Raw genomic sequence first — 57,671 nt, 5'->3', positions numbered from 1 at the left:
AACCAGTCAAAAAGCAACGGTGCACGTTTTTTCTGTCAATTTATCCGATGAGCAACAGCTTAACGAGTTTATAAAAATATTATCTCAATTTACAATTGATATTTTTATTAATAATGCTGGTAAATCTATCTGTCGTCCAATTATGCAATCATTAGACAGATACCATGATTTTCAAAGAACAATGCAATTAAATTATTTTGCTCCAGTGAAACTTTGCTTAGCATTAATTCCTGAATTACAAAAAAATAAAGGGCAAATTATTAACGTATCAGCAATTAATGTATTATTAGCGCCAACCCCCTACTGGGCAGCTTATCAAGCTTCTAAAGCCGCTTTTGATCAATGGCTGAATTGTGCCAGTAGTGAGCTTGCTATCAACAAGATCACCGTTTCCAGCACCTATTTGCCGTTGGTTAAGACTAGAATGATAGCACCAACTAAAGCATATCAACAAGCGCCAGCAATGCGCGCTGAACAGGCTGCAATGCGTATTAATAACTTATTGATTAACCGTAAGACATATTATAAGCCTTGGTGGAGTATATGGGCGCAACTAACTTCCGTTTTATTATATCCATTATGGTTAAAAATAACACAGTATTATTTACGGAATAAAAAATGATTAAGACTTTAAAAATACTCTATCAATGTAACTTATTAACCTTTAGAGGAATTTGGTATTTAATTTGTGCAATAAAAGTTGTCGGCATCAATTTAATGACGTTGCTTTATATAAGCAAACGGTTTTACCCACAAAAAATTGCGTTTCAAGATGAAAAAGATAATATTAATTTTTGTACCCTATATAAACAATCACAACATTTAGCTGATCAACTAGCTACTTTTTATGGTGTTAAAGCTAAACAGAAGATTGCAGTGATGGCTTATAACCACATTTATTTAGCACACACTCTCTTTGCTTTATCTGTATTGGGCGCAGATATCTATTTATTAAATGCACAGATGTCTGCGACACAATTTAAAAAACTAGACGAAGCGTATTCATTTGACTTAATTATTCATGATCCAGAGATTAAATTTTTACAGAAAGAAAATAACCTATTAACTTATCACGACAATTTTCCTTCTATTCAACGATTAATAAATGGTCGTTTAATGAAAACAACACAAAAAAGAAAAGTGTGTCATTTTCCCAAAATCATTGTATTAACCAGTGGCACAACAGGCAATTTTAAAATAGCGGGGCGCAGCACAAAAGCTAAAGGATTTATCATTCCTTTTACTGCTTTATTTACAAAATTAAAACTTAATCAGTATTCAAGCATTTATATCGCAACACCAATTTACCATGGGTTTGGTATTGCTACATTTTGCATAGCTGTACTGCTCGGCTCTACTATTTTTTTACATAAAAAATTTACAACACAAGAAGCTAGTCAGTTATTAGATAAACATAAAATAGAGGTTATTACTTTAGTTCCGTTAATGCTAGGTCGTTTACTTAAGTATGATCACACCAAGTTACTAAGTTTGAAATGTATTATTAGTGGTGGTTCACCTTTAGCAGAAACGCTTGTTCAAGAAACACAAAATAAATTGGGGCCAATGCTATTTAATTTATATGGTACATCTGAGGCCGGTATATGTACAATTGCCACACCTGAAGATTTAGAAAAACAACCCAGTTGTATTGGCCGCCCAATTAACGGATTACATATAAAATTAATGCAAGATGGGCAGGAAATAGTTAAAGGAATAGGCGAATTATGGATTAAGTGCGCATGGTCGATACAAGCTAACAAATGGATCTCAACAGGTGATTTAGCGTATAAAGATCAACATGGATATTTTTATTTACAAGGTCGAAAAGATGACATGATTGTATCAGCAGGAGAAAATGCATATCCTTATGATCTTGAACAACAGTTACTAGAGCATCCAGCAATTGAAGAAGCCACAGTCATACCCATCAACGATGATGAATTTGGACAACGATTTGTTGCTTTTATTATATTAGGAAAAAACCAAGTTTTATCTAACGAAGCATTGTTTACTTGGCTGCGTAGTAAAGTGGCTCGTTATCAAATGCCGAAAAAAGTCATTGAGCTAAATGAAATGCCTATAACGGCTATCGGTAAGGTTGATAAGAGGCAATTACATACTCTATTATACAATGAAGATATTGGAACATTTTATTAGAAGTAATGATGGTTTAGTTTATTATACAAATAATCATTATTAAATTAGGATGATAACTAAACATTGATAATATCTCGTGGGTGAAAATAGTTCCAACTTCATTTAGTTTAAAATTACCTAAATTAAAATTATAAACAAGGAGATGATTTTTCTTATTAGGAGCTTTGGGATCTGTAATAGAGTATGCTTTGGTTAAATCAATGCTTTAACACTAACCGATTAAAATCCGCACTGCAATATTGGTTTCCCCAGTCACTAGGTAGCTAAACTAACCATTATTATCTGTCTAAAATTGATTTATTGTTCCAAGTTTACTTGATCATCATAGCATGAGGGAATTTCGCTATCTAAAGCAGGCAAGTATTTATCATTCACAATATTATATGCTTGTTTTCTATAAGGGTATTTAGCAATTATGTTTTTAATGTCGTTACATAAGTCTTCTTTTTTAAACCACACATTACCACATTGACCACAACCAAAAAATGGGGGGACATCTTCAATATAAGAAACAATACCTGCACATGTTTCTTTAGGGCACTTTAATCCATTTACAACAGCAGTTTGTTTATCCTCCTGCTTATTTAATAGCATCGAATTAATGTCATAACTCATTGAGCAATAATGGCATTTTATCATAATGAATTTCATATTCTTTTGGCGAGAAACCGAGATAAAATGGTCTTGCTCTTCTGATGTTATAAATTGTTTTTTACAATGATTACATAATAACTTCATACAACCCTTTTTATTTTTATCATGAAGAATTTGCTACTTGTTTCTGCACTATTTTAGCGATAGTTACAATTATACATAAAACTAATAATGACTAGGGCATATGCTAACAAAAGTCGTTATAAATATATTCTTTTGACATTATTTTCAACAAAGAATTGCCTTAGCTTATCTGAAATAACGACATGTTTTTGAGCTTCCTGACATCTTGCCATATAAAAGTTTTCTTTGATATTTTTTTAAAGACAATTCTATGAAACTTCTTTGATCTATTAGGCAAATAATTTAATATTGGTTCACTATCAGGCTTATGCATACCTATATATGATAATGAATGAAGAATATTTAAGACGTTATAGTCTGAATTGCTCTGACCATTGATAATGGCATTGGCATCAAGGCATTTAACATCTTTTAAAAAACCTTTATAACCTAACAGCAGATTTGCAAGCTTAACTGAAATAAAATCCGATCCACCACTAAAACAAAAATCATAATTTGCAATCTGATCTGATTCAGCTTCGAAACAATAGCTATTATGATAATCAAATATTTTTAATTCATATATCATATAAAAATACTTTGGATGGAATGATATTTTTGTTCAAAACAATTTTTCTGTTTTTAACGTTGCAAGAGGTCGCCTGCACTGTCTAGCTGATGTTTTTCGATAAGGTGGTCGTAGAAATAGCGGTAACGCTAGCTGTAGTTGGCACTTTGTTTGCTTTGGATGCAGTTAGGTTTGTTGCGACATTTCATTGTGAAATTCACCAGTAAACCTGATGCTATAAATCACGATCCTACACATATCTAATTATTGAGCCAGCTTCTATCGTTTTATTTTTTAATAATATTTAATTTCGTATCGACCCATTACATCAAAAATAGGATCATAAATACTCTACACTTTCAAGAATAGCCCTACGCTTTAGGCTAACTAAAACAGATCCAGTAGTAGATAACATGTGACACTTTTTTACAATTTCATTTGCCATTTTTTGCGAGGATCATGTCTGCTGTGTTTTTATGCTAACTAACCCGCCGAGGTTGTCGTACTGGTAGATGCGCTCTGTCAGGATGTGAGTAGGATGGGATGCTAACCTCGCAGGGGAGTGTTTGTGTTGCCAGCAGCGGTTACAGTAGTCTTTGAATTCGATGCTCAACCATCCTTAGGGGCATAATACTTCGTGGTGCAGACTGGCGCATTTATTTTAGAATTTATGCTATTTTCTTATATAGACATCCTGATATTGCAGTACTTTTTCTTTGTATAAAGAAGTGCTTATATAAGAGGTTAAATAACTTTGATTTAATTTACTATATCCATCTTCATTTAATTGGTCTGTTTGCCAATCACAAACTGGACATATTTCAAAAATCGAATCTTCATAATCCTTGAAAACAAGGTATCGACATGAGATACAAGCAACACCAGTAATTTCACTATCTGGATGATCAATTATTTTTATATCATTACCGGTAATGTCTTTTATTTTGTTTTCTAAGTATTTATTTCTAATTAACGATGATAATTGATAACTATCTAAAATATCATTGTTGTAAATCTGTTTCTTAGAAAGAGCCATAGATTGCTCATCAAGTATTCCATTTTCATATAAAAAATTTGTTCTATCGTCTAATTTTAAAGTAAATAAAGAGTGGTAATTTAAAAAGTTAATGACTTCACTATGAAAGAATTCTATACACATTATTTTTCTCGCGCTAAATCAATTGCCTCTTGGAATGGTTTTTTGCTTCTCCAACCGTCTTTATAATAAGTCCAATTCGGAGCGGTTACACTAAATCATACAACTTTTTTAAGGGTTTACGCAAAGCGCTTAAAAAAGCGCCGCATAGAAAACGATATTTTAAAGCAAGCCGCACTGATAATGGGGTGAAAATGACTATCCTAAACGCAAACCGACATCATTATAGCCCGACAAAACGATGTCAATATTTCGTATTATCAAGATATTATGCTTATTACCAATGTAAATTGAATAAACAAAAATCAGTAAGACTTTATGCAGATAAAGTAGTGACGCTATTTAACCGAAGCTATCATTGTTATGGTACAAGGCGAATTGGTTTTGATTTGCAAAAAGAGAACATTTGGGTATCACGCTGTTACATTGTTCGGCTGATGAAATTTTTATTGCTCGTATCAAAATACGTCGTTAAACGTTATTGTAATTATCGCCTTAATTTTTGTTTGAAATGTGTTGCCATTCCAATTTTCTACTTTTTTGCTGTACTATTTTAGGGGGATAGCTACCATTTGAGAGATAGTTACAACGTCAATTGAGTAAAAAATTCGGCATCATAGACAATATTTAGACAGATAAACGGGATAGCATTACAATATTTTTAGGTAATATAATCCTGCTATAGAAGATTTATCTTGCTAGAATGGATTGAGTTGCTGAGTGATCTGAATCTTAATTAGTATGCTAAACTGCAAAAAACGAGCTTAGTTTTAGCATCGACACGATGATTATGATTACAACAATTTATTTAGACGTAAGCAAAAATATAAGGAGTATTCACTTATGATAGTCTTATCGGCCAAAGAAGTTGAAGTTATGTCAAATAAAGGGAGCCAAGAAAGATACATTTATTCCATAAAAAAAATTGTTGATAACGAAGTAGCTTGGGTCTTAGACGATGACGGGTTTGCCTTAACCGGTAGAAATGATAACAATAATGAAGTTCTTATATTATGGCCTGCTCGTGAATATGCTGCAAATTGTGCTTTAGGTGGCTGGAAGAATTATAAACCCAAGGCATTATCGCTTGATTATATAATGAATAAATTATTGCCTGATTTATCAGCCAAAGGAACTCAAGTTGGTATTTTCTCCATTCCTACGCTATCAAGCACTCCTATTGTTAATGCTGAGAGCTTATTAATTGATTTAGAAAACGAATGTAGTAATTATATTTAAAACTAACCCCGAATGAAGTAATCCAAACTTGTAATCGGACAAAAGCAAAGACAATTTCTAACTGAGTAATTCATTGTATATAACTTGTGATATCAAATTAGAAGAGTGCTTATTATTGGTGAAATAACCTATGGAAAAATTTCTCGAATTACTAACTAAAAAAGGGGTAAAACACGTTGTTCAAGATAATAAAGTTATCATTAATGATAATTTGCGTTTAAGAAACAAAGAAATTAGTGTCTTGCCAGACAATTTACTTATCCATGGTGATTTAAATTTAAGTAAAACAAAAATACAAATGCTACCAAAAAATATGGCTATTCATGGTAGTTTGAATTTAACAGACTCCGAAATCCAAGCCTTACCGAATGATTTTACAATTAGTGGGGATTTAAATTTATCGATCACTAAAATTAAAGTCTTACCGGATAATTTATCTGTGGGTGGTAATTTGTATTTAGAATTTACAGACATCAAAGCGCTACCTGAAAATCTGGCTATTGGTGGTGATTTGAATTTAGCTCACACAGATATTCAATCATTACCTGAAAACTTATCAATTAGTGGTAATTTAGATCTTACCTATTCAATGATTAAAGCATTACCAGATAACTTATCAGTTGGCGGCAATTTAGATCTTACCTATTCAATGATTCAGACATTACCGGATAACTTATCGGTTGGTGGCAATTTAAATCTAGCAAATACAGATATCGAAACATTACCCAAAAACTTATCGGTTGGTGGTGACATATATTTAATAAATAGCCAAATTAATAGATTGTCTGAAAATTTATCGGTTGGCGGTGATTTAGACTTAGCAAATACCAATATTCAATTATTAGGCGAAAACTTAACTGTTGGGGGAGATCTTGATCTAAGAAATACCCATATCAAACAATTACCTCAAAAAATTTCTGTTAACGGTTATCTAAATTTAAGAAATACCAGAATAAAAACATTACCAGAAAATTTATCGGTAGGAGGATATTTAAGTGTTGCTAATACAGACATTCAAGTATTGCCTAAAAATTTATTTATTGGTGGTCGCTTGAATATAGAGTCAACCAAAATCAAATTATTACCTGAAAATTTATCCGTTGCTTGTGGTATATATTTAGATGTAGATAAAGTACAGAATATAGTTTATCGCAAAAGCAACCAAGGCAACTTAACAACCATTTTTGCTTGTTGGGCTAATGGGGGATTTGCTATTCAAGCAAATGGCTTTTTTGGCACAGTTGATGGCTTTTATAAAATGATTGATGAAAATTTTTCTACAGAAAATGCGATAAAATACAAAAAAATAGCTCAGGAATGTGTAGAGGAGCTAGCCCAAAAGCTTAACAAGCCGTCGCCGAGATAAGTAAGATGGATTAAAAGCACAAATCTATCTAGCTGAAGTAATATCGCATCTTAATATGATAAGTAGGCAATTAAGATGCCTAATTTTACGCCAAGGTGGTCTGTTAAGATAGATCCATTTTGATATTAAACAACACATTGGTAATATTAAAAAAACTTGCTAACATACAAACAATGGATCTTGTGATATGGCAAGAATGGAATATTTTTATAAGATCATAGTTGAAGTTGATACTGTGATATTAAATTGGCTAGTAAGGTTGATAGTTCTATGGATATAAATACAAGGTGGTTAACTTTTGTATTAGTTGATAATAATGAATCATTCCAAGAAATACAGGCTAAGATAGCATCAGCATTTCAATGTAAATTATCCTGTAAAGATGAAAAAGGTCGTTATATTGCCAGAGCTGAATTGGCCAATTTTAGCATAGCCGTTATAGACAAAATTGATATGCTTAGTGAATTATTGTGTGATGAGCATTATACGCTTGAAATAACAATAATATCTGATGAATATTTTAATTCTGAATTTGAAAGTTATATCAAACAAATTCTAACTAATCATTTTATACAGTGGAAATGTTCAGTTTGGTCTCCTGTCGAAGTTACTCCACAGATTTAAAGTGAACTTTATCTTTAGCACCTAACAAATTAGCATACCAATACATGATGTTGATCCTCGCCCTAAAATCGGCAAATGTCACCTTTATAATATAACGAATATGCTATAACGAACAATCATAAGCGAACACATTATGGCACAAAAAATTGAGTACAAAGTTCAAACCGCAGACGGTGAATTATGCTTTATCTAATGCCCATCTTTCATTAGCTAAAATCGTTAATCATTTAGGTATTGGTAAATCAACGCTGGATAAATGGGTTAAGCAACTTAATCCTAACCAGTAACCGTGAGCTAACTAATGAGCCACCAAAAATTATCGCGCTAAAAACAGAAAACAAAGCACTAAAAATAGCCAATGAAATGCTAAAAAAGCGCATGTGTACTTCATCAACCGCCCAAACCGGTGAAGTACCAATATATGAAGCAACCGTTGTCATCGTATCTGGCACTGCCGGTCTGTCGTCAGTTGAAAGTAAGTGTATCTGGTATGCACAAGAGCTTTATTTGTGTTCTTCGGGTTTAAATAAAGAAGTCAAAGAAATTGATGATAAAAAAGGATAAACCAATGAAAATTATTAAACGAGTTGTTAGATTATTTGCATTGAAAAATACATAACAAACCTATTCATATGATGAGGTCATCTTAAACGGTATTGAGATAACCGATACGGTATGCCCATTCAAATCAAGTTCTAGCACAATAAAAATCAGTCAGAAAACCCATTGATTTTATTAAAGTTTTTATTTAAAAAAATAATAACATTAATCCTTTTATTGCAAGCTGTATCTTATGGTTTACTGATTAATACATTAAGTATATTGATCAGTATTTAGTTTGTACCACGCTCCAAAATACCTTATTTTGTCGTCCATTTTTCAAAGGAAAGCGACGACCTAGTGGCAAAAAAACCAATATCGCAACGCTAATTTTAAGCGATTAGTGTTACAGATTAGTGTTACAGTATGGACTTAGCCAAAGTCTGAAGCAAACGGGCAATTGTTGAAATAATGCCATTGCTGAAAGTTTTTCCATCCGTTAACACCCATGATTCATGATGATAACAAAACAAGGAAGAAGCCAATAAAGCCTATTCGCCTATATTAAAACCGATTATAAGTAGGTTTGCCGACACGGAGTTAATAACTGGGTATCGCCTAAGCAATATGAAAAGTCGTATGACCTAAATAACACTTTTATAGCAGTGAGTTTTGTCTAATACTTTGGCAAGGATAACTTGATTCACAAAATACGTTTTATGTTGGCAATTTACAAGGTGTCGGTCGAATTTATCCATAAACTTTTTAATCTGACAGACACAAAATAAAAACTAGTAGCTGTCAGATTAGGTTTGAGCTAACACAGGCAGATTACGTCAGAACTAACAAATCTAATTAACAAAAAGCAATATTTCTGCTTGAAATATTACTTTTTTATTTATTATTAACCTAAAAGCAATGCATCGTCAGTCACTTTTTCACCGCGTGTTTTTTCAAACATATCTAATAAATCGGTTACGGTTAATTTTGCGCGTTGTTCACCTGATACATCAAGTACAACTTGACCTTGATGCAGCATGACTGTTCGATTTCCATATTCCAATGCTTGTTTCATTGAGTGGGTTACCATCATAGTCGTTAAATGGTTTTTCGAAACAATTTTATCAGTCAGATCTAAAACAAACTGTGCTGTTTTAGGATCAAGTGCTGCGGTATGTTCATCAAGCAATAATATTTTAGAGGGTTTTAGTGTTGACATTAACAAACTAATAGCTTGTCTTTGACCACCAGAAAGTAAACCCATCATATCCGATAATCGATTTTCAAGCCCTAAATTTAAAGTCGCCAGTTTTTCTTTAAATATTGATCTGATATTGTTATTAAGTGCTGAAGCGAGAGTAAAACGATGTCCCCGATTGTAAGCAATAGCAAGATTTTCTTCGATGGTTAAGTTTTCACAAGTTCCAACCATAGGATCTTGGAATACTCGTGCCACCATGCTAGCCCGCTTCCATGCTGGCCAGTGACTTACATTTTGTTCATTGATAACAACACTACCTGAGTCAGCAAATAGATCTCCGCTAATTACATTGAGTAACGAGCTTTTTCCTGCTCCATTACTACCAATTATGGTAACAAATTCGCCTTCACTAATTTTTAGGTTTAATCCTCGTAGCACATAATTTTCAATTGGTGTACCTTGATTAAAAGTTAATTGTAATTGTTCAACTTTAATCATGCTTATTTCCCTCTTCTTTTAGCGTGTTTTTTTAGTTGTTTTGGTAACACAAGAGCTAGCACAACCAATATTGCGGTAATCAGATTTAGATCCTCTGTTCCAACGCCGATTGTTTGTAGGAATTCATTGCTTAATGCAAAAGCAATAAATAAGCGATACAAAATAGAGCCTAAAATAACTGAAAGCATAACAAGCCAGATACGTTTTGTTGGAAAGATGCTTTCACCCAGGATAATTGAAGCAAGCCCGATGACAATTGTTCCAACACCAATGGTAATATCTGCGCCACCTTGAGTTTGTATAAATAACGATCCACCAAGTGCAATTAAGCCATTTGATATTGCCATACCGAGGATGGTTATTCCTCCAGTTGGTATGCCTTGGGATTTTGCCATTCGTTGATTGGTTCCCGTCGCTCTTAATGCTAATCCTATCTGGGTCTTCAAAAATAAATTGAGTAATGCCCAACACACAATGACAAATCCCAGCACCAAAAGCGGTTGTATAATATATTGATTACTGTAATCATCAGCAATAAATGGTGAAAATATGGTTTTGGCATCCAGTAAAGAAAGGTTAGGTGAACCCGCCATTCTTGGTGTTTCATCCATAATATAAGGTGCAAGACCTAATATTCTTAAATTAATAGAATAAAGCCCTATCATTACAATAATGCTCGAAAGTAATTGTAGAATATTGAGCTTAACATACAGTATGCCTGTCATTGCGCCAGCAAGGCAACCAGCAAGCATACCGAATAACGTCGCAATCCAAGGATCGATACCGATATAAATGCATAATCCACAAATTGCGCCACCAAGAGGGAAGCTGGCATCAGCCGTCAGATCAGGAAAGTCAAGTAAACGAAATGAGATAAATACACCTAAACTCACTAAGGCATAAATAAGCCCAATTCCAATTGAGCCTAATAAAAATTCAAAAGACATGAAAAAATCCATTCAAGTTAACCGCCAAAATGGCGGCATAGTTATAAAAGAGTAACATTATTTTTCGACAATTTTTGCCGCTGATTTCAATATATCATCAGATAACGTAACACCTTGGCGTTCAGCCGCCTTTTTATTTATCGTTAGTTGAGTAACATTGCCCACTTGTGATGGGATATCACCGGGTTTTTCACCATTCAGTATGCGGATAACAATTTTACCTGCCTGACGACCAAGATCATAATAACTCATTCCCAAAGCAGCAATCGCCCCACGTTCTGCTGATTCTGGGTTTGATGCTAAAAGAGGTATCTTGCTTTCGTTTGCTATTTTTACTAGCGCTTCATAGGCAGAAAACACATTGTTATCAGTCGTGGTATAAAACATATCAACTTTACCTTTTAAACTTCTTGCGGCTGTTGATATATCCGAAGTACGTTGAGCTGGGGCAGCTATTATTTTCATACCTCGTTTTTCTAACTTAACTTGTAATTGTTTTAGTATAATTGTTGAATTTATTTCACTTGGGCTATAAACATAACCAATATTTTTAGCATCAGGTTTAATTTTTAGCATCATGTCAATTTGAGCATCTAATGATAACGCATCAGACACCCCAGTTACGTTGGTTTTTGATGCATTCCAACTTGGAATTAATTTTGCTGCTACAGGATCGGTAACGGCAGTGAAAACAATTGGAATTTGTTTGGTTGTCGCAACTAAAGCTTGTGAACTTGGTGTCGCAATGCCAACAATAACATCAGGTTTGTTAGCTACAAATTGTTTAGCGATTTGCGCTGCATTAGCGCTACTACCTTGTGCACTTGCAAAGTGTAATTTTAAATTTTCGCCAGCAATATAACCGCTATCTTTTAGTTCATCCTCAACACCTCGACGAACATTATCTAATGCTGGATGTTCAACAATTGCGGTAATAGCCACAAATTTTTGCTCAGATTTAGGATCTGCTGAAGAGTTAAATACTGCCAATGATAAGCTAAGTAGCATAAAAAATTTTATAATAGAATTACGCATATGGCACTCCTGTAATATTTTATTTACAACTAAGATAAATTCCAAGCTACTATAAAGCAAATTTAGATAATTTTCTAGAGTTAAAAAATAGCTGTAAATGTAAACATTTTTTTACATTAAATGTTGATTGATGAAACTAAAGTACACTTTGTTGTGTGGATAAAATTTTGTTATTTTATTAGCCCGAGGCTGTCGGTAATATTATTGACCTTAAATTAATTATGTATAACCTAGCTCTTTGCCCACCGAAATGAGCAAAGTTTTGTTGGTTACAATAGATTGGAATTAATTATTAGTCTATGACTTTGTAAGCGGATTGGATAACTTCAGGAGACAATGTTACACCTTGTTTTTTAGCAGCTCCAATATTGATGGCAAGACGTAATGATTGTCCTATTTCTGGAGCAATGTTACCTGCTTTTTCACCCTGTAAGATTCGAACAACAAGTTTGCCTGATTGGCGTCCCACATCATAGTAACTCATGCCATATGCGGCAACAGCGCCTCGTTCAATTGCATCAGGGAAAGAGGCTAACAGCGGGATTTTATTTTCATTAGCAAATTTTACTAATGACTCATAAGCTGAAACAACATTGTTATCGGTTGTTGTGTAGATTAAATCAACTTTTCCTTTTAATGTATTGACGGCAGTTGAGATATCAGCGGTTCGCTGAGCAGGTACCGCAACTAATTTGATATTTTGTTGCGATAAAAGTGCTTGTAGGTTTTTTAATACCACAGTTGAGTTAATTTCACTTGGGCTATAAATGTATCCTACCGATTTAACATTGGGTACGATTTTTTTTATAAAGTCGATTTGTGGCCCTATTTCTTGATAATCTGAAACGCCAGTGATGTTTGTACCTGTAGGTTGCCAGTTTTTAATTAACTTGGCTGCAATTGGATCTGTAATACCGGCAAAAACCACCGGGATCTGTCTGGTGGCAGCCGCAGTTGCTTGAGCACTCGGTGTGGCAATTGCGACAATAACATCAGGTTTTGCTGCGACAAATTGTCTGGCAATTTGTGCAGCAGTTGCGCTACTGCCTTGTGCGCTTTTGTATTGAACCGTTAAATTTTCGTTTAACTTATAGCCATTGTCTGTTAATTCATCTTTAACACCATCACGGATTTGGTCTAAAGATGGATGTTCTACAATCGCGGTAATAGCGACATTTTTTATTGTATCTGCAAAACTAAAAAAAGGCGTAACTAAAAGAATTATCAGCGATAACAAAAAGCGTTTCATAATAAGAACTCATAAACTAGTACAGTGGTGCTAGTTTAACTTTATCAAGCTAAAAAGTGAAGTTGTATTTTATTAATAAATCAGTTTATCAACTGATAATATTGTAACAATAAACTATTTACCCAGCCGTTTTGCCTCTATTTTTATATTCATTAAGAATATCTTAATTTTGACCTTTGTGTATTAATCTTGCTTTTGAGCAAATATAAACGGATTAACGCCACTTTTAGCAAAACCTTCTTCTTCTGTTTTTATATCTAAAATCAATGATGCAATATCATCAGCGATGACTTCAATATGGGGATCTTTATCTTGATCAAATATTTTTAAATAACTATGGCAAATGTCACAACACTCCGTTTTAGTTACTGCAAGTTCCTGTTCTAGTGACAGATATTGTATATCCTTCATATTATCGCAACAGGTGCACTTAATTCTAGGTACGTACCATTCACTTTCACATAAACTACAATGTAAATAGCGTAAACCACTGTGGCTACCTAATTGAATAACACTGGCTGAGGGCATACTTTTGCAAACTGGGCACAACCAAAGTTTGTCTGTATTTTCTGCGATGACTTTGCCTTTGATTTGACTGGCCAGTTGGCAGTAGTAAACCGATAAAGCTGACCAAATAAAAATTGTTTCATTGCCATCAACTTGATCAAATTCACCTGTAAGTAAATGTATTGCTTTATTTTGCAACGCTTGAGAGCTATTTTTTTTTAGTTGATCTATGACTAAAGTAATTTGCTCTGTTGTACTGGCACATGAGTCCAATAATGATGCTAAGTAATCTTGCCACGTATTTGTAAGTGGTAAATTATCTAGGCTTAGCGGGGGATGTTCACTATTTAATAAACATGATACATCGATATCTATTGGTTTTTGTTTGATTAAATCTGCTTGTTGTTCAACAATTTTTGCACAAAAGTTTAAATAATCGCTAATTGGGCTATTGCTTGCAAGGCTTTTCAAACGCTCGGATCGATGCGTATAAAGTGTTTTAGGTGATGGATACAAAAGTAATGGAATTTGCCGAATAACGGAGCTACTTGCTTGTTGTTCAAGTTGATCTTGAGGAATAATTTTTATATTCATTATAAATGCTCATTGATTGTGATTTTCGATTGTCACTGGTTTTTTGCTTTTAAAATAATACCGCTGATAGTAACTATCAGCGGTAAATACAATTAGAGATAGAGAGTGTTATCATGCTGGTTTATGTTTAACATCCGCTGATTCTACTTCAGACTTTGCTTTTGTATTGAGTTCATTTTGATAAATTTTATCCATTTCTTCTTCATACCAAGCCGAATGATTTTTGCGAGCCCAAGCTCGTGATACATAGCCTGTTATCATTCCTTTAATAGATCCCTTAACCCAAATTGCCATATAAGCATGACCAATAGCAAGTAAAATTAAGCCAATAGCCGCAAGCGAGTGAAAGAATATCGCAATACGCACAACTGGTATTGGAAAATAATCAGAAAAGTATCGTCGCCACATGATCATTCCTGTTACAAACAAAACAAAAATTAAGCTCATAATGCACCAGAATAAAAATTTCTGACCGACATTATATTTACCAATGGGAATACCTTCTTCTTTACCCATAATCACTTTTTTAAAGTTTTTTATCCATAACAGATCTTGTTTGTTTGGAATATTATGATGAGCAAGTTTTAAAAACATAAACATTAGTAGTACAAAGACAATACAACCAATAATGGGATGTAATGCTCTGACTAACTGTGGAGTGCCGAGCACTAACCCAAATAATTTAATGGATGGAAAAAACAAGGATAGCCCCGATAGTGCCGTTAAAATGAAAAGGCAAACCATGCACCAATGACAGAAGCGAACAAGAAGAGGGGTTCTTAATATCATGTTTTGCTTATTCATGATGATTCTCCTGTTGTGACAATGGGGAACTATGTTTACGCCGAAAAATGGGTAAACCTAGGCGTTTTCGAGCTTGGTTATCGGCTTCTTTTTCTTGTTCAATGTCTTGTTCATCTACCTCAATTGCGCCCACTCCCATATAATGGAATAGTAAGCCGCCAAATGTTGCAATAAATGCTGCCGCCGATAGCGGTTTCCAAATACCTTTCCAGAATTTAACCACTTCGCTAATTTGCGGATCTTTAGGTAAGCCATGATAAAGTTCAGGTTGATCTGCATGGTGTAAAACATACATAACGTGAGTGCCGCCTACGCCTTGTGGATCATAAAGCCCAGCCTGTGCAAATCCCCGTTTTTTCAAGTCTATAATTCGATTCTCTGCATGGCGAATCATATCTTGTTTTGTACCAAAATGAATGGCGCCAGTTGGGCATGTTTTTACACAAGCAGGTTCTTGCCCAACGGCCACACGGTCTACACATAAAGTACATTTATATGAATGATTATCTTCTTTACTAATTCGGGGAATATTAAATGGGCAACCTGCGACACAATAACCACAACCTATACAATGTTCAGATTGAAAATCCACAATACCATTAGCATATTGAATAATAGCACCTTCTGATGGGCAAGCTTTTAAGCACCCAGGATCAGAACAGTGCATACAACCATCTTTGCGAATAAGCCATTCAAATTTGCCGTTAACCTCAACTTCTGAATATCGCATGACTGTCCATGCTTTGGGTTCTAAATCTACAGGATTGTCATAAACACCAACGGTATTGCCAACTTCAGCTCGAAGATCGTTCCATTCGCTACAAGCTACTTGGCAAGCTTTACAGCCAATGCACGTTGTCACATCAATTAATTTAGCTACTTCTTGTTGATAATCGCGAGCCCGTGGCGCTGGAGTTAATGTATTGGTTGCAGAGCGGCGAATAATATCTTGAGTTTGTAATGACATAATATAGTTTTCCTCCCTTATGCCGCTGTGGTGACTTTTTCGATATTGACTAAAAATGATTTATATTCTGGTGTTTGCGAATTAGCATCACCTAAATGTGGTGTTAATTCATTAACCAAAAATCCTTTCTTTGTCTGACCAGTGAATCCCCAAACAATTGGAATTCCAATGGTTTCGATTTGTTTACCATCAACAGTTAATGTCGGGAGTCGTTTAGTGACAACGGCTTTCGCTTTGATATAACCTCGGTATGACGTCACTTTTACGGTATCACCTACCTTTATGCCTTTTTTATTTGCAAGATTTTCACTTAGTTCAACAAATTGCTCGGGCTGAGTAATTGAAGCCAGCCTTGCATGTTGTGTCCAAAAATGAAAATGCTCAGTGATGCTGTACGTCGTGCCCACGTAAGGGAATTGGCTAGCCTTTCCTAAGCGTTCCAAATCTTCTTTAAATGCACGTGCTACAGGGCTACTTATTTGATTTGGATGTAATGGATTATTAGTAATAGGTGTTTCAAACGGTTCATAATGTTCTGGGAATGGGCCATCGACTAATCGGTTTAAACAAAACAATCCACCTAAACCATCGTTATTCATAATAAAAGCGCCTGCCCCTGTATTTGGTGATAATGTTGCAGTAAAATCAGGCACATCATTACCAACCCAGCTTGAGCCGTTCCATTTTACTAAAACTCGTTTAGGATCCCACGGCTTACCGTTTTCATCTGCTGAAGCGCGATTATAAAGTACGCGTCGATTCATCGGCCATGACCAAGCCCAACCTGCATGAATACCTTTACCTGATGGATCACTTGGATCGCGTCGTGCCATTTGGTTGCCTTGCTCAGTCCAAGAGCCACAGAATATCCAAATGCCTGATGATGTTGTACCATCTGCTTTTAATTGCGAAAAGCCACTGAGTAGCTGTCCTTTTTTAAGAATCACATTGCCATTGGCATCAGTGATATCAGCCAGCGCACGCCCATTGTAATCTTTGGCTAATTCTTCAGCCGCTGGCCCTTGAGGATCTTCATAGTCCCAAACTAAGTTATCAATTGGATCGTGATAGGCTCCCCCTTCTTGAGCATATAGTTCTTTAATTCTTAAAAAGATACGAGCAATAATTTCAGGATCATATAAAGATTCATAAGGTGGGCGAGCAGCAGCCCAATGCCACTGTAGCCAGCGAGAAGAGTTCACTATTGTTCCGTTTTCCTCAGCAAAACAGTTTGACGGCAATCTAAAGACTTCTGTTTGAATTTTGCTAGAGTCAACATCATTGGATTCACCATGGTTTTTCCAAAACTCAGCCGTTTCTGTTGGCATTGGGTCAATGCTAACTAAAAATTTTAAATTAGATAAGCCGTCACGGATGCTATTTTTATCTGGTAGCGCAGCAAGAGGATTAAAACCTTGGCAGATAAAGCCATTAGCCTGACCATCACGCATCATTTTACTGAATCTTAAGATATCATAGGTTTTATCCCATTTGGGTAACCAATCAAATCCCCAATTATTATCTATAGTCGCTTTATCACCATACATCGACTTCATAAAACTGACAAAGAATTTTGGGTAATTTCCCCAAAAGTTCACTTCACTTGGACCAAGTGGCTTTGGTGTTTTTTCTTCCAAATACTGAGTAAGTGAAACTTGAGAATCTTTTGGCAAATCAAGATAGGCTGGTAAACGATTGGATAGCAAACCGACATCGGTTAATCCTTGAATATTTGAATGCCCGCGTAGCGCATTAATTCCCCCCCCCATGACACCTATATTGCCTAAGATCAGTTGGATCATCGCCGCTGTGCGAATAATTTGTGTACCATAAGTATGCTGTGTCCAACCTAATGCATATAAAAAGGTTGCGGCTCTATCATGAGTTTTTGTGCTAGCGAGTGAACGGCAAACATGTAGAAACCCTTCAATTGGGCTACCAGTGACCTTATTTACCATTTCAGGGGTATAACGGCTAACGTGCTGTTTTAATAAATTCCAAACGCAACGAGGGTGGCTTAGTGTTTTATCCCGAAGGGCATAACCATTTTCATCTTTTTGATATGCCCAACTGCTTTGATCATATTGGCGGTTAGTTGCATCATAGCCACTAAATAAACCGCTATTGGCGTCAAAATTAAAATCATCACACACAATTAAGCTAGCATTGCTGTGTGTAACTAAATAGTCGAAATTAACTTCATTATTAGTAATAAGATAATTAATAATACCGAGTAAAAATGCAATGTCAGAGCCCGCACGAATGGGGACATAATGATCTGCAACCGAAGCTGTTCGATGAAAACGAGGATCAATTGCAATTAATTCTGCACCATTATTAATTTTTGCCTCTATTGCCCATTTAAAACCAACAGGATGAGCTTCTGCAGCATTTCCTCCCATCACGATAACAACGTTAGCATTTTTGATATCATTCCAGTTGTTGGTCATAGCGCCACGACCAAAGGTGGCAGCTAAACTTGATACAGAAGGACCATGGCAAACCCTAGCTTGGGTTTCAAGGCTTAACATACCTAAAGCGCGGGCAACTTTAAATGCTAACCAACCCGTTTCGTTACTAGCCGCTGATGTAACAAGCCAACCAGTGGTTGTCCAGCGATTTACTGTGGTGCCATTTTTATTTTTTTCAATAAAGTTTTTATCTCGGTCTTCTTTCATTAAACGAGCGATGCGGTCAATCGCTTCATCCCAACTAATGCGTTGCCATTTATCTGAGCCTGGAGCTCGATATTCTGGGTATTTAACACGTTGTTCGCTTTTTATAAAATCAAGTACACCTGCCCCTTTCGGACAAAGTGATCCTCGGCTTACAGGATGATCGGGATCGCCCTCTACGTGAAAAATAGATGATTCAGCATTTTTTGCACCATCTCCACGACTATAAAGTAACATTCCGCATCCAACAGAACAATAGGTACAGTTATTACGGGTTTCTTTTGATTTGAGTAATTTAAATTGGCGAGTTTGTGCGAGCGCCACATTTGGAGCGAGTCCTAATGTGGCGATGGTTGTTCCTGCCATACCACCAGCACAGATCTTAAAGAACTGTCTACGGTTAAATAGCATATGGACTCCTTAGAAAACTGACATTACATTATTTATTATATTTTTAAAGCTATAAACTTTCCTATTTATATCAATAATAATCGTTTCTTATGCAGAAATAAAGGGAAATGCAAGTATGAATTGCCAAAGTTTGACATATATCAAAAAATAAGCTCATGCTCGTTTTAGTTGCCGAAAATATGGAAAGGAAATCATATTGATATAAAGAAGTTTTAGGTAAAATATACGTCTTAGTTTAACAAGTTTTCGATTTGATTATGACAAGTTAAAAATATTAACTAAATGGTTTAGCAAGCTCTTTCTTTCGTGCATTCTTATCTGATAATAGGCACTTTAGCAGTGTTTTAAGTGGACATAGTTAAGTCACAGCATCTAATTAGTAATGCATATTAGATTATTGCTTATTAATATTAAAAATAAGAATAAGGTTTGGCAATTTTGCGCTTTTTAGGCTTTTTCTTTTTTTGTGGCTTAAGCTGCCAGCTGGAATTATCCGCTACGTAAATTTCATTTAGCTTTAAATCATAGGGGATGTCTTTTAGCGTGTCGGCAATTTCGTCATAAGGCGAGGGTAACGTAAAATATAAGCCATAATCGTTATCAACAATCAGTGTGCCATATACAATCTTCTGAAATTTGCTCAAAGAGCATAGTTCTTCCATGGTAATACCTGCATATAATTCATTTTTATATTGATTTTGGTATTTCCCTTGGTAGTTTTGGTTGCATCCTATGCCAATGATATCGCCATCAAATGTGGTTGTTAGCGTCAATGTATCATCATTTAATGAATAAAAACTCTGTCTAGTCATCTCACTCATTGAAAAATGAAGCTCGTGTTCTTGGCAGTTAATATCAAAATATTGATACATTTCATCGAGATATGAAAGAATGTTATCACCAATTTGAATATTAGCAATTGATTTATAACTAATAATATCAGCAGTAAAATCAATCATTGATTACCATCCTGAAGTTTGCACATTACTGTCTCATTTTTGCTATCAGTTTGATTGCTTATCGACATAATTATCAAAACCAGTCAGCCAGATAAATTGTATATTGTACAGTTTGCCTCAATTTATGTCATTCATGATAAAATTTGTTGATAGTGCTGTAAAGATGAGTGGATAATAATCTAAGTATGACTAATCGCTAGTAACGCGTAATAGTTTGGCATTTTTCTGACGCAGTTTAGTGATGAGCTGTTGTAATTCATCTTGAAAATCATCGATTTGTTGGGTGATTTGCATCAAATCTGCTATTAATGTTGTTAGCTCGTTGCTATTAAAAACGGCATCAGTTTTGTAATAATCACTGATTTTTTTTAATTGTTTAAAGCTACGCCAATTTGTTGATTTGCTAAATATTTTACTATGTAGCTCTTCGTTCATAGCAAATTGTACCTGCCGTTGATTATCAATATGGATAATAAAATGTAATCCCATTAGTTTAAATACCTTATTGAGCTGGTCATGTAAGTGATTATTTTATGCGTTTATAAGATGATTTGTTGTGTGATTAATCTGATTTTATCATAATAGTCAGATATGTCATTGGTGGTTAGTTCATCGCCATAATTGCTGATATGAAAGTAATCATGCTCAGCATGATGGCAATAAAATGAAAATAGTGTATATTCAAAAATCAGTAAAATGCCTTTTACTACCTCGTTATAATTATTCGTTTTTCCTAACTGTTGATAGGCTTTTGCTAAGGCTTGGCAATTATTTAATAGTTGATTAAATGTTGATTTATCAAAAAAACTTAGTTCATGCAATTGATACAAAAATGATTGTTCATCTTCTGCTTGAGCTTGATGGATTATGGCGTTTTCCAATTGAGTGATGTTTTGTATATGGCTCATTTTCTATTGGCTTTTCTATTTATTGTTTATCTACCTTCACTTATAGTTTACTTATAAATGATACTCTAAAGTTTAATCCCAAATTATGCAGTTTTAAATTATCAAATAATAGTAGCTAATCATATACTTTAATTAAATTTTTTTAGCCTTCATTATTGGGTAATGTCCATTTATATCAGTCAGCCTTTAGTGAAAGTTGTTAAGTTACTTAAATCATTTTCGTTGGTTAAGCTATTTAGTTGCTTTGGGTCAGCAAGCTAATATGTGATGTAATACATGACAATAATTCTATGAAAATTTTGTCGAAGATTGCCAGCTCAAAATCATCTAGATCGTTTTGGTATTTCATTACATTATCGATACCATAATTTGAATAAACGGTGCAAGTGGCATGTATTATACCCTCTGTGATTTGAATATTGATGATATCGTTATCAAATAGCTCAATGCCGTTAATTGATAATTTGAAGCGAAGATAAATTCGGTGTTTTAAGATATCAATATGTACATAGCTAGCCATATTATGTACTGTAAATTGATCAGCAATATTGGTTTGTAATAAAATGCCTAATTGATTAAGTTGAGTTGATAAATGTGATATCAATTCGATCACTTTTTTATTAGAAGACATCACCATGCTTAAATGCTATAACATAATTTATGTGCTAGTACTATTTGTGTTAAACAAGCATATTGTGTAAAAAACATAAGCCATTTATGTTTAATCAGCATATTGTAAAAAAGCGTCATTTTCAATATAGAAAATAAAAGAGTTAAATAAATCTTCTAATGTTGGATTACCTAATTCATTGTTAGCAACTTCAATAATATCTTCAATATCGGCTTTTTCTAGCGTTGGGATCCAGTCTTCTTCTATTGCTTTTTGGGAAAGACCTGAATCAAAATTATTTAACGCATCATCATCCAAAAACCGGCCTTGTGTATCAAGTGTCCAAGAGGAGTGATCAGCAGGAAGATAAAAAAAATGATTTGGCATATCCTTTATGTTAGAAAGCACATCACGTATAGCGATAAAATCCATAAATTCCTCTTAAATAACTTGCATGAGATCGTTGCATTTGTAATTAAGCGTTTGTAATAAATACGCATTAGTTTAATGCAACTTGAGGTAAGTGTCATTATGGCTAAATAAATAATTTATCCATTTAATCACCATCGGCAAGAATTATTTCATCTTCACTGGATGCTTGCTTAAATAGCAAAACGAGTTTTTGGATCTCGCTGTCATTATGCTGATGTAACAAATTGATTAATATTTTTTGATGGTCTGGGTAGATTCTTGTTTGGCCATAAGGATCAATCATAATGCCAGTTTTTTGTCTTAAATAAGTAAAAGCGTGATCAAGCAATTGGGCTTTTTTATCGTTTAAAACCAGAGATGATTTACTGCCATCTTGATCCGATAAATAGGAAAAATCTAACATATTTTATATTTCCTAGCGTAGATAATATGTTGATTAATAAAAATTACATAAATCAATAATATATTGAGGCACATTTTTACGATAACAAATGCTCTTTTTTAAACCCATAGAGCCTTGCTTTGCACATTTTAGCAGATCATCATCACGAATAATAAAAGTACTATCTTCAAGAAAAATATCAATGACAGCTTCGGCAAATGAATTTGGAATATAGTTTAGAGCAAGATTAAAAATACGGTTTTTAGCTTCATTATTTTCTAATAATGATTCAATGATAACCGATGCATTTTGCTGCCATTTGTTAGCCAACAAGATAAAATCTTGCTCATTGATTGTTTCTTGCAGAATGATGTTAACTACCATGTTATAGCCTTTAGCTTACAATGAACAAATAATATTGCACTTCATTAAAGTTATCTCCGAATTAGCGTATTTTTGAATTATTTGATTAATGGGTTTATATCATCGATAGTTTGCATTACTCTAGTTGTAATTAAAGGCTTAAGTGTTTTGTTCATCGTTTCAATTTTAGCTAAGTTTGAGCCATTTTTATCATCTAAATAACCTTGCTCTCTTAGTGATGCAACTAATGTGGAAAATACGCCTTTATCAAAGAATTCAGGCGCATTAATACCATGTAAAATGGATAATCTTTCAGCAATGAGTCGTGCCTCTTTTTCTAGTGTTGCACGGCTAATTGTTGGATCTTTTTGCAATAAAGAAAATGCAATAGCATAACGTTGCAATGTATCTTTAGATGATGAAGCAATTAATTGTAATTCCGACATTTTTAAGTAGTTTAGTGTTAATTTATCTGGCGAATAACAAATTAGGTTTAATTCGGCATAGATTTTAATAATTTTATCTACATATTCAGTGAGTTGTTCATCATTGTGATAAACAAATAGCTCTGATTTGATTAACGGAAAAAGTCGTTTTACTTGTTCTAAAACTTCATCCGATGAAATCCGGTTATGTTTGAGTAAAATTCTAGCCACAATAGCTGGAATAATCAGTAAATGCTGAATATTATTACGATAATAAGTCATTAAAACCGCTTGTTCGTTAGTTAAACCAACAATTTCGCCAGCTTCGTCTGTGGTAATAACAAATTTTCCCATTTCTTTGGCATGCTCAAACAATTCTTCTGGCGTTTGTTCTGGAATGGTTATCAACTCTGAATAAGGAATATTTTTTAATAATTTTAACAAATAATCAATCAGTTCAATTAATCTAACTTTCGTTAATGCACGTTGATCTGCCGCTAATAATATTGAACAGCATAAGTTCATTGCATTGATTGCAGCTGAAGAGTTGATGTGCTCCATAATTTGTTTGGCAAGTAAATTGGTTGTTGGTGTTAACCATTGAGGGCGTTGAGCACCAGTCGGCTCGATTGCATCTCGCCATTCTGGAACTTGTTGGTTCAAAAATTGATTTAACGGTATTGGTTGACCAAAATTCACATAGCCAAATCCCAATTTTTTTAATTTTAAAAATGCTTTTAGAGTACGCCACAAGCTTTCTTTTTCTTTCTTTGCTCCTCGTAGCTCATTGGCATAGGTAGCGACTTCTAACACATGCTCATAACCAATATAAACAGGAACAACGGTAATCGGTCTTGCATCACCACGTAATAATGTTTGAATTGTCATCATTAACATACCTGTTTTAGGATCGAGTAATCTACCTGTACGAGATCGCCCACCTTCAACAAAATATTCAACAGCATAACCACGGATAAAAAGTTCCGCTAAATATTCTCGAAAAACAGATGTATAAAGTTTGTTACCTCGGAATGAACGGCGAATAAAAAATGCGCCCAATCGCCTAAAAATAGGTCCTGCTGGCCAAAAGTTCAAATTAATGCCAGCAGCAATATGAGGAGGAACTAATCCTTGTCGATAAAGCACATAAGAGAGTAATAGGTAATCCATATGGCTGCGGTGGCAAGGAGCATAGACAATTTCATGCCCATTTTGGGCAAGCTCTCGAACAGGATCGGCATTAGTGACTTTAAGACCTTGATAAAGCCTATTCCACGCCCAAGTCAGCACAAAATCGGTTATTCGTAGCATACGATAAGAAAAATTAGCGGCAATTTCATTTAAAATAGCTAATGCGTTTTGCTTTGCTTTATCAAGGTCAATATTTTTACTTTTTGCTTCTTCTTGTATTGCTTCGCTAATTACTTGCTTTTTTAGTAAGTTATTTAGCATCGCTTGACGAACAGGAAGCTTAGGTCCGATTGATGCCATACGTTGTTTGGCGAAATGGATGCGTGCAACGCGTGCTAGTTTATGCGCTAAAATAGGAAGATCTTGCTGTTTATCAACATGAATATCTTTAAATGAAACTGTACGAGAAAATCGAGTATAACAATCTCTGCCTGACGTGATGATTTTTAAAAATTTGCTAGTTGCGCCAAGTACCTGTAATGATAGTTTTTTCTTCCCTTCGATATCAGGCTTGCGACCAAACATAACCGAAACAGGTAACATTTGGACATCAAGATCATGATTTTGTTGATGTGCTGAAATATAATCTCTTAAAATTTCAATTGCTTTATTTTTTTGTTGGTTGGATGCAAAAATACCAGGCCCTTTATCAATATAGATGTAAGCGGGAATGTTTTTACCATTGATATCTAAGCCTGCTAATGGATCAGGTAAATTATATCGCAAACAAAGCGATCGCAACACCATCAAATCAATTTGAGAGTTATAAGGTAAGACATATAAAATTGGTTTATCGGTATCAAGGTCTAGTTCTATTATTGGATCGGTAGGAACAGGTTTACTTTTCACAAAAAGTTTCACCAAGATTTGGATAAGAAAAAAATAAGCTTTAGCCCACCAAGAAAACATAAAAAATAAACCTCATACCTTTGTGTTATTGATATACTTAACTGACCTTAATTGTTTACCCATCAACCCACCACAAGCAAGTATTTTGCATGTAAACAGACATAGTACTCTTTTGGGGCATTGAGATAAGCAATGAATTAAGTATATACTGTTATCGTTTAATCGTTAGCAAATTTGCACAACCTTTAGACTATATGATTTAAAATCCACTAAAAGATAAGATGATAACGATATAGTAACATGATAGTCATATTATATCGGTTTAATGCTATCAACGCCACGAATGTAACAGGCTTTTATTTCCAATGCTGATTTTATAAGTAATTTTTTATCTTTGATTTTTTTCTCAAGTTACTGAGTATAGCCTATCTAATTTATAAAAAAGATGATTATTTTTGTAACACTCTTTTATTTTTTGTAAAAAAGATTATCTTATTAAGCATCCCAAACAATTCCCCATAAGTCTATTAAACACGATGAAATTATATAGTCTTTCTCGCACCAAAATTAGCATTGCATTTATATCAGCATGTATAACGACCCCTTATAATACAACCCGTTTTATCAAGGATTTGATTGCTGGAATTACGGTTGGTATTATTGCTATCCCCTTAGCAATGGCATTAGCAATTGCAAGTGGCGTGCCACCACAGCATGGGCTATATACCGCAATTATAGCAGGCTTTATTATTGCATTAACGGGTGGTTCTCGCTTTAGTGTTTCTGGCCCTACTGCCGCATTTGTCGTTATTTTGTACCCCGTATCATTACAATATGGATTATCAGGATTACTCATTGCAACACTACTATCTGGCATATTTCTTATATTAATGGGAATAATTCGCTTAGGTAGATTAATCGAATATATACCATTACCTGTTGTATTAGGCTTCACATCAGGTATTGCTATTACGATAGCAACTATGCAAATTAAAGATTTTTTTGGCTTGCAGCTCGAACATATGCCAGAAAGTTATATTAGTAAAGTGATTGAGCTAACTAAAGCACTACCTACCATCAATATAGCAGACACCTTAGTCGGAGCTGTAACACTAATAGTATTAATTATGTGGCCAAGGCTTAAATTAAGAATATCTGGCCACTTACCTGCACTCGTTGCCGGTATTATAGTCATGTTTATTTTTAATCAATTTGGCTATCAAATTGAAACAATTGGTTCACGTTTTACCTATACATTAGCCGATAATACCCTAGGGCATGGTATACCCTCTGTACTACCAGAATTTGCTTTACCTTGGCAACATACTGATTTTAAATGGGATTGGTTAACACTCAGCGCTTTATTACCGATTTCGCTTACCATGGCCATGTTGTGCGCTATAGAATCGTTATTGTGTGCAGTAGTATTAGATGAAATGACGCATACCAAACATCATTCAAATAGTGAACTCATTGGCCAAGGGTTAGGTAATATTATTGCGCCGTTTTTTGGTGGAATTTCAGCAACTGCTGCTATCGCACGGTCGGCAGCTAATGTCAAAGCGGGGGCAACTTCACCTATTGCTGCGGTGTTACATGCCTTGGTTGTTTTACTGGCGCTTATCTGTTTTGCGCCAGCATTATCATTTATTCCACTTTCGGCTATGTCTGCGCTATTACTTATCGTGGCATGGAATATGAGTGCGGTTCAACGCGTTATTTATATTATCAAATGTGCACCTAAAGACGATATTTTAATTATGTTGCTTTGTATGTCACTAACAGTACTATTTGATATGGTGATAGCTATTACATTGGGAATCGTGCTTGCATCAATTCTATTTATGCGCAGAATAGCCCGAATGACGCGTTTAGTTGAACTTAATCGCAGTAATGACAAAACCTTAGTACTTCGTATTAATGGACCGCTGTTTTTTGCTGCTGCTGAGCGTACCTTTTTAGAAATTTATCAAAAAATTAATGGATATCAACACATAATACTACAATGGGATGCGGTACCCATACTTGATGCTGGTGGGCTTAATGCTTTAATACATTTTATTGATGAGTTACCTGAAAATGTTGATTTATCAATCTGTGAGTTGCAATTTCAGCCATTAAAAACATTAGCTAGAGCTAAAATTGTTCCTATTTCTAACAAACTCATGTTCTATTCAACATTAGACGAAGCACTGAAAGATAAAGATTAATTTTAAATTTAGTTTTATTATATTGTCTAATTTATATGCACAGTAATTGTTTTATCAAAACAATTACTGTGCAATGAATTGTATCACAGCCTTTCTTTTCACTGATTAATCACTTGTGACAAAACCACCTGTCTTAAAAGTGATTTTAATTTCAAACCCAAATTTAACTTATAAAATAGGAAAGTAATATGATATCTAACCAAAATAATTTATACGGTCTTAAACAAAAATCAAACTGGTTTATTTTAGTGGGTGTTATTTTAATTATATTAGGAGGCTTCGCATTAGGTTATCAGTTCATTGCAACTGTTTTTTCGGTCTATGTTATTGGTTCATTAATTTTGATCGCGGGTATTATCCAAGCACTACATTCATTTCAGGTTAAAAGTTTCGGTCAATCTGCACTATGGGCTGTAATGGGGGTACTATATATTTTTATTGGTTTAATGTCATTTTTCCAACCTGTTACCGTTTCGTCCGCTTTAACCTTAGTGGTTTCCTTTTTGTTAATTATGAGTGGTTTTACGCAAATATTTGCTGCTATGAATAACCGTGATTTACCTCGTTGGGGGTGGATACTCACATCCGGTATTATCACCCTCATTTTAGGATTTATGATTATCACTGGTTGGCCATACGACAGCCTTTACGTTTTAGGTATGTTTTTAGGTATTGATCTTATTTTTCAAGGTTGGGCATATGTCGCTATTGGTTTTGCTTTAAAGGCCATCAATAGTAAATAGGTTCGTTCACTGCTCACAATCAAGCTATTTGCCATTAGCGGTGACTACTGATTGTGAGCAGATCAATGTTTAATGTCGTTTAGGTTTTTAGTTTTTTAATTTTTGGTTAAAGCATTAATTTTTATTTAAAATAGTTAAATATTTAGAGCGTTACATACAAAAACAGTCTTTTATGACGACCTTTTCATATTTTAAGACGGCAATTTACTTTAGGTATTGACGCATTCCCATACAAAATAGCTACAACAATCATTTTCAGTAGGTATACAAATTACGGATATACAAATTGTATGCATACTACTTTTAAAAATCATTCAGAAAAACTATTGATTTTATTGGATTTTTTTACTTGGTTTAACTAGTCTACGCTGTTACAACCTAGTAATCCACTTATTTATAAGTAGATGATTTTTTAATTATATTTAGTTTTTTTTGCATATTTTAATGCCAGCAAAAGCGTTGCTATTGTAAAAAATAGCTAATTATTTATAGCTTTTGTTGGTTTTCGCTTTTACTTCTTGCATTGTTTGTAAAATTCGATGATAGTTGGCAAGCCTGGATGGTGCAATATTACCATCTTGCACGGCTTTTTGTAGCAAACAACCTGGCGTATCAAAGTGATTACAATCACGAAACTGACAACCGCCAAGATAGTTATCAAATTCTTTAAAGCCACTTATCACTTGTTCAGGCTCTAGATGCCATAAGCCAAATTCACGTATTCCTGGTGAATCAATAATATCGCCACCATTGGGTAAATGATAGAGCCTTGACGAGGTTGTTGTATGTTGCCCAAGACCAGATATTTCTGAAATACCACCAGTCATCGCCGATTGTGATTGATGAGGTAATAGCAAATTTATAATGCTTGATTTACCCACACCAGACTGACCAACTAAAATTGAAACTTTACCTTGCAAGATATCTTGTAATACTGCAATACCTTGTTGATGCTGGCATGAAACATACAACACTTGATAACCAATATGAGTATAAATCGCCAATTTTTTTTCAACCTCAGCACGTCGCTGATCATTGATTAAATCAATTTTGTTTAAAACAATAATGGGTTGTATATCAGTACTTTCACAAGCGACTAAATAGCGATCGATAATATTAAGTGATAATTCTGGCAAAACAGCGGAAATAATCACGATTTGATCAACATTAGCCGCAACAGATTTTACCCCATCATAAAAATCTGGTCGAACAAGTTCAGAATGCCTAGGGTGAACGGCTTCAATAATACCGTTGGTCTTTGGCTCTAAACTTTCACGCCACACCACTTTATCACCAGTCACTAACGAAGGTAACGTACGTCGAATACTACACCGATAAATAAGCCCACCACTATCTTCAACATCAGCCGTTTTACCAAAACGGCTTACCACCACACCATCACGAGGTGATGAAAAACTTGCTAGGTTTTCATCTTGCCTTATGGCTAATCGTTGTTGATGTTTTGCCGCCACACGTCTTTTTTGATTATTGGAAAGTCGATTTTTTGCCATAGTACTCATTTTTTGCTAAAACAGATTGTCAATTATGCTACACTACTGCGTATCAAAAAGAAAATTTCTATCAAAAATTATGAACAACCAACCACAAATTAACAGTAGTCATCTTATTTGGATCGATCTTGAAATGACAGGACTTAATCCAATAACCGATCGTATTATTGAAATTGCAACTATTGTGACTGATTCTAACTTAACTATTCTTGCTGAAGGACCTGTAATTGCGGTTCATCAATCTGATGAGCAATTAGCATTAATGGATGAGTGGAACCAAAACACCCACGGTAAATCAGGATTAATTGAACGTGTTCGAAAAAGCACAATCACTGAACAACAAGCCGAACAGCAGACTATCGAATTTTTAAAACAGTGGGTACCTGAAAACTGCTCACCTATTTGCGGTAATACCATTGGTCAAGATCGCCGTTTTTTATTCAACTACATGCCTAATTTAGAAAGCTATTTTCATTATCGCTATTTAGATGTCAGTACCATCAAAGAACTAGCCAAACGTTGGAAGCCTGAAATATTAAAAGGAATTAGCAAACAGAGTTCACACCAAGCGCTTGATGATATTCGTGATTCAATTGCCGAGCTGGCTTATTATCGTCAGCACTTTTTTGATCTATCAAGATAATTGATTGATATGCAAATTTTATATACCGTTTTATTATATTTGATTCAGCCCTTAGTGTGGCTAAGGTTACTTTGGCGCAGTCGTAAAGCTCCGGCTTATCGAAAGCGGTGGCGTGAGCGCTATGGTTTTTGTAAAAAAAAAGTGAAAGCTAATAGTATGTTAGTGCATGCCGTATCAGTCGGTGAAACGATTGCTGCGATTCCACTCATTAAAGCGCTACAACAGCAATACCCTAATTTACCTATTACTGTTACTACCATGACGCCAACAGGATCTGAGCGAGTTAAAGCATTGCTCGGCGATAGTGTCAATCATGTATATTTACCTTATGATTTACCTTGCGCGATAAATCGTTTTTTAAAAACGACCCAGCCTAAGTTAGTTATCATTATGGAAACTGAGCTTTGGCCTAATTTTATTTGCCAGTGCCATAAACGAAATATTCCATTGGTGATTGCCAATGCTAGATTATCGCAACGCTCTGCTAACAGATATCACAAACTAGGATCGGCTATTGGTAAATTATTGTCAAAAATCAGTATAGTGGCAGCTCAAAATAAACAAGATGGCGAACGGTTTGTCGCATTGGGGTTGCCAAACGATCATTTAGCGATAACAGGTAGTATCAAATTTGACATTAATTTAACGGATCAACAGCGGCAAACAACCACAAAGCTAAAGCAACAATGGCAATTAAACCAACCAGTCTTTATCGCTGCAAGCACACATCATGGTGAAGATGAAATCATCCTAGCTGCCTTTGAACTTTTGTTAACCAAACATCCTGATTTACTATTAATTATTGTTCCTCGCCATCCAGAGCGTTTTAAAGCAGTTGAAAAATTAATTAATGATCACGGGTTAACTTATATAAACCGTAGTAGTAAGCAAGTTCCTACTAAACAAACGCAAGTCATTTTAGGCGACACAATGGGCGAGTTAGCCACGCTTTATGGTCTTGCCGATATCGCTTTCGTTGGCGGTAGTTTAGTGAAACATGGTGGGCATAACCCATTAGAACCAGCTCTCCACCATATTCCTATCATTAGTGGCGAACATTTTTTCAATTTTAAAGTTATTTGTGAACAGCTTATTGCAGCTAAAGGGATGATCATTTGCGATAGCTCCCCAGCTTCCCTTTATTCAGCAATTAATGATCTTTTAGAAAATAACACCAATAGTAAACAGATTGGCGAAAATGCTTATCAAGTATTAAAACAAAATCAAGGCGCACTAGGTAGGCTTCTTGATGTTATCAACCCTTATCTTTGTGTCAAATAAGGCTCGCTTATGGACAAAAAACAAGGATTATTGCTAGTTAATCTAGGCACACCAAATGTGGCAACACCAGATGCAATAAAGCAGTATCTAACCGAGTTTTTGCTTGATCGGCATGTAGTTGATTTGCCAAAACTGCTTTGGTATCCAATTTTAAAGTACCGCGTAATACCTAAACGAGTGCCTTATATTATTCATCATTACCAAAAAATCTGGATAAATAACGCCTCGCCTTTATTGCATTATAGCCGATTATTATGTGATAAATTACAACACCATTTACCTAATATTCAATGTGAATTAGCCATGACTTATGGCGATCCCAATTTGCAATCTGCGTTAAATAACCTGCGATCATGCACAAAAATTACAGTATTACCTCTCTTTCCACAATATTCAACAACCACTACACTCGCAGTACTTGATAAAATCAAGCAAATTATAACTTCGCTCAATATCATTGATCATATTGACTATATTCGAGATTATGCCGATCATCGAAGCTATATCAATGCACTTTATTTACAAATTAAGCAGGCTTTTCACCACCAAGGAGAACCTGACGTGCTTGTGCTTTCTTATCATGGTATTCCTGAGCGTTATATCCATAACCGCAATGATGATTATATACAACGTTGCGAAATGACCACGCAGTTATTAGTCAAAAAATGTCGAGAAAATGGCATAAATATCCCCATTCAAATGGCTTATCAATCCAAATTTGGCAAAGGTAAATGGGTTACACCAAGCACCAGTAGCACACTACAAACATTAACTCAAAGAGGCGTTAAAAATGTGCAAGTCATCTGCCCAGGATTTTCGGTAGACTGTATTGAGACCATTTACGAAATTGACGAAGAAAATCGAGAAGTTTTTTTAAATTCAGGTGGCAAAAACTTTTATTATATTCCTGCATTAAATGACACTCATCTACAGATTAATTTAATTATAGATTTAATAAATTATATTCAACCAGTTAAACTTAAAAACTGATATTCAAAAACATAGTAACTTGAAAAGTTTTTACAACATAATACGATTAATAAAATAAAAAAGCAGATATTTTTCAAATAATTCAAATTTTAAACTAACAAATATTAAAACCAAGCAGTTATCTATCATCCGTATAATTGATAACGTATGATAAGCTAGTATTGAATAATTCTGTTTCTGAGCACTAAGGAGAAAATTAAGTGAAAATAATCATCATTGGCGCTCAAGCCGCAGGCGCAAGTGCTGCGGCAAAAGCCAAAAGAACAAACCCTGAGGCCACCATCCGTATTTATGAAAAATCGGATATTGTATCGTTTGGTGCTTGTGGATTACCTTATTTCATTGGTAACCACTTTACTGATGCCAATGAAATGATATCCAGAACACCAGCACAATTCCAAAAAGATGGCATTGAAATCAAGACGCAACATGAAGTTATTGCACTTAATGTTAATCAAAAAAAATTAACCATTAAAGATCTCAATACAGGCAATTGCTTTGATGATAACTACGATAAACTACTACTTGCGGTTGGTGCTAGCCCCATTATTCCGCCTTTTAAAAATAATCAACTAAAAAATATCTTCACCTTACGCGATCTACATGATGGGCTAGCAATCAAACAAGCGTTAACCAATCCAAATACCCAAAATGTTATTGTTGTTGGTGCTGGGTATATTGGGCTTGAAATAGCCGAATCACTCGTTGCCCTACAAAAAAAAGTTAAACTTATTCAGCTAGATGATAGAATTCTTGTTGATGCTTTTGATGAGCAAATTACCGAACTGATAGAAGAAAACATCAAACAACATTGTGACCTACACTTACAAGAACGCGTGTTAGGCTTTGAAGGGGCTCATACAGTCACTCATGTGGTTACCGATAAATCGCAATACCCAGCAGATGTTGTTATCATTGCAACAGGTGTAAAACCCAATAGTGCTATCTATAAAAACATGGGGATCAACACACTTGAAAACGGCGCAGTCATAACCAATCGCTTTGGGCAAACCAATATTACTGACATCTACGCCGCTGGAGATTGTACCGCACTTCACCATAGAATTAGCCAATCAATGGTGTATATTCCGCTTGCTACAGGCGCAAACAAGCTTGGTAAAATCGCAGGCGAAAATTTAGGCGGAGGACATAATGAATACCCCGGTACTATTGGCACATCAGCCCTAAAGGTTTTTGATGTTGAGGCAGGGCGAGCTGGTTTAACCGAAAGCGAAGCAAAAAAAGCCAAAATACCTTATAAAACTGTAATGGTTAAAGATAAAAACCATAGCAACTATGTTGCTGGACAAACAAGTGTAACAGCAAAACTAATTTACCATGCCGATACTCGCGAGATTTTAGGAGGGCAAATAGTTGGTGGGAGTGGTGCGGTATTAAGAGTAAATACGTTAGCAACTGCAATATGGGCAAATTTAAAAATTGATGACTTTGCCATGATGGATTTTCTGTATGCGCCACCCTTTTCCAGACCTTGGGATATTTTAAATATTGCTGGCTCTATAGCCAAATAAGCAGCATTAATGTATTTATAGTTATACATCAAATCATGTGATAAAACATAGATTGTTAACTAGATAATTGAATTATCAAAAGAGAGGCTAATTATGCCAGGTGCTATTTTTCAGGGAGCTTTTTTTGAAAAGTTCTTAGTAATTACCCATTATCAAACGCTCATTAGTATTGGACTATTACTTATTTGTTTTTTTGCGGTGATGAAACCGCTACAAGATAAAAAAGTTAATTTTTCAATTCGCATGTTAGTTGGTCTAATACTTGGTGCAGTGCTTGGTTTAGGGATCCAAGCTGTAGCAGGGTTTCCAGATATATCAACAATCTGGATGCAAGAAACTGCAACATGGTATGGGTTTTTTGGTCGTACTTTTATTGCCTTTATCCGAATGTTAGTGATACCACTCATTTTTGTATCGATTGTTAAAGTGATTCTTGACTTTTCGGGCAAAAAAAATCTACCGCAAATTGCATTTAGAGGGATTTTTTGGTTACTGTTTACAACGGCCATTGCCTGTATAGTAGGTATTTTGTTAGCGAATCTATTTGCCTTAGGTACAATGAGCTCAAACTCTGTACATCAAGCTCACGCAAAACAATACACCAATATTATTGATACCTTTATCAATCTAATACCTAGCAATATTATTGCATCAATGGTAAACGAAAACATTGTGGGCTTAGTTGTTTTTTCTGCCTTAATGGGGCTTGCCGCCAATAGAATGGAAAAGAAAAACCCACAACCCATTGCGTTATTTAAAACATTTATCGAAGCACTTTACAAAATCGTCATGTCAATTGCGATGACTGTTATTAAATACATGCCTTACGCGGTCATTGCTTTACTGGCTCGCACCATTATTTCTAATGGAATACCAGCAATTATTCAGGTTTCAAACTTTGTTGTTGCGGTCTATATTGCAACAGCGATTATGCTAATTATGCATATTACTATTGTCTTGATCCATGGTATTTCGCCAACGATGTTTATTAAAAAAGCGTTAGGAACATGGCTATTAGCCTTTACTAGTCGCTCATCAGTCGGCACATTACCTATGACTATCTCAACGTTAACCGTTCGAATGGGGGTAAATACTGGCACTGCCAATTTAGTCGGCTCGCTTGGTAGCACCATGGGAATGAATGGGTGTGCAGGCTTCTTCCCTGCTTTACTTGCCGTGATGGTAGCGCACATGGTTGGTATTGAGACTAATATCCAGTTTTATATTATGCTTGTCATTGTGGTGGTTATTGGTTCAATCGGCATCGCTGGCATTCCCGGTACAGCAACGGTTGCCGCAACTGTAGTCTTATCTGGCATGGGTATGGCTGAATACTTCCCTTTAATTGGTATGGTGTTAGCTATCGATCCAATTATCGACATGGCACGAACTTTAGCCAATGTATCTGGTGCAATGACAGCGGCTGTCGTAACTGATCGAGAAGTAGGGCTTATGAATATGACCGTGTATAACGATCCTAATGTCACTTTTGAAAATGAGCCATCAGAAAGCTAATACAAAAAGTAAACTATATAACCGAAAGGGCGCAAACAGTACCCTTTTCGGTTTCGAGTCTATCCTAAGAAAATTAAATGGTTTTTAACCACGCTTTAACATTGCTACCTAAACTTTTGTGTCGCATTGCGTATTGCACAAATGTTTGTATGTAGCCCAGTTTATTACCACAGTCATGGCTACGGCCTTTAATGCAATAAGCATCAACATTGTCTTCTTCAAGTAACATGGCAATGGCATCAGTTAACTGAATTTCACCACCAGCACCTAATGGTGTTTTAGCAAGTAAAGGCCAGATTTTTTCAGATAGAACATAACGCCCGACCACAGATTGGTTTGATGGTGCATCGTCAATAGAGGGTTTTTCAACAACACTATACATTTGTGCAACATTGCCTGCAGATAACACTTCACCACGACAATCAACAATACCATAAGAAGAGACTAATTCTTTGGGTACTGGCTCAACCATGATTTGGCTATGTTTGGTTTCATGATAATTATTAATCATTGCGGCTAAATTATCACTGGTTAAATCACTTTCATACTCATCAATGATCACATCAGGTAAAACGACAGCAAATGGTTCATCACCCACCAAAGGATAAGCACATAACACTGCATGACCCAGCCCTTTAGCCAAACCTTGGCGAACACTGGTTATTGTGACATGTTTAGGTAAAATACCTTGTACTTCTTGCAATAACTGACGTTTAACACGTGCCTCTAACATGGCTTCCAATTCAAAACTAGTATCGAAATGGTTTTCAATTGAGTTTTTTGATGAGTGGGTTACAAAAATAATCTCAGTTATGCCAGCTGCAATACACTCTTTAACCACATATTGAATCAGTGGCTTGTCAACAACTGGAAGCATCTCTTTGGGAATTGCTTTTGTTGCAGGTAACATGCGTGTACCCAAACCTGCAACAGGGATAACGGCTTTTTTGACTTTTTTATTGGTTGAACTGTCTAAATTTAATGTCATTTTATTTCCTTAATACAATTAACTAACAGTGGAGCTATAGGTATCGTCACTACGGCGATCATTAACAAATGTATTTTTGACTCGCACTGACTTTAACATATAAGCAATCCAAATACAGGTATAAATGATTGCTATAACAATATCTTTTATAAGAGAAAACTCGAATTTAAACTCAAATGGTAACACGATAAAAAAATACCAACATCTTTGAATTAGCTTAAAAACAATAAAACTGCTACTAAATATAATAAAAAAGTTAGGAAATTTATAACTTTTAGTAAAATATAAAAATATAATATAAGCGTTTAAAAGCAAAAATAAACAATTTAGACCGATGTCACCTAAAATAAACAGCCCCAGATGAACTGTTTGCATTTCCGTGTAGGGATCCAATAATTGTGTCCACACGTCGATAAAATTAATCACATTTAGTCTAGAAAAAATAACATATCCAATAAAAATAAAATAAAAAAATAATTCAATACCAACTAAAATTAGCCAACCGCCTAATCCTTTAAGTTCTTTTCCCTTGATCATTTTTGCGCCTTTTTAATGATTGATAAATCATTAGATTCAATGAGTGAAGAATTATCCCTATCTTTGGCTAAAGAATCAATAGCGATATAAACGATTTGGCAATTCTGCAATACAGCTTGTCTTACTACGAATTTGGCTTTACGGTCACGCGCTTCTTTTTGAGCTTTACTGATATAAAGGTCATCGTATCCATCATCATATAAAGAAGCCCTTTCGAACAAATTTGGAGTTCGCCAAAATGTTTCTTTGGGATAATCTCGTACCAAAATTTGATCAGTTAATTTACCTTTTATTCCAGCATAATAACTTGGTAAATGTTTGCTTTCTCGGCTTTGGGCAATATAAACACGTTGATAATTTTGTGTATTTGAGGGGAGTTTATTTAATAAAAATTCAAGACCTGATAGGTTTGAATACTGGCAATTTTCCAGCGTTAAAGGTGCAGTTCGATAGTTTAACGAACCGCACCCAATAAGTAAAAACAATGTAACTATAAACAAATTACGTAACATTTTTACTCTAAAAATAGTTAAAAAGCGAAAATATTGCTAGACATATATAACCTTAGTTACATTTTATCACTTACTTTTTCGGCGGTATGTGAAATGGCCTTTCCGCCAGATTCAACATCTTGACCAACACCTTTAACGGTGTTACATCCAACAACTAAAGTCGTCATTACTATACCTAATATTAACATTAACACTTTATGGAACATAAAATATACTCCTTTTAGTAACATGTTTATTTTAATGTAGCAAATGCTTCTGCCACACGATCGATATTATGGTGATTTAAACCCGCTACACACATCCTTCCGCTGCCCACCAAATAAACAGCAAAATTATCTTTCAATTGTGTAACTTGCTCTTTATTAAAACCGGTATAACTGAACATGCCTCGCTGTTTAACCAAATAATCAAAATTACGATCAGGTACAGCTTTTTTTAATAATTCAACCAGAGTTGATCGCATGGTTACAATGCGATTTCTCATTGATTCTACTTCTTTAAACCATTGCGCTTTAAGCTCTGGATGATTTAATACATAACTAACTAACTGCGCACCATAAGCTGATGGACTTGAATAATTTTGGCGAACAGTAGCTTGTAACTGCCCTAATACGCGACCAGCGGCTTGACTGTTATCACATAAAACAGATAATCCGCCGACACGTTCGCCATAGAGTGAAAATGTTTTCGAAAATGAGTTACTAACAAATCCACACAAGCCTGTCTCTGCCATTTTTCGGATCGCATAAGCATCATCATCAATACTTTCGCCAAAACCTTGATAAGCAATATCCATAAATGGAATAAGATCACTGGCCTTTAACACCTCAATCACTTTATCCCACTGCGTATGTGTTAAATCAGCACCGGTTGGGTTATGGCAGCAAGGATGAAGTAACACAATGCTTTTAGCTGGTAGTTGATTTAATGTTTCAAGCATTGCTTCAAATTTTACGCCACAAGTTTGCTCATCAAAATAGGGATATTTGTTTACCTTAAACCCTGCACCGCTAAAAATAGCGATATGATTTTCCCATGTTGGATCGCTGACCCATACTTGTGAATTTGGAAAATAACGATATAAAAAATCTGCCCCCACCTTAAGTGCACCAGATCCACCTAATGTTTGTATCGTTGCAATACGTTTGTTTTGATAAGCCACATGGTCGTCACCAAATAATAATGATTGAATTGCTTGGCAATAAGCGGGTAAACCACTCATCGGCAAATACAGCTGTGCACCTTGATTGAGATGATAAATATCATCACGAGCAGTTTTTATACATTGCAATTGGGGAACGATGCTGTTTTCATCATAATAATAACCAATACTTAAATTCGTTTTATTATCTCGGCTATCATTCATAAACTCAACGACTAACGATAAAATAGGATCCCCTGCATATGGCTCTACTTTTTCAAACATATTTACAATCCAAATTGACACAAAAAATAGTAATAAATTATTGTAGATTATTGCACCAACTAAATCAGCAATCAATCACTAAATAACAGGTTAACAACAAATAATTAAATTGATTTTTGGTTAGAAATTTGCAGCTTTTTTGCTAAAAAGAATTAAAGGTTAAAATAACTCAAAATGTAACGTTTTTTAGTGCGATTGATACTAAAACGCTTTATTTCCTGAAAATTTTTGACAAGCATTAGCACCTTTTGGTGCTAATCAGATAAGTAATTTATTTAGCTGCAATAACTTCAATTTCAACTTTAGCATCTTTAGGGATTCGTGCAACTTGGACACATGAACGAGCAGGGAAAGAAGCATTATTTTCAGTAAAAAATGCTTCATATACTTCATTTACAGCGGTAAAGTCATTCATATCAGCTAAAAAAATAGTGGTTTTAACGATATTATTCACTTGATAACCTGCTTTTGTGACAATCGCTTTAACATTAGCTAAACTCTGTTTCGCTTGCTCTTTCACACAACTTGGCATTTCACCTGTTGTTGGATTTAGTGGAATTTGCCCTGAGGCAAATAACATATTACCTAAATCGACAGCTTGAACATAAGGGCCAATAGCGGCTGGTGCTTTGTCAGTACTAATTACTTTTGCCATACTCGATGTTCTCCTTTTTAATCTATTAGTTGCTTTTTAATTATTAACATAATCAATGTGATCTTTTTCTCTTCCCTCATTTCAACAGGAACACAATTTTGTGTCAAGTCAGTGCAAAATTATGATCGTGGGACTTATTGAAATTTTCTGATATGATAATGGCAATTTTTCATTTATTACGAGAGTTAATATGTTTGAGAATTTAACCGACCGTTTATCACAGACATTCCGCAATATCAGTGGCCGTGGGCGATTATCTGAAGACAATATCAAAGATGCGTTGCGCGATGTGCGTATGGCATTACTCGAAGCTGACGTTGCCCTACCAGTGGTTCGTGAATTTATTAATCAAGTTAAAGAAAAAGCCGTTGGATTAGATGTCAGCAAGAGCCTAACACCTGGTCAAGAATTCATTAAAATAGTTCAAGCCGAACTGACAAGCGCAATGGGGGAAGTCAATAGTTCACTTAATTTGGCGACCCAGCCTCCCGCTGTCATGTTAATGGCAGGATTACAAGGTGCCGGTAAAACAACCAGTGTCGCTAAACTAGCTAAATTCCTCAAAGAAAAACAAAAAAAGAAAGTGCTAGTTGTGTCTGCGGACGTTTATCGACCAGCTGCAATTAAACAGTTAGAAACACTGGCTAAAGCGATTGATGTCGAATTCTTTCCATCTGATATTACTGAAAAACCGGTCAGTATTGTAAATAAAGCTATTTCTCATGCAAAATTGCAATTTTTTGATGTGCTCATTGTCGATACCGCTGGTCGTTTGCACATTGATAATGACATGATGGATGAAATCAAAGCGCTGCATCAAGCCATTAATCCCATTGAGACATTATTTGTGGTTGATGCTATGACGGGGCAAGATGCAGCCAATACGGCTAAAGCTTTCAATGATGCTTTGCCACTTACTGGTGTTATTTTAACCAAAGTTGATGGCGATGCGCGTGGTGGTGCGGCGCTATCCATTCGTCATATTACTGGTAAGCCGATAAAATTCTTAGGAATGGGGGAAAAAACTGACGCTTTGGAGCCATTTTACCCTGATCGTATTGCTTCGCGCATCTTAGGTATGGGTGATGTGCTATCTTTGATTGAAGAATTACAGCATAATGTCGATCGCGAAAAAGCAGAAAAAATCGCCAAAAAACTGAAAAAAGGCGATAAGTTCGATTTTAATGACTTTCAAGACCAACTCAAGCAGATGCGTAATATGGGCGGAATGGGGGCAATGCTAGCTAAATTACCAGGTGTTGGTCAACTTCCAGATCACATCAAAGCTCAAATGGATGATAAAATTACCATAAAAATGGAAGCAATTATTGGTTCAATGACATTAAAAGAGCGCGCTAACCCTGAAATTATTAAAGGGTCGCGCAAACGCCGCATTGCAAATGGTTCGGGAACTCAAGTTCAAGATGTCAATAAACTATTAAAACAGTTTGAAGATATGCAAAAGATGATGAAGAAAATGAAAGGTGGAGGCATGATGAAAATGATGCGCCAAATGAAAGGATTAATGGGCGGAGGGGGCATGGGATTCCCACCTCGTTAAATCACCATTTACACTGTTTTTTAGCTAAAAAATAGCTTGTCCTATCTTTAACTAAAAGTTTTCTGCAGAGATTACCGTGCTCGCAACAGCACGGTATTACCGTTAATTGCTTGGTCTAGTCGATTTAATCTTTGTCGGTTGACTGATTGCAAGTACTGTCCCCATCGACGATATAATGATAAAAACAATTGCTAACCACTGATAGTAGGTTAATTGTTCATGTAACACAATTAGTCCAGAAAGTGCTGCAAAAACGGGCGACAAACTCATTAATGTACTAAATGTTTTAGCCGGTAATTTAGGCAAAGCCATCATATCTAACCCATAAGGAATCGCCGATGCCAATAATGAAACGACAAAAACCATCGGAATAAGTTCTAATGAAAACATGGCGCTACCAGTTTGCCAGATACCGATAGGAAATAAAAAGCACGAAGCAATAACCGACCCAATTGCGACACTTGATGAACCATGAAGGGCGCTAGCTTTACGCCCAAATAAGATATAACATGCCCAGCCACTTCCTGCTAATAGCGCATATAAAATCCCAATGAGATCTAAATGGTTTGATGCTTGATGAATAGGCAAAAGCATAGCAAGGCCAACAACGGCAACACCTAACCAAATAAAATCGAGCACTTTTCGAGAAGAACACATTGCCACTACAATAGGTCCAGTGAGTTCAATTCCAACAGCAATACCTATCGGAATTCTTGCAATCGCTTTATAAAAAGCTAAATTCATACAACCAATTGATATACCATATAAAAAAATGTATTTCAAAGCTTTTGGGGTCATGGCTTTGCGCCATGGTTTAAATATCAAAACTAACAAAATTGCCGAAAAAAATAACCGCCAAGCAGTCATTCCTTGAGGCCCGAGAATAGGAAACAAATATTTGGCTATAGATGCGCTACCTTGAACCGAAATCATTGAAATTAAAATAAAAAAAATAGGCAAAAATCTTCTAAGCATACAGAATTACCTTAATTGAATTTTGAAATTATTGCATATACAACGGGTGACAAAGCATTTTAAGTAGACATGCGCTTGAGCATAAAATTAACTAATAACAGACTAGTTTATCTGTTAATTAGTTCTCTCTTTTTACTGACAATAAGGCAAGATCTTGTAATGCTTGTTTATAGGGTGAATCGGGTAAAATAGCGACAACATCAAACGCTTTTTGAGCCTCTTCTTGAGCGGTTTGTAGCGTAAAATCTAGCGAACCACATTCATCCATGATTTGTAATATACGATCTAATAAATTTCGCCCATTACCTTGCTCTATTGCTTGACGAATTAAAGTTGCATCTTGAGCATTTTTAGTGTGGCGCATTGCATGTAAAAGCGGTAAGGTTGGTTTACCTTCGTTAAGATCATCGCCTAAATTTTTACCTAATTTTTGGTTGCTATCAGCGCTATAATCGAGTAGATCATCAATGATTTGAAAAGCTGTACCTAAATATTTGCCATATTCTTGCAAAGCAATCTCTTGTTGCTCGTTTGCACCAGCTAAGACCGCAGCAGAATGCGCGGTCGCCTCAAATAAACGTGCGGTTTTGCGATAAATAACATCTAAATATTGTTCTTTCGTGATATCGGGATCGTTACAATTAATCAATTGTTGTACTTCGCCTTCAGCAATCACATTTGTTGCAGCCGACATGATCGTCAATACTTTAAAAGATTCTGTACGCACCATCATTTGAAAAGAACGTGTATAAATATAATCACCAACAAGCACACTTGCAGCATTACCAAAAAGTGCATTAGCGGTCGATTTACCACGGCGTAAGTCAGACTCATCAACAACATCATCATGCAATAAAGTGGCAGTATGAATAAATTCAATAAAAGCTGCTGTGATAATATGTTTATCGCCTTGATAGTGAAGTGCTTTAGCAATTAATAATGCAATAACAGGGCGTATGCGCTTTCCACCACTACTAATGATGTAATTACCTAACTGATTAATTAAAGCCACATCAGAACTAAGTTCTGCTTGTATAGCTTGATTTACTTTTATTAAATCGTCTTTAACAAGATCGAGTATTTGATTCATTGACGGAGTGTTCATCAGCCTAACCATTATAAATAATAGATATCTATTTTCTATTATCTGATAAATATCATGATGCAACAAGGTCTTATCTATCATATTTCAAAAAATGCTACAAATGATAAGCATTTTCATCTAGAATACTTAACTTAAGTTAAAAATGATTATTGCTATGAAGATTAACTTTGATATAGACATAGATAATGCTAAGGCTCCTTTGAGCCCTACTAAAAAGAAGCCTAAGAGTCGCTATATATGTACATCGGCTTCTGTAGTATCACATCTTGTATTATTTGCGCTACTGTTTAGCTCGGCCTTATTTACTGAAAATATTGTTATTGATGAAGGCGATAATGCAATTAAAGCTGTTATGGTCGATTTATCGCAATTGGCAGCTCCCGAGCAATCATTAGTAGAAAATACCCCCGATATTAAAGGTATGGAAAATAAAGAAATTATTGATAATAAACCGATTGAAGAAATTCCCACTGATCCAGTTGTTGAACCAGAAGTCGTTAAAGAAGAAACAATCGACCCTATTGTTGAAAAAACACCCGACAAACCTACTGTAGATCCCCAAAAGAACATCGTGGTGAAAAAAGAATCAAAACCGAAGAAAAAACGCTCACCAGCCCAAAAAGCTTCACGTCAACAGGTCAGGCAAGAGGTTGCCAGTGAAAATGTCGCTAATACTTCCGTAGCCCCAAAGATTTCAGATAGTCATCGATATTCAGGCAACCCTTCGCCAATTAGACGAAATCAACCCGAATACCCACGGCGAGCGCTTGATATGCGTTTAGAAGGTTATGTGATTGCTATGTTTGATGTTAACAAAGATGGGCGGGTTGAAAATATTCGAATAATAGAGGCCAACCCTAATAATATTTTTAATCGTTCAGTAATCAACGCCATGAAAAGTTGGAAATATCAACCAATTGCTAGCAAAGATTTAAAAATAAAAATTATCTTTAATCGCGATAAATCAATTAGTCTAGATTAATAGTGATGTCGATGGAAAAGCCATAACTTCAATTAAGAAATTATGGCAACGATACAACTAATAAGCAAATTTGTTTGCCATCAATTTTTCAATTTTCACTGGATCTTTGGGCACATCAGAGGTCAATACTTCATTGCCTGACTCAGTAATTAAAATATTATCTTCAATCCGAATGCCTATGCCTTTATATTGTGCCGGCACATTTGCATCTTGGTTAATATAAAGCCCAGGTTCAACTGTTAATACCATACCTGGCTCTAAAATGCGGCTGCGATCACTACCAACATCATGCACATCTATGCCTAACCAATGTCCTAAACCATGCATATAATAGTGAGTGTAGGCTTTGTTAGCAATTAAAGTATCTATATCTCCTTGCATAATACCTAATTTAACTAAACCCTCTACCATCGTTCTAACAACATGATTATTCACATCCATAATTGATGTGCCTGGCTTAAATAATTTAATAGCTTGATATTGTGATGCTAAAACAATGTCATAAATTTCACGCTGAGCTTGGCTAAATTTACCATTAATCGGAAAAGTGCGTGTAATATCTCCTGCATAGTATTGGTATTCACAACCCGCATCAATCAAAACTAAATCACCATCTTTTAACTGATCACTGTTATTTTCATAATGTAAAATGCAACCATTATTACCACTACCTACAATAGTATTATAAGACGGTGAGCGGGCGCCATGCCAAGCGAAATCATGTAAAATTTCGGCCTCTAATTGATATTCATACATATTCGGTTGACATCTCTGCATAGCGCTAATATGAGCTTTTGCACTAATCTTGCAAGCTTGACGTAAAAGTTTTATTTCAAAATCTGATTTAACCATGCGCATTTCATGGACGATAGGACGCCAATCAATTTTACAGTTAGGTGCAGATAAATTCATTCTACTACCTTGTCGTAAGGTGTTAATCGCATGATCCACAATACCATCTGCATATGCATACTGTTGATCAGCATGATAAACTGCCGTTTTACCATTTAATAAATCAGGTAATATCCTATCAATTTCATCAAATAAATATGCCTCATCAATAAATATAGCCTTTAATGCGGCTTGCTGACCTAAACGGTAACCTGCCCATATCTCTGCCAAAGCATCTTTTTTGCGGTTAAATAATACATATTTCGCCGTGTTATCCTTTTGTTTAATAACCACAAAAACCGCTTCTGGTTCGGCAAAAAGAGTAAAATACCAAAAATCACTATTTTGTCGATACGGGTAATGCGTATCATTACTACGTACAACTTCTGGAGCTGCAAAAAAAAGAGCAATACTATTTGGCACCATTTCGGCTAATAATTTCTCTCGCCGTGCCAAGAGTTCTGTTTTGATATCAGTGTTTATCATTATAATGACCTTGAGGTGTGTAATTATTATTAATGGATTGTTGGGCGAATATCTGGCTCATTAAATTCATCAAAACATAGCATCGAAGTTATGCGAACATACTCTCTTATTTCTTCAAAAGCAAAACCAAGTTCTTGCTGCTCTTCATTTTCATCATAGCCCAATTTAACAATTTGGCGAAGATCATAAATAGCCTCACCAACATCACCTTTAATGTGGTTAATTTTAGGTTGTACAAGTCCAATGCCAAGCAAGAAATGATTCACCCAGCCGACTAGATCATCAAGCTGTGCATATAAATCCTTATCACTTAGTAATAATTGGAAACTGAAATCCTCTTCAAAGAATTGTTGTTTGGTAAGTGTATAAAGATGGCTTATTTTTTCATCCAATGAGGCAGGTATTTTTTGACCATTATTTAACATATCTTCAACCAATGAATGCCAGCTTTCATCAAAATTACCGCCAGCTAATATGCCTGAAAGAAAACCGTGCAGTTCGGCTGCGGTAATACCTATTTTATTTTGAATTAGTTGACCATTAAATTCGTCATAATTAATCGCATTTGACATAAACTTCACCTTAGTCTTATTGCATCATAAAAAAATGTACTCTGCACTTTCTCTGATTATTAGTATATAATTATAAATAATAAACAGGTTCCTGCACTTTATAAAGGAATTATTTTGAACATTGTAGAATTAACCATGAAATTGTTTCTGCAGCTATTATTTTTTGTAGGATTATCATTATCATTAACTGCCTGTGGCTTATTTCTATCAAATAAAGGTATGATTGTCCTTGATGTGCGAAACAAAATACATACTAATGTAACAGGTCAAGATTTACCTAAAGCTTATAAATTAGGTGATAGTGAGCAAGAATTACAACGATTTGAAACTTTCTGTAGAGAAGAGATACGAGCATCACAGCTTGATGGTAGTGAAGAAATGGTTTTTGAAAATATAAAACATGGTATTCATGGACAGGTAGAATTTAAAAAATGCAGTGATAAGATCACTCGTATCTATCAGTATTGATCAAATATGACTATCTTAATAAATTAAGATAATACGATTGACCTAATATAAAAGATATATGAAATCTTACTAGCCTTTCAGGCTGTTTTTATTTATATTGGTCGCTAGAACGAAAATTTTTTGGGAGTAAAATAATATGTATAAACAAGATGTAACCATTACAGCATCTAACGGTCTTCATACCCGCCCTGCTGCACAATTTGTTAAAGAAGCCAAAAACTTTAACGCAGAAATCACGGTCACATCTAATGGCAAAAGTGCAAGCGCTAAAAGCCTATTTAAATTACAAACATTAGCTTTATCACAAGGCACAACTATTACTATTGAAGCTGAAGGCGAAGACGAAAAAGAAGCTGTTGATCACTTAGTAAAATTAATTCCCGAGTTGGAATAAATAACTCCCGACTAGCTATGAATGGTTTTAAAATTGAATAAGGATTAAATGTTATGGTATCAGGTACACTTGTTTCCCCAGGTATCGCTTTTGCTAAAGCGCTATTATTAAAAGAAGAACCTATTGTTATTAGCAATAGACAAATTCTTGATAACAAGATTGACGCTGAGATTGAGCGCTTTAAGGAAGCTCGAGAAAAATCAAGCAAACAACTTCATGCGATCATGGAACGGGCGAAATCAACATTAGGAGAAGATAAAGCGGCCATTTTTGAAGGGCATATTATGCTTCTTGAAGATGAAGATCTTGAACAAGAAGTTATTTCTCGTATTCAAAGTAAGCACTCAAGCGCTGATGCTGCTGTTCAATCTGTTTTTGAAACTCAAGCTAAAGAGCTCGAAAATTTAGATGATGAATATCTAAAAGAACGTGCTGCAGATATTCGTGATATCGGTAAACGATTACTAAAAAATATTTTAGGTATTGAAATTGTTGACTTAAGTGCTATTAGCCAGCCATGTATTTTAGTTGCAACTGACTTAACGCCGTCTGAAACAGCTCAACTAAACTTAGAAATGGTATTGGGTTTTATTACTGATGCTGGTGGGCGCACCTCGCATACCTCAATTATGGCTCGTTCTTTAGAAATCCCTGCTATCGTTGGCACATCTAATGCAACTCAAGCAATCAAACAAGGTGATTTCATTATTCTAGATGCGATCAATAATGCTATTTATATCAACCCAGATCACACTACTCAAGAAAAGTTAAAACAAGTTCAAGCTAAATACCTTAGTGACAAAGAAGAACTTGCTAAATTAAAAGATCTACCCGCTGTAACCCTTGACGGTCACCAAGTAGAAATTTGTGGCAATATTGGTACAGTACGGGATATTGCTGGTGCTGAACGTAATGGTTATGAAGGTGTTGGTTTATACCGCACAGAATTCTTATTTATGGATCGTGAAGCGTATCCTGACGAAGAAGAACAATTTAAAGCATATAAAGAAGTAGCTGAATCAACAAATGGTTTATCTGTGATTGTACGCACCATGGATATTGGTGGTGATAAAGATGTCCCATATATGCATTTACCAAAAGAAGAAAATCCATTCTTAGGTTGGCGAGCAATTCGTATCTGTTTAGATCGTAAAGAAGTGCTTCATGCACAATTACGTGCAATTTTACGTGCATCAGCATTTGGTAAATTGCGCATTATGTTCCCAATGATTATTTCTGTAGAAGAAATCCGCATATTAAAGTCTGAAATCAATATCCTTAAGGAACAATTAAATGCTGAAGGTAAAGCGTTTGATAAAAATATTGAAATTGGTGTAATGATTGAAACGCCAGCAGCCGCTGTAATTGCACATCACTTAGCCAAGGAAGTCGATTTCTTTAGTATTGGAACCAATGATTTAACACAATATACGCTTGCCGTTGATCGTGGTAATGAATTGATTTCTCATCTTTATAACCCATTTTCACCTTCAGTACTAACACTAATCAAAAATGTTATAGATGCTTCTCATAAAGAAGGAAAATGGACTGGTATGTGTGGCGAACTTGCTGGTGATGAAAGAGCGACAATTTTATTACTTGGTATGGGGCTTGATGAATTTAGTATGAGCGCAGTATCAATTCCTAAAATTAAAAAATTAATTCGTAATACAAATTATGAAGAGGCGAAAAAATTTGCTGATACTGCATTAGAAAAAGCAACCGCCAAAGAAATTATTGATTTAATTGAAAATTATACTGCTGAAAAGCAAATTTGTTAGGAGACAATAATGGGTCTATTCGATAAAATTAAACAATTCGTATCCGATGATAATAAAAATGGCATCGAAATTATTGCCCCCTTAAGTGGCGAAATTGTCAAAATCGAAGATGTACCAGATGTGGTTTTTGCTGAAAAAATCGTTGGTGATGGAGTAGCAATTAAACCTTCTGGCAATAAAATTGTTGCACCATTAAGTGGTAAAATTGGCAAAATCTTCGAAACCAATCATGCTTTTGCTTTAGAATCTGATGAAGGCATTGAACTTTTTGTTCACTTTGGTATTGATACTGTGGAACTAAAAGGTGAAGGTTTTACGCGAATTGCCGAAGAAGGCCAACAAGTTAAAGCAGGCGATACCATTATTGAAATTGACCTACCACTACTTGAAAGTAAAGCAAAATCCGTATTAACACCTGTGGTTATTTCTAATATGGAAACAATTGTGGAACTCACCAAACTATCAGGTGCAGTAGAAGCAGGTAAAACGCCAATAATGCGAATTAAAAAGTAATAAATATTGCTTATAAAAAAACCTTCAGCCTAAGCTGAAGGTTTTTGTTTTATACTCACATACAGGTATTTTCTAAAACATCTTAACGCCATTTTTTGTATTGATTAATTAAGTTATTTGTAGATTCATCATGTGAATTTACTGGTTTATCATCTGCCAATTCAGGTAAAATCCGACCCGCTAATTGCTTACCTAGTTCTACTCCCCATTGATCAAAACTAAAGATATTTAAAATAACCCCCTGAGCAAAGATCTTATGTTCATACATGGCAACTAACGCACCAAGAGTATAAGGGGTGATTTTTTTCACTAATATTGAATTAGTTGGCTTATTGCCATCAAAGACTTTAAATGGTACCACAGACTTCACTTCGTCAAGGTTTTTACCAGCGGCAATAAATTCTTGTTCAACTTGCTCTTTTGTTTTACCAAAAGCTAAAGCTTCGGTTTGTGCAAAAAAGTTAGATAACAATTTCGGATGATGATCACCAACTGGATTATGACTAATAGCTGGTGCAATAAAATCACAAGGAATCAGTTTAGTACCTTGATGAATTAATTGATAAAACGCATGCTGACCGTTCGTACCTGGCTCACCCCAAATAATTGGACCAGTAGTATAGGCAGTTTTATTACCATTCCGATCAACACTTTTACCATTTGATTCCATATTCCCTTGTTGAAAATAAGCAGCAAAACGATGCATATATTGATCATAAGGTAAAATTGCTTCAGTTTCAGCACCGCAAAAATTATTGTACCAAATACCAATTAGTGCCAATAATGCAGGTATATTTTTCTCGATTGGCGTACTTTGGAAATGCTTATCCATTGCATGGCCTCCAGCTAAAAATTGTTTAAAATTATCAAATCCAATTGATAATACAATTGATAAGCCAATAGCCGACCATGATGAATAGCGTCCACCCACCCAATCCCAAAATTCAAACATATTAGCGGTATCGATACCAAATTTTTCAACTTCCTTAGCATTAGTTGAAAGCGCAACAAAATGTAAAGCAACGGCTTTATCATCTTGAGCTGCATCAAGTAACCATGCTCGTGCCGTTTGAGCATTAGTCATGGTTTCTTGAGTGGTGAAAGTTTTAGATGCTACTAAAAATAATGTGGTTTCAGGGTTTAAATTTTTAAGCGCTTCAACAATATGGGTACCATCAACATTAGAAACAAAATGCATATTTAAATGGTTTTTGTAAGGACGTAGCGCTTCGGTAATCATATGAGGCCCCAGATCTGAACCACCAATTCCAATATTTACAACATCAGTGATCGCTTTTCCAGTATAACCTTTCCATTCGCCACTAATGATTTTTTTACTGAATGATTCCATCTTTGCCAGTACTGCATTAACATCATCCATCACATTCTTACCATCAACATAAATTGGGGTATTTGATACATTACGAAGTGCGACATGCAATACAGCACGATCCTCTGTACGATTAATTTTTTCACCACTATACATAGCTTTAGTTGCACCAACTAGATCGCATTCATCAGCTAATTTATAGAGTAGTTCTAACGTTTCTTGCGTTATCCTATTTTTGGATAAATCAACCAAAAACTCATCTTCAAAAGGAATGCTGAGATTTTCAACTCGTTTAGCTTCCTCTTTTAATATTTGCGCAATTGTTTTGCTGTGATGTTTTTCATAGCTAGCTTGAAGAGATTTCCAAGAATGGGTCGTAGTTGGATCAATTGACTTTAACATAACTTATTCCTTAAATAATATGACTCTACATCCATAATATAACTATGCCCAGCATGATGCAAGATAAGGATCTTATCGGATAAATTAAGTGTTATTGAAAATAATTGATATTGGATAGGCTATACTCATTCAAATAACTTTTTTAAGGGGTAAGATAAATTTAACGCCAAAAAAGCAAAGTATATGAATCAACAAAAATGCCCAAGACAAACTTTCAGCGCTGATTTCAAATCGCGAATGATGAAACGTTATCTGTAAGGGGGAAATCACGCAATGATTTGGTCAAAGAATAGGATCTCACACCATTTGCTTTAGAACGTTGGATAAATCAATCTAGTAAAAGTAGCTCATTTAACTCTAAAGGTAATCGCACTCCAAAACAAAATGAATTAATGGCCTTACGCAAAAAACTTAAACAACTGCGTATGAAAAACGAAATCCTAAAGCAGGCTGCACTAACAATGGCGCGAAAATCAAAATTCTAAAAAATAATCAACATCGTTACCCTATTGTGGCATTATGTCGCTGCTTAGGAATATCAAGATATCATGCCTAATATCAGTGCAAAACTACAAAATATAAATCTACCTCATATTATGCAGAAGAAATATTGACGGCCTACAATTGCAGCTATCATTAACATCAAAGTACACAGTTAAACGTTACCAAACACATCAGACCACAATTTTGTTGTTTGAATAGGTGTTGCCACTCCAAGTTTTTTGAATTAGTGTAACCTATTCAAAATCGGCGAAGCTAGGGTAATTTTTGTGAAAAATAAAAATACCAATCAATTAACACAATTAGATGATGTATCAACTGTTATTGGAGTAAAGTAATGAGCAAAATTGATTTTACCTTACATAATATTCCATTATTACTTACGAGAAATAAAAGTAAGCAATGGCAAGAGGATATTATTCAAAGTTCAACAGCCTTATTAAACTTTTTAAAAAATAATGAATTATTAATTGGTCTTGAACCTTTTGATGATGCAGGAAAATTAAAAACTGATACTGTTATTAAGATGTCAAACGTTACTCAAGAAGGCTTAGAATTATTCAAAACTACTGTAGATGAATGGTATAAATATCTCGCTAAAAGTACAGTTCCCGATAAGTATAAAAATATAAGTAGCCTAGAAAAAGGTTTAGCTAAAATTCGAAAAATTAAAAGCTAATTAAAAAATGAAAGGCTATGGTCATGAACATATAAAAGCTAATGTTCCAATAAGATAATTGTATGTACTAGCTCAAACTCTAATGATTAGCATAATTCTTAATGTAACAACCTCGACCGGCTGGTAAGCAAAAGACACAGCAAACACGGGCAGACCGATTACTACTATGATCGCACCGGCAGAATCGAAGGCTGTCGTAACCAGAGATACTGGGAAACCCTGCAATATGATGCTGCTGCTAACCTATTAGACCACAGACGGCCAATAGAATTAGACCCTAGCAATCAGAATATCATCCGCTGTAACCAGCTCCTGAATTTCAGAGAACACCACTACAGCTACGACGAGCACGGCCGAACCCAAACCAAACAGAGCATCGGCGCCACCCAGCACTACCACTACGACGCTGAACACCGCCTGAGCGAAGTACGCATCGAACAACTAAACCGCAGCCAGCGTTACGGCTACGTCTACGACGCCTTAGGCCGGCGTATCGAAAAGCATCAGATAGACCGTGACGGCCAACCCTACAACCGTACCCGCTTCCTGTGGGACGGCTTAAGAATGATTCAGGAAACCGGCCCAAATCACCCCACCAGCCTGTATATCTATACCGACCAGAACAGCTACGAACCACTGGCACGGATAGACACAGACGGCAACTATGAACAACATATCCGCTACTTCCATACCGACCTGAATGGCTGTCCGGAAGAGCTTACCGATGCAAACGGCGAAATACTCTGGGAATGCAGCTTTCAGCTGTGGGGAAAGCGGATTCATGAAATCGAACACGAATCAGTAGAGCAAAACCTCAGATATCAGGGACAATATTTAGACAGAGAAACCGGCTTACATTACAATACTTTCAGGTACTATGATCCGGATATAGGTAGATTTACACAGCCAGATCCGATTGGGCTGCTGGGTGGGTTTAATCTGTATCAGTATGCGCCTAATGGGTTGACTTGGGTGGATCCGTGGGGGTGGGTTAAATGTGGAACAGCTAGAAAAAATCGAATGCCTTCAAAAAAGAATAAAAACTTAGATCATTCTAAAACAACATACCATGCAGATGGTTCTGTAACTTTTTATGATCATAAAGGACGTGCTGTAACATATAGTAAAGATGGTGTTGCTGATTTTTCCCCGTATGCTGAACAATATGCAACATCAAATAAATTTAATGGTAATCGAGCACATGATAATAAGATAGCAAATGAACAAATTGGTTATTCTGGTGACAAAGCTCCTCCTGGAAAGGTTTGGCATCATGTCGATAAAGATTATATGATTCTTTTGGATGCGGAGTTGCATAACAACTTTCCTCATACAGGCAGTGCATCCGTTCTTATACATGGGTAATATTTTAGGAGTTAGCATGCTTAAATCAAAATATAATGTTCCAAAAAACATTGATAAACGTATTTCAAAGTTACAGTTAAAAATAGATTCAAACAATTCTTATATTGATTTTTTGAAAAAATATAATGTAGTTGTTTTTGATACTGAAGTTAATTTTGACTACTGTATTGATTGTGATGGAGAATCATTACCATTAGAGGTCATTTTGGGTTTTTCAAAAGAAAATAGAGAAGATTTATTAGCTACTAACGATACATATCTGAATAGAATACCTGAGAATTATTTTGCTGTAGCAACACTTAATTATGGCGATCTACTTTGCTTAAGCCCAAATGGCGAAGTTTATTATTGGGATCATGAAGTTAATGATCTCTATTTTGACATGTCTGTAAAAAATGGTTATCTAGAACAAAATACTAATCTGAAGTTTGTTGCAAATTCGTTTGATGCATTTTTATCAATGATTATTAAAAGTGAAGTTGAAAATGATTATGATCCTGATGAAGATGAATATAACAATCCTAACATTCCTTTTCCTGATGAAACATTATCTTCAATGCTCAAATATTCAAAGGTTTTTTTTACAGCATCAGAAAATAGACTTAAAATTTATTTAAAAAAACTGGAATTATCTGAAAAAGGGCGCGAAGTACTTGCCAAATTTAAAGAAGAAGGTCTTTTGTAGAAATAGCGTCAGTTAAAAATCAAGCAGCATTTTTCAAATAAATATATAATAATTTCAATATAGTATTATTTTGATTAGATGAAGTCTATTAATTATTTTAGATCCTATTAAATTTTATATATTTAATTGCCATAGGTGACAGTTAATTATGTCACCTATTTCTATAGTATATTAATTATTACATATTTCTAGTTTCTAACCAGCATTGTTCATTTTTCTGATGCTTGGTTACATTGCTTCATCAGTCGTGAAAGTTTTACATTTTTTATAGTGTAGCATACTACGATCCCCTCGGCCGTACCACCCAAACCCAGTGGCTGCCCCACTGGGCTTTACCCACCATCAGCGTCGACCCCAATGGCAGCACATGGCGTTACTACTACGACCAGCGCGGCAACCTGCGCAGCGTTATCGACCCCCTAAAGCAGCGTACCAACTACCAGTACGACAACCTCGACCGATTGGTAAGCAAAAAACACAGCAAACACGGCCAGACCGATTACCGCTATGATCGCACCGGCAGAATCGAAGGCTGCCGCAACCAGAGATACTGGGAAACCCTGCAATACGATGCCGCTGCCAACCTGCTGGACAGCAAATACAGAGAAGACTACAGCAACCACAACCTGATTCGCTGTAACCAGCTCCTGCATTTTAGAGGGCACCACTACCGCTATGACGAGCACGGCAGAACCCAGACCAAACAGACCATCGGCGCAACCCAGCACTACTACTACGACGCCGACCACCGTCTAAGCGAAGTACGCATTGAACAGCTCAACAAAACCGAACGATACCGCTATCTCAATGACGCCCTTGGCAGACGCATCGAAAAACAAAAGTTAGACCGCGAAGGCAAACCTTACAACCGTACCCGCTTCCTGTGGGACGGCTTAAGAATGATTCAGGAAACCGGCCCGAATCACCCCACCAGCCTGTATATCTATACCGACCAGAACAGCTACGAACCATTGGCGCGGATAGACACAGACGGCAACCAAGAACAGCATATCCGCTACTTCCACACCGACCTGAATGGCTGTCCGGAAGAACTAACCGATGCAAACGGTAAAATATTGTGGGAATGCAGCTTTCAGTTATGGGGAAAGCGGATTCATGAAATCGAACACGAATCAGTAGAGCAAAACCTCAGATATCAGGGACAATATTTAGACAGAGAAACCGGCTTACATTACAATACTTTCAGGTATTATGATCCGGATATAGGACGCTTTACCCAGCCAGACCCGATTGGTTTAGCTGGTGGGTTTAATCTGTATCAGTATGCGCCTAATGGGTTGACTTGGGTGGATCCGTGGGGCTGGAGTTGTGGATCAACTAAAGATTCATATCAACGAGCAATGAATAAAGCATTGAAGTGGTTAGAAAAAAGAGGTTTTAAGGCTGAAAAAATTAATACGGGAAAATTTGGTTCTATAAAAGGGAAGCCAGTTGGAATGACTACTGCTGATGGAAAAACTGGGTTTAGGATTGAGTATGATGAAAGAAGTGGTGCTCATATAAACGTATTTAGTGGAAAAGAGAAAGGAGAACATTTTTTATTTGATGCTACAGAATCAATAGTAACTAAACTTCAAGGCCTATTTAATCTTCCTTCTAAGCCCCGGAGAGACTCATGACTCTTGATGATGAAATAAAAATGAAACTTTCGCAATTATCAGAACCACCAGAGCTAGTTGATAATTGGGAAGAGATTGCACATAAATTATCTAATTCTTTTGACTGGAAAGGAACGAAAATTGATTGGTCAAAAACTTTTAAACACAAAAGCAATCAACTTTTTGGAAGTTATTCCAAATGGTTATCTACAATAAGAAAATTTATTGTAGATAATGATATATCTACTAAAATTAGAGAAAGCGGGGATATTTACTATATAAATGATTCATCTTTAAATTTTGCAGTACACTTAAAATTTAATCAATTTGATAGTTTCCTTGCTTTTGCTATAGAAAATATTCCTCAACATCATTATTTTTTTGATTCTTTAAATAAATGGTGTCTTGTTATAAGTTCTGAAGGGTTTATTGATTTTGGATTATCACTAAAAGAATCTGTTTAATTTTATTGTCTGAAAATATTTACGATAAAAAAGAGTTTTCTTTGGTATGTCCACACTTTTTAGTACCAAAAAGATAAGGTCATAGATTCATTTTATATTCAATGGGTGACTGGTAATTTAAAGACGAATGGAGTCTATTATAATTAAACCAATCCACATAGTGATTAAATTGTAGCCTGAGCTGTTCAAGTGAATCAAAAATCGTGTTTGATACAAATTCAGTTTTCACCGCTTTAAATGTTGCTTCAGCAACGGCATTATCATAAGGGCATCCCTTATGGCTTAATGAACGCTCAATGCCAAATTCCTTTAAACATTCATCAAGTAGATGATTATCAAATTCTTTTCCTCTATCTGAATGAAATAACTCAACTGAATTTAAGTTAATAGGGATTTGGCTGATAGCATCCATAACCAGTTGAGCATTTTTATGTTTTCCTGCACTTCGTCCCACGATTTCTCGATTGCTTACATCAATAATCATACAAAGGTAATGCCATTGTTGTTTTACTCTCACATAAGTTAAATCAGTCACTAACACTTTGCGTTGTTGGCCTACGGTAAACTCACGATTAAGTTGCTTACTTACTGTTGATTCGTTGCTTTGTTCTGTATTAGCACGATATTTTTTACAGGTATATTTTGATACTCATCCGTTTTCTTGCATGATTCGACCAATTCGGCGACGGGATAATAGTATGCTTTTCTTTCTAAGCGCTACTTGTAGTCGCCTTGTTCCATAGGATTGATAGTTATCGTTAAATACCGCTTTCACTTTTTTACTAAGCTCTTTGTCTGTTTTTTTACTGGTTAATTGTAGTTGATAATAGAAGCTATTTCTTGACACTTGTAAACATCGACATAACGCACGTAAACTATATCGATGTTGATTCTCGGTGATTAATTTGATTTTCGTCCTATTATCAACGCCGCTTGCTTTAGGATGTCATTCTCCATTAACAATCGCTTATTCTCTTT

At 35.4% G+C, this 57,671-nt stretch carries 58 protein-coding genes and 1 pseudogene (1 of these 59 running past the window's edge); 25 read left to right on the top strand and 34 right to left on the bottom strand.

Going from position 1 to position 57,671, the window contains the following annotated elements; genetic code table 11:
- Positions 1-622, top strand: partial view of an SDR family NAD(P)-dependent oxidoreductase gene (locus A9G40_RS10825; RefSeq protein WP_065567388.1) — the 3' portion only. The gene continues 218 nt to the left of window position 1, outside the view; the window shows 622 of its 840 coding nt (coding positions 219-840); its start codon lies off the left edge, out of view; the stop codon is at positions 620-622.
- The gene (locus A9G40_RS10820; protein ID WP_065567387.1) at positions 619-2,160 is read left to right on the top strand and encodes an AMP-binding protein; all 1,542 of its coding nucleotides are present in this window, start codon (positions 619-621) and stop codon (positions 2,158-2,160) included. Before A9G40_RS10825 ends, A9G40_RS10820 begins: the two co-directional genes overlap by 4 nt.
- 297 nt (positions 2,161-2,457) lie before the next feature.
- Here A9G40_RS10820 and A9G40_RS10815 read toward each other — a convergent pair whose 3' ends face one another.
- The 3 genes from A9G40_RS10815 to A9G40_RS10805 form a co-directional block, all read right to left on the bottom strand.
- Positions 2,458-2,898, bottom strand: a complete 441-nt coding sequence (locus A9G40_RS10815) for a hypothetical protein (protein WP_065583046.1) — start codon at positions 2,896-2,898, stop codon at positions 2,458-2,460.
- Positions 2,899-3,058: 160 nt separating this feature from the next.
- A complete protein-coding gene (locus A9G40_RS10810; RefSeq protein WP_065583045.1) occupies positions 3,059-3,466 on the bottom strand; it encodes a hypothetical protein in 408 nt (135 codons plus the stop codon).
- Positions 3,467-4,118: 652 nt separating this feature from the next.
- Positions 4,119-4,604, bottom strand: a complete 486-nt coding sequence (locus A9G40_RS10805) for a CPCC family cysteine-rich protein (protein ID WP_065583044.1) — start codon at positions 4,602-4,604, stop codon at positions 4,119-4,121.
- A 191-nt stretch (positions 4,605-4,795) separates the two neighbouring features.
- On the opposite strand from A9G40_RS10805, the gene A9G40_RS15905 reads away from it, so the two are divergent.
- The 5 genes from A9G40_RS15905 to A9G40_RS10785 all read left to right on the top strand — a co-directional run bounded on the left by A9G40_RS15905 (position 4,796) and on the right by A9G40_RS10785 (position 8,394).
- On the top strand, positions 4,796-5,158 hold the full coding sequence (locus A9G40_RS15905) for an IS3 family transposase (protein ID WP_141672006.1): 363 nt from the start codon (positions 4,796-4,798) through the stop codon (positions 5,156-5,158).
- A gap of 286 nt (positions 5,159-5,444) precedes the next feature.
- Positions 5,445-5,840: a DUF2750 domain-containing protein gene (locus A9G40_RS10800; RefSeq protein ID WP_218057322.1), complete on the top strand. Its 396-nt coding sequence runs from the start codon at positions 5,445-5,447 to the stop codon at positions 5,838-5,840.
- Positions 5,841-5,970: 130 nt separating this feature from the next.
- On the top strand, positions 5,971-7,206 hold the full coding sequence (locus A9G40_RS10795) for a hypothetical protein (protein WP_065583043.1): 1,236 nt from the start codon (positions 5,971-5,973) through the stop codon (positions 7,204-7,206).
- A 270-nt stretch (positions 7,207-7,476) separates the two neighbouring features.
- Positions 7,477-7,830, top strand: coding sequence for a hypothetical protein (locus tag A9G40_RS10790; protein WP_065583042.1), 354 nt, complete (start codon positions 7,477-7,479; stop codon positions 7,828-7,830).
- Between the two features lie 234 nt (positions 7,831-8,064).
- Entirely contained in the window at positions 8,065-8,394 is a 330-nt protein-coding gene (locus A9G40_RS10785; RefSeq protein WP_065583041.1) for a hypothetical protein, read from the top strand.
- An 880-nt stretch (positions 8,395-9,274) separates the two neighbouring features.
- On the opposite strand, the gene A9G40_RS10780 is transcribed toward A9G40_RS10785, so the two are convergent.
- From A9G40_RS10780 to plsB, 16 genes are all read right to left on the bottom strand, one after another.
- Positions 9,275-10,069 carry an ABC transporter ATP-binding protein gene (locus A9G40_RS10780; RefSeq protein WP_065567380.1) on the bottom strand — a complete coding sequence of 265 codons (795 nt, stop codon included), beginning with the start codon at positions 10,067-10,069 and terminating at the stop codon, positions 9,275-9,277.
- Between the two features lie 2 nt (positions 10,070-10,071).
- Positions 10,072-11,016, bottom strand: coding sequence for an ABC transporter permease (locus A9G40_RS10775; RefSeq protein WP_065583040.1), 945 nt, complete (start codon positions 11,014-11,016; stop codon positions 10,072-10,074).
- A 57-nt stretch (positions 11,017-11,073) separates the two neighbouring features.
- Positions 11,074-12,051 carry an ABC transporter substrate-binding protein gene (locus A9G40_RS10770; protein WP_065583039.1) on the bottom strand — a complete coding sequence of 326 codons (978 nt, stop codon included), beginning with the start codon at positions 12,049-12,051 and terminating at the stop codon, positions 11,074-11,076.
- Positions 12,052-12,343: 292 nt separating this feature from the next.
- Entirely contained in the window at positions 12,344-13,300 is a 957-nt protein-coding gene (locus A9G40_RS10765) for an ABC transporter substrate-binding protein (RefSeq protein ID WP_065567377.1), read from the bottom strand.
- 183 nt (positions 13,301-13,483) lie between these two features.
- Positions 13,484-14,401 (bottom strand): formate dehydrogenase accessory protein FdhE, encoded by a 918-nt coding sequence (fdhE, locus tag A9G40_RS10760; RefSeq protein WP_065583038.1) that lies wholly within the window; start codon positions 14,399-14,401, stop codon positions 13,484-13,486.
- A 111-nt stretch (positions 14,402-14,512) separates the two neighbouring features.
- Entirely contained in the window at positions 14,513-15,205 is a 693-nt protein-coding gene (locus A9G40_RS10755) for a formate dehydrogenase subunit gamma (RefSeq protein ID WP_065583037.1), read from the bottom strand.
- Positions 15,198-16,172: a formate dehydrogenase subunit beta gene (gene fdxH, locus A9G40_RS10750; protein WP_081302242.1), complete on the bottom strand. Its 975-nt coding sequence runs from the start codon at positions 16,170-16,172 to the stop codon at positions 15,198-15,200. The genes A9G40_RS10755 and fdxH overlap by 8 nt, the downstream gene beginning before the upstream one ends.
- A gap of 17 nt (positions 16,173-16,189) precedes the next feature.
- Complete coding sequence (fdnG, locus tag A9G40_RS10745; protein ID WP_081302241.1) at positions 16,190-19,258, bottom strand: formate dehydrogenase-N subunit alpha; 3,069 nt, start codon at positions 19,256-19,258, stop codon at positions 16,190-16,192.
- A 410-nt stretch (positions 19,259-19,668) separates the two neighbouring features.
- The gene (locus tag A9G40_RS10740) at positions 19,669-20,217 is read right to left on the bottom strand and encodes a hypothetical protein (protein ID WP_065583036.1); all 549 of its coding nucleotides are present in this window, start codon (positions 20,215-20,217) and stop codon (positions 19,669-19,671) included.
- 189 nt (positions 20,218-20,406) lie between these two features.
- Complete coding sequence (locus tag A9G40_RS10735) at positions 20,407-20,706, bottom strand: hypothetical protein (protein ID WP_065583035.1); 300 nt, start codon at positions 20,704-20,706, stop codon at positions 20,407-20,409.
- A 50-nt stretch (positions 20,707-20,756) separates the two neighbouring features.
- On the bottom strand, positions 20,757-21,125 hold the full coding sequence (locus A9G40_RS10730; protein WP_065567373.1) for an Imm41 family immunity protein: 369 nt from the start codon (positions 21,123-21,125) through the stop codon (positions 20,757-20,759).
- Positions 21,126-21,360: 235 nt separating this feature from the next.
- A complete protein-coding gene (locus A9G40_RS10725; protein WP_065567372.1) occupies positions 21,361-21,762 on the bottom strand; it encodes a hypothetical protein in 402 nt (133 codons plus the stop codon).
- 84 nt (positions 21,763-21,846) lie between these two features.
- Positions 21,847-22,167, bottom strand: a complete 321-nt coding sequence (locus A9G40_RS10720; RefSeq protein ID WP_065567371.1) for a DUF7716 domain-containing protein — start codon at positions 22,165-22,167, stop codon at positions 21,847-21,849.
- Positions 22,168-22,291: 124 nt separating this feature from the next.
- Positions 22,292-22,570 carry a hypothetical protein gene (locus tag A9G40_RS10715; RefSeq protein WP_065567370.1) on the bottom strand — a complete coding sequence of 93 codons (279 nt, stop codon included), beginning with the start codon at positions 22,568-22,570 and terminating at the stop codon, positions 22,292-22,294.
- A 33-nt stretch (positions 22,571-22,603) separates the two neighbouring features.
- Positions 22,604-22,933 (bottom strand): hypothetical protein, encoded by a 330-nt coding sequence (locus tag A9G40_RS10710; protein WP_065567369.1) that lies wholly within the window; start codon positions 22,931-22,933, stop codon positions 22,604-22,606.
- A gap of 77 nt (positions 22,934-23,010) precedes the next feature.
- On the bottom strand, positions 23,011-25,437 hold the full coding sequence (gene plsB, locus A9G40_RS10705) for a glycerol-3-phosphate 1-O-acyltransferase PlsB (RefSeq protein WP_065583034.1): 2,427 nt from the start codon (positions 25,435-25,437) through the stop codon (positions 23,011-23,013).
- 476 nt (positions 25,438-25,913) lie between these two features.
- Between plsB and dauA the strand changes: the two genes are divergently transcribed.
- Positions 25,914-27,587, top strand: a complete 1,674-nt coding sequence (gene dauA / locus A9G40_RS10700; protein ID WP_065583033.1) for a C4-dicarboxylic acid transporter DauA — start codon at positions 25,914-25,916, stop codon at positions 27,585-27,587.
- A gap of 188 nt (positions 27,588-27,775) precedes the next feature.
- Entirely contained in the window at positions 27,776-28,330 is a 555-nt protein-coding gene (locus A9G40_RS10695) for an HdeD family acid-resistance protein (protein WP_065583032.1), read from the top strand.
- Between the two features lie 482 nt (positions 28,331-28,812).
- Here A9G40_RS10695 and rsgA read toward each other — a convergent pair whose 3' ends face one another.
- On the bottom strand, positions 28,813-29,841 hold the full coding sequence (gene rsgA, locus A9G40_RS10690; RefSeq protein WP_065583031.1) for a small ribosomal subunit biogenesis GTPase RsgA: 1,029 nt from the start codon (positions 29,839-29,841) through the stop codon (positions 28,813-28,815).
- A 79-nt stretch (positions 29,842-29,920) separates the two neighbouring features.
- Between rsgA and orn the strand changes: the two genes are divergently transcribed.
- From orn to A9G40_RS10665, 5 genes are all read left to right on the top strand, one after another.
- A complete protein-coding gene (gene orn, locus A9G40_RS10685; RefSeq protein WP_065567364.1) occupies positions 29,921-30,484 on the top strand; it encodes an oligoribonuclease in 564 nt (187 codons plus the stop codon).
- A gap of 9 nt (positions 30,485-30,493) precedes the next feature.
- Positions 30,494-31,765: a lipid IV(A) 3-deoxy-D-manno-octulosonic acid transferase gene (gene waaA, locus A9G40_RS10680; RefSeq protein WP_065583030.1), complete on the top strand. Its 1,272-nt coding sequence runs from the start codon at positions 30,494-30,496 to the stop codon at positions 31,763-31,765.
- Positions 31,766-31,774: 9 nt separating this feature from the next.
- Positions 31,775-32,755, top strand: a complete 981-nt coding sequence (hemH, locus tag A9G40_RS10675; protein WP_065583029.1) for a ferrochelatase — start codon at positions 31,775-31,777, stop codon at positions 32,753-32,755.
- A gap of 200 nt (positions 32,756-32,955) precedes the next feature.
- Positions 32,956-34,287: a CoA-disulfide reductase gene (locus tag A9G40_RS10670; RefSeq protein WP_065583028.1), complete on the top strand. Its 1,332-nt coding sequence runs from the start codon at positions 32,956-32,958 to the stop codon at positions 34,285-34,287.
- Positions 34,288-34,380: 93 nt separating this feature from the next.
- Complete coding sequence (locus A9G40_RS10665; RefSeq protein WP_065583027.1) at positions 34,381-35,802, top strand: cation:dicarboxylate symporter family transporter; 1,422 nt, start codon at positions 34,381-34,383, stop codon at positions 35,800-35,802.
- Between the two features lie 73 nt (positions 35,803-35,875).
- Here A9G40_RS10665 and galU read toward each other — a convergent pair whose 3' ends face one another.
- The 6 genes from galU to A9G40_RS10640 form a co-directional block, all read right to left on the bottom strand.
- Positions 35,876-36,790: a UTP--glucose-1-phosphate uridylyltransferase GalU gene (gene galU, locus A9G40_RS10660; protein ID WP_065583026.1), complete on the bottom strand. Its 915-nt coding sequence runs from the start codon at positions 36,788-36,790 to the stop codon at positions 35,876-35,878.
- Between the two features lie 18 nt (positions 36,791-36,808).
- On the bottom strand, positions 36,809-37,327 hold the full coding sequence (locus tag A9G40_RS10655) for a DUF2569 domain-containing protein (protein WP_065583025.1): 519 nt from the start codon (positions 37,325-37,327) through the stop codon (positions 36,809-36,811).
- Positions 37,324-37,839 carry a hypothetical protein gene (locus tag A9G40_RS10650; RefSeq protein WP_065583024.1) on the bottom strand — a complete coding sequence of 172 codons (516 nt, stop codon included), beginning with the start codon at positions 37,837-37,839 and terminating at the stop codon, positions 37,324-37,326. The genes A9G40_RS10655 and A9G40_RS10650 overlap by 4 nt, the downstream gene beginning before the upstream one ends.
- A 56-nt stretch (positions 37,840-37,895) precedes the next feature.
- Positions 37,896-38,027 (bottom strand): entericidin A/B family lipoprotein, encoded by a 132-nt coding sequence (locus tag A9G40_RS14405; RefSeq protein ID WP_202115353.1) that lies wholly within the window; start codon positions 38,025-38,027, stop codon positions 37,896-37,898.
- Between the two features lie 44 nt (positions 38,028-38,071).
- Complete coding sequence (locus tag A9G40_RS10645) at positions 38,072-39,265, bottom strand: amino acid aminotransferase (RefSeq protein WP_065583023.1); 1,194 nt, start codon at positions 39,263-39,265, stop codon at positions 38,072-38,074.
- A 271-nt stretch (positions 39,266-39,536) separates the two neighbouring features.
- Positions 39,537-39,920: a RidA family protein gene (locus A9G40_RS10640; RefSeq protein ID WP_065567357.1), complete on the bottom strand. Its 384-nt coding sequence runs from the start codon at positions 39,918-39,920 to the stop codon at positions 39,537-39,539.
- A gap of 190 nt (positions 39,921-40,110) precedes the next feature.
- Here A9G40_RS10640 and ffh point away from each other — a divergent pair, with 190 nt between their 5' ends.
- The gene (gene ffh, locus A9G40_RS10635) at positions 40,111-41,481 is read left to right on the top strand and encodes a signal recognition particle protein (RefSeq protein ID WP_065583022.1); all 1,371 of its coding nucleotides are present in this window, start codon (positions 40,111-40,113) and stop codon (positions 41,479-41,481) included.
- Positions 41,482-41,583: 102 nt separating this feature from the next.
- On the opposite strand, the gene A9G40_RS10630 is transcribed toward ffh, so the two are convergent.
- Together A9G40_RS10630 and ispB are read right to left on the bottom strand one after the other, a co-directional pair.
- Entirely contained in the window at positions 41,584-42,456 is an 873-nt protein-coding gene (locus A9G40_RS10630; protein ID WP_065583021.1) for an EamA family transporter, read from the bottom strand.
- Positions 42,457-42,574: 118 nt separating this feature from the next.
- Complete coding sequence (gene ispB / locus A9G40_RS10625) at positions 42,575-43,561, bottom strand: octaprenyl diphosphate synthase (protein ID WP_065583020.1); 987 nt, start codon at positions 43,559-43,561, stop codon at positions 42,575-42,577.
- 154 nt (positions 43,562-43,715) lie between these two features.
- Here ispB and A9G40_RS10620 point away from each other — a divergent pair, with 154 nt between their 5' ends.
- The gene (locus A9G40_RS10620; protein WP_065583019.1) at positions 43,716-44,543 is read left to right on the top strand and encodes a TonB family protein; all 828 of its coding nucleotides are present in this window, start codon (positions 43,716-43,718) and stop codon (positions 44,541-44,543) included.
- Positions 44,544-44,600: 57 nt separating this feature from the next.
- Here A9G40_RS10620 and pepP read toward each other — a convergent pair whose 3' ends face one another.
- Both pepP and A9G40_RS10610 read right to left on the bottom strand, forming a co-directional pair.
- On the bottom strand, positions 44,601-45,920 hold the full coding sequence (pepP, locus tag A9G40_RS10615; RefSeq protein ID WP_065583018.1) for a Xaa-Pro aminopeptidase: 1,320 nt from the start codon (positions 45,918-45,920) through the stop codon (positions 44,601-44,603).
- 29 nt (positions 45,921-45,949) lie between these two features.
- On the bottom strand, positions 45,950-46,492 hold the full coding sequence (locus tag A9G40_RS10610) for a UPF0149 family protein (RefSeq protein ID WP_065583017.1): 543 nt from the start codon (positions 46,490-46,492) through the stop codon (positions 45,950-45,952).
- Positions 46,493-46,627: 135 nt separating this feature from the next.
- Between A9G40_RS10610 and A9G40_RS10605 the strand changes: the two genes are divergently transcribed.
- From A9G40_RS10605 to crr, 4 genes are all read left to right on the top strand, one after another.
- A complete protein-coding gene (locus A9G40_RS10605; protein ID WP_065567351.1) occupies positions 46,628-46,960 on the top strand; it encodes a hypothetical protein in 333 nt (110 codons plus the stop codon).
- Positions 46,961-47,096: 136 nt separating this feature from the next.
- The gene (gene ptsH / locus A9G40_RS10600; protein WP_065567350.1) at positions 47,097-47,354 is read left to right on the top strand and encodes a phosphocarrier protein Hpr; all 258 of its coding nucleotides are present in this window, start codon (positions 47,097-47,099) and stop codon (positions 47,352-47,354) included.
- Positions 47,355-47,407: 53 nt separating this feature from the next.
- Complete coding sequence (gene ptsI, locus A9G40_RS10595) at positions 47,408-49,135, top strand: phosphoenolpyruvate-protein phosphotransferase PtsI (RefSeq protein WP_065567349.1); 1,728 nt, start codon at positions 47,408-47,410, stop codon at positions 49,133-49,135.
- Positions 49,136-49,144: 9 nt separating this feature from the next.
- Positions 49,145-49,648 carry a PTS glucose transporter subunit IIA gene (gene crr / locus A9G40_RS10590; RefSeq protein WP_065583016.1) on the top strand — a complete coding sequence of 168 codons (504 nt, stop codon included), beginning with the start codon at positions 49,145-49,147 and terminating at the stop codon, positions 49,646-49,648.
- 82 nt (positions 49,649-49,730) lie between these two features.
- Here the strand turns inward: crr and pgi are convergent, their stop codons facing one another.
- Positions 49,731-51,380 carry a glucose-6-phosphate isomerase gene (pgi, locus tag A9G40_RS10585; protein WP_065583015.1) on the bottom strand — a complete coding sequence of 550 codons (1,650 nt, stop codon included), beginning with the start codon at positions 51,378-51,380 and terminating at the stop codon, positions 49,731-49,733.
- A gap of 838 nt (positions 51,381-52,218) precedes the next feature.
- On the opposite strand from pgi, the gene A9G40_RS10580 reads away from it, so the two are divergent.
- Positions 52,219-52,560: a hypothetical protein gene (locus tag A9G40_RS10580; RefSeq protein ID WP_065583014.1), complete on the top strand. Its 342-nt coding sequence runs from the start codon at positions 52,219-52,221 to the stop codon at positions 52,558-52,560.
- A 319-nt stretch (positions 52,561-52,879) separates the two neighbouring features.
- Here the strand turns inward: A9G40_RS10580 and A9G40_RS14765 are convergent, their stop codons facing one another.
- The gene (locus A9G40_RS14765) at positions 52,880-53,146 is read right to left on the bottom strand and encodes a hypothetical protein (RefSeq protein WP_141675250.1); all 267 of its coding nucleotides are present in this window, start codon (positions 53,144-53,146) and stop codon (positions 52,880-52,882) included.
- Here A9G40_RS14765 and A9G40_RS10575 point away from each other — a divergent pair.
- From A9G40_RS10575 to A9G40_RS10555, 4 genes are all read left to right on the top strand, one after another.
- Positions 53,125-53,925, top strand: a complete 801-nt coding sequence (locus tag A9G40_RS10575) for an RHS repeat-associated core domain-containing protein (protein ID WP_141675249.1) — start codon at positions 53,125-53,127, stop codon at positions 53,923-53,925. The genes A9G40_RS14765 and A9G40_RS10575 overlap by 22 nt on opposite strands.
- Before the next feature lie 16 nt (positions 53,926-53,941).
- Positions 53,942-54,610: an SMI1/KNR4 family protein gene (locus A9G40_RS10570; protein ID WP_065583012.1), complete on the top strand. Its 669-nt coding sequence runs from the start codon at positions 53,942-53,944 to the stop codon at positions 54,608-54,610.
- 461 nt (positions 54,611-55,071) lie between these two features.
- On the top strand, positions 55,072-56,250 hold the full coding sequence (locus A9G40_RS14400) for an RHS repeat-associated core domain-containing protein (protein ID WP_218058009.1): 1,179 nt from the start codon (positions 55,072-55,074) through the stop codon (positions 56,248-56,250).
- Positions 56,247-56,693, top strand: a complete 447-nt coding sequence (locus A9G40_RS10555) for a type IV secretion protein Rhs (protein WP_065583009.1) — start codon at positions 56,247-56,249, stop codon at positions 56,691-56,693. Before A9G40_RS14400 ends, A9G40_RS10555 begins: the two co-directional genes overlap by 4 nt.
- A 79-nt stretch (positions 56,694-56,772) precedes the next feature.
- On the opposite strand, the pseudogene A9G40_RS14395 reads toward A9G40_RS10555, so the two are convergent.
- Both A9G40_RS14395 and A9G40_RS14390 read right to left on the bottom strand, forming a co-directional pair.
- Positions 56,773-57,321, bottom strand: a pseudogene (locus tag A9G40_RS14395) (IS3 family transposase); the annotation flags it as partial.
- A 21-nt stretch (positions 57,322-57,342) separates the two neighbouring features.
- Complete coding sequence (locus A9G40_RS14390; protein ID WP_141675215.1) at positions 57,343-57,540, bottom strand: IS3 family transposase; 198 nt, start codon at positions 57,538-57,540, stop codon at positions 57,343-57,345.
- Between the last annotated feature and the right edge of the window lie 131 nt (positions 57,541-57,671).

The organism is Gilliamella sp. Nev3-1, from assembly GCF_001690435.1.
In the GTDB taxonomy this organism is placed as follows: Bacteria; Pseudomonadota; Gammaproteobacteria; order Enterobacterales; family Orbaceae; genus Gilliamella; species Gilliamella apicola_C.
Note: the sequence above shows the minus strand (reverse complement) of the source record. Positions and strands in the feature narration are given on the sequence as shown.

What these genes read in the sequence shown, in the direction of transcription:
- fdnG (WP_081302241.1), bottom strand. Translation starts at nt 19,258, where the DNA reads ATGCTATTTAACCGTAGACAGTTCTTTAAGATCTGTGCTGGTGGTATG.
- A9G40_RS10815 (WP_065583046.1), bottom strand. Translation starts at nt 2,898, where the DNA reads ATGAAGTTATTATGTAATCATTGTAAAAAACAATTTATAACATCAGAA.
- fdxH (WP_081302242.1), bottom strand. Translation starts at nt 16,172, where the DNA reads ATGTCATTACAAACTCAAGATATTATTCGCCGCTCTGCAACCAATACA.
- A9G40_RS10805 (WP_065583044.1), bottom strand. Translation starts at nt 4,604, where the DNA reads ATGTGTATAGAATTCTTTCATAGTGAAGTCATTAACTTTTTAAATTAC.
- A9G40_RS10780 (WP_065567380.1), bottom strand. Translation starts at nt 10,069, where the DNA reads ATGATTAAAGTTGAACAATTACAATTAACTTTTAATCAAGGTACACCA.
- A9G40_RS14405 (WP_202115353.1), bottom strand. Translation starts at nt 38,027, where the DNA reads ATGTTAATATTAGGTATAGTAATGACGACTTTAGTTGTTGGATGTAAC.
- A9G40_RS10655 (WP_065583025.1), bottom strand. Translation starts at nt 37,327, where the DNA reads ATGATCAAGGGAAAAGAACTTAAAGGATTAGGCGGTTGGCTAATTTTA.
- pgi (WP_065583015.1), bottom strand. Translation starts at nt 51,380, where the DNA reads ATGTTAAAGTCAATTGATCCAACTACGACCCATTCTTGGAAATCTCTT.
- A9G40_RS10720 (WP_065567371.1), bottom strand. Translation starts at nt 22,167, where the DNA reads ATGGATTTTATCGCTATACGTGATGTGCTTTCTAACATAAAGGATATG.
- crr (WP_065583016.1), top strand. Translation starts at nt 49,145, where the DNA reads ATGGGTCTATTCGATAAAATTAAACAATTCGTATCCGATGATAATAAA.
- pepP (WP_065583018.1), bottom strand. Translation starts at nt 45,920, where the DNA reads ATGATAAACACTGATATCAAAACAGAACTCTTGGCACGGCGAGAGAAA.
- A9G40_RS10630 (WP_065583021.1), bottom strand. Translation starts at nt 42,456, where the DNA reads ATGCTTAGAAGATTTTTGCCTATTTTTTTTATTTTAATTTCAATGATT.
- orn (WP_065567364.1), top strand. Translation starts at nt 29,921, where the DNA reads ATGAACAACCAACCACAAATTAACAGTAGTCATCTTATTTGGATCGAT.
- A9G40_RS10795 (WP_065583043.1), top strand. Translation starts at nt 5,971, where the DNA reads ATGGAAAAATTTCTCGAATTACTAACTAAAAAAGGGGTAAAACACGTT.
- rsgA (WP_065583031.1), bottom strand. Translation starts at nt 29,841, where the DNA reads ATGGCAAAAAATCGACTTTCCAATAATCAAAAAAGACGTGTGGCGGCA.
- A9G40_RS10640 (WP_065567357.1), bottom strand. Translation starts at nt 39,920, where the DNA reads ATGGCAAAAGTAATTAGTACTGACAAAGCACCAGCCGCTATTGGCCCT.
- A9G40_RS10740 (WP_065583036.1), bottom strand. Translation starts at nt 20,217, where the DNA reads ATGATTGATTTTACTGCTGATATTATTAGTTATAAATCAATTGCTAAT.
- A9G40_RS15905 (WP_141672006.1), top strand. Translation starts at nt 4,796, where the DNA reads ATGACTATCCTAAACGCAAACCGACATCATTATAGCCCGACAAAACGA.
- A9G40_RS10570 (WP_065583012.1), top strand. Translation starts at nt 53,942, where the DNA reads ATGCTTAAATCAAAATATAATGTTCCAAAAAACATTGATAAACGTATT.
- A9G40_RS10610 (WP_065583017.1), bottom strand. Translation starts at nt 46,492, where the DNA reads ATGTCAAATGCGATTAATTATGACGAATTTAATGGTCAACTAATTCAA.
- ffh (WP_065583022.1), top strand. Translation starts at nt 40,111, where the DNA reads ATGTTTGAGAATTTAACCGACCGTTTATCACAGACATTCCGCAATATC.
- A9G40_RS10645 (WP_065583023.1), bottom strand. Translation starts at nt 39,265, where the DNA reads ATGTTTGAAAAAGTAGAGCCATATGCAGGGGATCCTATTTTATCGTTA.
- hemH (WP_065583029.1), top strand. Translation starts at nt 31,775, where the DNA reads ATGGACAAAAAACAAGGATTATTGCTAGTTAATCTAGGCACACCAAAT.
- ispB (WP_065583020.1), bottom strand. Translation starts at nt 43,561, where the DNA reads ATGAACACTCCGTCAATGAATCAAATACTCGATCTTGTTAAAGACGAT.
- A9G40_RS10665 (WP_065583027.1), top strand. Translation starts at nt 34,381, where the DNA reads ATGCCAGGTGCTATTTTTCAGGGAGCTTTTTTTGAAAAGTTCTTAGTA.
- A9G40_RS10555 (WP_065583009.1), top strand. Translation starts at nt 56,247, where the DNA reads ATGACTCTTGATGATGAAATAAAAATGAAACTTTCGCAATTATCAGAA.
- A9G40_RS10755 (WP_065583037.1), bottom strand. Translation starts at nt 15,205, where the DNA reads ATGAATAAGCAAAACATGATATTAAGAACCCCTCTTCTTGTTCGCTTC.
- fdhE (WP_065583038.1), bottom strand. Translation starts at nt 14,401, where the DNA reads ATGAATATAAAAATTATTCCTCAAGATCAACTTGAACAACAAGCAAGT.
- plsB (WP_065583034.1), bottom strand. Translation starts at nt 25,437, where the DNA reads ATGTTTTCTTGGTGGGCTAAAGCTTATTTTTTTCTTATCCAAATCTTG.
- ptsI (WP_065567349.1), top strand. Translation starts at nt 47,408, where the DNA reads ATGGTATCAGGTACACTTGTTTCCCCAGGTATCGCTTTTGCTAAAGCG.
- A9G40_RS10735 (WP_065583035.1), bottom strand. Translation starts at nt 20,706, where the DNA reads ATGGGATTACATTTTATTATCCATATTGATAATCAACGGCAGGTACAA.
- A9G40_RS10775 (WP_065583040.1), bottom strand. Translation starts at nt 11,016, where the DNA reads ATGTCTTTTGAATTTTTATTAGGCTCAATTGGAATTGGGCTTATTTAT.
- A9G40_RS10790 (WP_065583042.1), top strand. Translation starts at nt 7,477, where the DNA reads ATGGATATAAATACAAGGTGGTTAACTTTTGTATTAGTTGATAATAAT.
- A9G40_RS10620 (WP_065583019.1), top strand. Translation starts at nt 43,716, where the DNA reads ATGAAGATTAACTTTGATATAGACATAGATAATGCTAAGGCTCCTTTG.
- A9G40_RS10580 (WP_065583014.1), top strand. Translation starts at nt 52,219, where the DNA reads ATGAGCAAAATTGATTTTACCTTACATAATATTCCATTATTACTTACG.
- A9G40_RS10695 (WP_065583032.1), top strand. Translation starts at nt 27,776, where the DNA reads ATGATATCTAACCAAAATAATTTATACGGTCTTAAACAAAAATCAAAC.
- ptsH (WP_065567350.1), top strand. Translation starts at nt 47,097, where the DNA reads ATGTATAAACAAGATGTAACCATTACAGCATCTAACGGTCTTCATACC.
- A9G40_RS10575 (WP_141675249.1), top strand. Translation starts at nt 53,125, where the DNA reads ATGATTCAGGAAACCGGCCCAAATCACCCCACCAGCCTGTATATCTAT.
- A9G40_RS10820 (WP_065567387.1), top strand. Translation starts at nt 619, where the DNA reads ATGATTAAGACTTTAAAAATACTCTATCAATGTAACTTATTAACCTTT.
- A9G40_RS10800 (WP_218057322.1), top strand. Translation starts at nt 5,445, where the DNA reads ATGATAGTCTTATCGGCCAAAGAAGTTGAAGTTATGTCAAATAAAGGG.
- A9G40_RS10650 (WP_065583024.1), bottom strand. Translation starts at nt 37,839, where the DNA reads ATGTTACGTAATTTGTTTATAGTTACATTGTTTTTACTTATTGGGTGC.
- A9G40_RS10605 (WP_065567351.1), top strand. Translation starts at nt 46,628, where the DNA reads ATGAAATTGTTTCTGCAGCTATTATTTTTTGTAGGATTATCATTATCA.
- A9G40_RS10810 (WP_065583045.1), bottom strand. Translation starts at nt 3,466, where the DNA reads ATGATATATGAATTAAAAATATTTGATTATCATAATAGCTATTGTTTC.
- galU (WP_065583026.1), bottom strand. Translation starts at nt 36,790, where the DNA reads ATGACATTAAATTTAGACAGTTCAACCAATAAAAAAGTCAAAAAAGCC.
- A9G40_RS10765 (WP_065567377.1), bottom strand. Translation starts at nt 13,300, where the DNA reads ATGAAACGCTTTTTGTTATCGCTGATAATTCTTTTAGTTACGCCTTTT.
- A9G40_RS10715 (WP_065567370.1), bottom strand. Translation starts at nt 22,570, where the DNA reads ATGTTAGATTTTTCCTATTTATCGGATCAAGATGGCAGTAAATCATCT.
- dauA (WP_065583033.1), top strand. Translation starts at nt 25,914, where the DNA reads ATGAAATTATATAGTCTTTCTCGCACCAAAATTAGCATTGCATTTATA.
- A9G40_RS10770 (WP_065583039.1), bottom strand. Translation starts at nt 12,051, where the DNA reads ATGCGTAATTCTATTATAAAATTTTTTATGCTACTTAGCTTATCATTG.
- A9G40_RS10725 (WP_065567372.1), bottom strand. Translation starts at nt 21,762, where the DNA reads ATGGTGATGTCTTCTAATAAAAAAGTGATCGAATTGATATCACATTTA.
- waaA (WP_065583030.1), top strand. Translation starts at nt 30,494, where the DNA reads ATGCAAATTTTATATACCGTTTTATTATATTTGATTCAGCCCTTAGTG.
- A9G40_RS10730 (WP_065567373.1), bottom strand. Translation starts at nt 21,125, where the DNA reads ATGAGCCATATACAAAACATCACTCAATTGGAAAACGCCATAATCCAT.
- A9G40_RS10710 (WP_065567369.1), bottom strand. Translation starts at nt 22,933, where the DNA reads ATGGTAGTTAACATCATTCTGCAAGAAACAATCAATGAGCAAGATTTT.